This is a genomic window from Streptomyces laurentii (assembly GCF_040635425.1).
Taxonomy (GTDB): domain Bacteria; phylum Actinomycetota; class Actinomycetes; order Streptomycetales; family Streptomycetaceae; genus Streptomyces; species Streptomyces laurentii.
This window is the reverse complement of record NZ_JBEYHT010000037.1, coordinates 1-57,671: the sequence shown is the minus strand read 5'-3', so window position 1 is coordinate 57,671 and position 57,671 is coordinate 1. Positions and strand designations below refer to the sequence as shown.

The following is a 57,671-nucleotide window of genomic DNA, read 5'->3' as shown; positions in this document are numbered from 1 at the left end:
GGCGAGCTGCAGCGTCCACCACGCGTTGACGCCGGCCCAGCGCAGTACGGCGGGGTCGTCTCGGCCCTCCGCGTCCACGGCTCGCGCGACGACGGGCCGGTCCTGGGTGAGGGTGCCGGTCTTGTCCAGGCAGAGGACGTCGACGGCGCCGAGGTCGTGGAGCGCGGGCAGGCGTTTGACGATCACCTTGTGGGTGCGGGCGAGCCGGGCGGCGCCCCGGGCCAGTACGGTCGTCACGACCACGGGCAGCATCTCGGGGGTCAGCCCGACCGCGACCGCGACCGCGAAGGGAAGCGTCTCCAGCCCGCGCCCGTGCAACGTGGCGCCGGCCATGAGTACGAGCGGCGGGGTGATCAGCATGAACCGGATCAGAGTCCAGGAGATGCCGTGCACCGCCTGGTCGAAGGCGCTGTCGCGGCGCCGCCGGGTCGTCCGGTGGGCGGCGGCGAGGCGCGTACGGGCGCCGGTGGCGACGACCACGCCGGTCGCGCTGCCGTACGCGACGCTGCTGCCCATGAAGCACACGTGCGGCCGGGCGAAAGGCCCGATGTCCGTGCCGTCGGGGGCGTCGAGAGGGGACTTGGCCACCGGTGCCGACTCGCCGGTGAGCGCCGCCTCGTGGACGCGCAGACCGCTGGCGCGCAGCAGCCGTACGTCGGCGGGCACCAGGTCCCCGGGCCCCAGGCGGACGATGTCACCGGGTACCAGCTCCGCGGCCGGAATCTCGCGGGGCCCGGTCACCGGTCCGTCGTGATCGGGGCGACGCAGCACGGTCGCCGTGCTGACCACCGACTCGCGCAGCGCGGCCATGGCGCGATCGGCCCGGTGCTCGCCGGACGAGCGCAGGAGGCAGCTGACCGCGACCAGCGAGAGGATCACGCTCCCGGTGCCCCAAGCGGCGACGACCACCGACACCAGGCCGAGGCAGAGCAGAACGGCGGTGAAAGGGTCGCGCAGGCTGTGCAGAACCCGCCGGTACAAGGAAACCGGCCGCGCGGCGGGCAGTACGTTCTGTCCGTGTCGGGCCAGTCGCCGCTCGGCCTCCGTGTCCGTCAGACCGCGAGGCCCGCTGTCGAGGTGCCGCAGCAGCTGCAGCGCCGTCAGCGCGACCGGCTCCGCCGTGTCCGCCGGCGCCGGCTCTCCGCCGGAATTCCAGACCCGCGGGTCCGGGGCCGCCGCCTCAGACACCGAAGCCGCGGCGCCGGGTGAGCGCCGGGGTCTCGACGGCCCGGGCGGTGAGCTGCCCGACCATCATCCGGACCACCGCCACGACATCGGGATCGTCCACGTAATAGACCTGCCGCCGGCCCTCGCGCCGGGAGCGCACCAGGCCCGCCAGTTTCAGCTTGGTGAGGTGTTGGCTGACCGCGGGCAGCGCGCCGCCGACCCGCTTCGCGAGCCCGGTCACATCGCTCTCGCCCCGTGCCAGCGCCCACACGATGTGCAGCCGCGCGGGCGAGGAGAGAAGCCCGAAGGCGGCCGCGGCCTCCGCCAGAACCTCGACAGGAGGATCCGCGTAGCCGCCCACTTCTGCCGCCACCACTGCTCTCCCGTCCCGAGTACGCCAAAGGCTCCCCAGTCTAGAGCTGTCCCGGAGCGGTCCCCGCTCCTCGTGGCCGGCACCGCGGCCGGGCAGCCGTCGCCAGGCGGGCCACGTGGACGCGGCGCGGCGGCCTCCAGGCCGGCGGCCGTCCGCCCGGGCCCCGGACAGGGACCCTCTCCTGTGCGGCGCCGGACGGGTCAGTCCCCGTGGCCGTCATCCGCCGCTCGCCGCCGGTGACGATCAGGGTCGTAGATCGCGGCGAGCTCCGGCGTGATTCCGTTGGTTCCGCAGTTCCGAGTACGTGGCGACGGTCCGGGCGAAGGCCCTTGTGTCCTCGGCCAGTTGACGTGGGGTGTCGCAACTGTCGAGCAGGCCGCCCAGGGAGTGAAGCCTGTCCCGGATCCATGGCTTGAGGAAGCGGTCAAGGGCACCCAGCCGGTACGCGTCCTCGGCCGACTCGGCGACGAACAGCGCACCACGCGCCAGAGCCTCGTACCTGTCTGCGCGATCCATCGGCTCTCCTCCCGGAAGCGGCGATCGCCCCCACCGTATCGATCGACAAGCCGACAGCGCGGGCCGATTGGCCGAGCCGGCCTCGCCCGGACCGGCGACAGGACACCCGGATCCGCTGGAGCCGCGGATGCCGGGACGGCCTCGACCCCCGCGCGTCCGTGAAGGGACACGCGGGGGTCGTGGGGCCGTGCGTGGGGCCCGGACCGGAATTCCCGGACCTCAGGCCGGGGAGTACGTCACTTGGCGGCGATGAAGAGCCGGCCGCCGGGGAAGCGGTGCGGTACGCAGCGGGCCTGGTCGAAGCCGGCCTGGCGGAAGCGGTCCAGCCAGTCCTCCTCCGGAGGCAGCGCCACGTCCATGAACCCGGCGTGCAGGTAGCTGAACAGCGCGCTGAACCGGCGCTCGCGCTCCGCCGCCGCGAACGGCACCGCGTCGGTGATCGCCATGATGCCGCCCGGCCGCAGCGCCTCCCGGCACTGACGCAGCACCCGGTCGAAGACGTCGCCCTCCTTCACGATGTCGTGGAAGACGAACCCGGCGTGGATGACATCGGCCCCGGCCACCGGCGTGGGGTCGTCGGCGATGGACTGGATCGGCCGCTCCACCACGTCGAGCCGGTCGCCGACGCCCGCCGCCAGCGCCGCGCGGGCCGCCTCCTGGCAGGCGCCGGCGCTCATGTCGAGGGCGACGCCGGTGCATTCCGGCAGCCGGCCGAGCAGGTCGATCAGCAGACCGGCGGCGCCGGCGCCGAGGTCGGCGATCCGCTTCGGCCGCGCGTCCAGGATCGTCTCGGTGGCGGCCGGGTAGAAGCTCTGGCTGCCGATCCACCGCGAACTGACCGCCACCTCACGGCCGTTGCGCTGGAACTGCTCGGCGGCGCCGGCCGGGTCGCGCAGGAACGCGGCGGGGTTCTGGAGGTACGGCTGGTTGGCCCGGAGCGACCAGGTGAGGTAGCCCGACTCGTGGATCCGGTCGGCGAAGTCGTCCGCGATCCGGAAGTCCTTGACCCCGGCCGGCACCAGCAGCGCCGCGGCGACCAGGGCGGACACGAATCCGCTCATGCCCTCCTCCGGCACCTCGGCGGCCACGGCCAGCTCGGCCGCGGTGACCGGCTCGCCGCGCTCCAGGAGCGGCAGGATGTTCAGGCGGTCGGCCATTTCCAGCAGGGCGGCGACGGCGGCGAGATCGGCTGCGGTCTCAGGGGAACTGACGCGTGACATCGCGCTCTCCTCATCCATTTCGACGTTCGTCTCGGGTTCCCCGCCGCCCGGCACGAAAGGGACGGGCGGCGGGATGGTGGTCGTTTCCTCAGCGGGCGTCGCCGGCTTCGCCAGCGCCGGTGACACCGGTGGATCCGGTGGGTCCGGTACGCCGGCGGAGCTTCGGCCGGGCGCGCTGCGTGCCGTCGCCGAGGCGCGCGGCGAGCGCGGCGACCGTCGGGGACTCGAAGAGCGCGGCCACGTTGAGGTGCGTGCCGAACCGGGTGCGGACCCGGTTGAGCAGTCGGGTGGCGAGCAGTGAATGGCCGCCGAGGTCGAAGAAGTTGTCGTGCACGCCGACCCGCGGCGCCTTCAGGATCTCGGCGAACATCGCGCACAGTGCCGTCTCGCGCTCGTCCCGGGGCGCCACATAGGCGGCGTCGGAGGCGCCGGGTCCGGGCGCCGGCAGCGCCTTCCGGTCGACCTTGCCGTTGCCGGTCAGCGGCAGCCGGTCCAGGGTGACGAACAGGCTCGGCACCATGTAGTCCGGCAGGGTCCGGGCGACGTGCGCCCGTACGGCGGCCACGTCCACGTCCGCCGGTACGAGGTAGCCGACCAGCCGCTCCTCGTCCGCGGTGACCGTCGCGTGGGCCACGTCCGGGTGACCGGTCAGGGCCGCTTCGACCTCGGCCGGTTCGATCCGGAACCCGCGGACCTTCAGCTGCGCGTCGACGCGGCCCTCGAACTCCAGCACCCCGTCGGGCCGGTACCGGGCGAGGTCGCCCGTCCGGTACATGCGCCCGCCGGCCGGACCGTACGGATCGGCCACGAACCGTACGGCGGTGACGTCCGGCTGGTACGCGTAGCCCCGGGCGAGGCCGGTCCCGGTCACGTACACCTCGCCCGGCACCCCGGGCGGCACCGGCCGCAGCCGCTCGTCGAGCAGATAGAGGCCCGTGTGGTCCATCGCCCGGCCGATCGGCACCGTCCGGGCGGGGGCCGTGCCGATCGGGTACCAGGAGGAGATGATCGTGGTCTCCGTGGTGCCCCAGGCCGCGGCGACCGCGGTCCGTGGCGCGTGGGTCACCAGGTCGGCGACCGACGCGGGCGACACCACGTCACCGGCCATCCAGACGAGGTCCAGCGCGGCCAGCGCCGGCCGGGCCTCGGCCACCATCAGGTTGAACAGGGCGGAGGTGAAGACCGCGGTGGTCGCCTTCCCCTCCACGATGGTGCGGGCCAGCACCTCGGTGTCCAGGTCGCCCTCGGGCGCGATCACCACCCGGCCGCCGGTCAGCAGGGGCAGCCAGATCTCGAACGTGGACGGGTCGAACGACGTCGGCGAGTGCATCAGCGTGTCGGCCGGACGCAGCCGTCCCCAGGCGCGGTCGGCGACGAACTCGGCGACCGCGCGGTGCGGGACGCTGACCGCCTTGGGCGTACCGGTCGAGCCGCTGGTGAACATCGTGTACGCGGTGAGGTCCGGGTGGGTGGTGACCGCGGGGCCGTGCTCCGCGGCGCCCGGCGAGGGGGCGACGACCGTGACCCCGGTCAGTTCGGTGGCCGGTTCGGCCGTGACGAGCAGCTTGGCCCGCATGTGGTCGACCATCCGCTGCTGCCGGGCGAGCGGCGCGGACGCGGGCAGCGGAAGGGGGCCGCCGCCCGCCTTGATCACGGCGAGGACGGTCACCAGGTAGTCGATGCCGCGCGGCTGGCGGATCGCCACCGGATCGTCGGGCGCGCAGCCCGCCGCGGCCAGCGCGTGCGCCAGATGGTTGGCCCGCCGGTCGAGGTCCCGGTAGCTGATCGACCGGTCGCCCTCGACGGCGGCGATCACGTCCGGGGTGGCGGCGGCCTGCCGGGCGAACAGGACGGCGAGGTCCTCGTCGACGACCGGCCGCGCGGTGTCCTCGCTCCAGTCCGGCAGCGCGGCCCGCCGTTCGGCGGCGGAGAGCAGGTCGATGGCCCCGATCGGCGCGTCCGGATCGGCGACGGCCGCGTCCAGCACACGCAGCAGCCGGTCCATCAGCGCGGTCACGGTGTCCTGGCCGAACAGGTCGGTGCGGTACCGCACTTCACCAGTGATGCCCTCGGGCACCCGGCCGTCCCCATGGTGCTCGACGAAGCTCAGGTTGAGGTCGAAGTCGACCGGGCCGACCCGGATCGCCTCGACCGCGCCCTCCGCGGGTGCCGGCGACACGTCCACACCGGACAGCGTGAACGCGGACTCGGCGTTGTTCTGCATCACGAGCATGGTCTGGAAGAGGGGGTGCCGGCTGAGCGAGCGGGCCGGGTTGAGCGCGTCGACGATCCGGTCGAACGGCAGCTCCTGACGGGCGTACGCGGCCAGGTCCAGGTCCCGTACCCGGCCCAGGAGTTCGCGGAAGCTCGGATCCCCGGTGGTGTCGGTCCGCAGGACCAGGCTGTTGACGAAGCAGCCGACCAGGTGGTCGAGGCTGTCGTCGCTGCGCCCGGCCACCGCCGTGCCGAGCGGGATGTCGGTACCCGCGCCGAGCCGCGTGTAGAGCGTCGCGAGGGCGGCGTGCAGCACCATGAACAGCGTGGTGTGCGTGCCCCGGGCCAGGTCCAGCAGGCCGGCGTGCAGCGGAGCGGGCAGGGTGACGGGCAGCAGCGCGCCCGGCAGGTCGGAGGAGTCGGGCCGGGGGCGGTCGTAGGGGAGTGCCAACTCGGTCGGAAGGTCTGCGAGTTGCGTTGTCCAGTACGTCGAGAGGGCCTCCCCGGCCGGTCCCGCGAGCAGCTCGCGCTGCCACAGCGTGTAGTCGGCGTACTGCACCGGCAGCGGGCGCCGGACCGGCGCGTCCCCGCGCAGGCGGGCGGCATAAGCCTGGGTCAGGTCGTCGGTCAGCGGGGCCAGGGACCAGCCGTCGCCCGCGATGTGGTGCATCACCAGCAGCAGCGTGTGCCGGTCCGGGGCGGTGCGGAACAGGTGGAGCCGCAGCGGAAGTTCGGTGGTGAGATCGAACCGGTGACCGGCCGCGGCCGTCAACTCCCGGTCCAGGTCGGCAGGATCGACCTCCGCGACCCGCAATACCTCGCCCGGGTCGACGTCGTCGAGGATCTGCTGGCCGGGCACCCCGTCGTCCTCGGGGAAGCGGGTACGCAGCGTCTCGTGCCGCTCCAGGAGGTCGCCCACCGCGGCGCGCAGCGCCCCGGTGTCCAGCGGCCCGTCCAGGCGCAGCACCAGCGGCCAGCCCAGCCCGTTCCACCGGGACACGAACCACAGCCGCTCCTGGGCGTAGGACAGGGGCAGCGGCTCGGGCCGTACGGCCGGCAGCAGCGGGGGGCGTGGCTGGCCCGTCCCGGGAGCGAGGCCGGGACCGGAGCCGAGCCGGGCGCCGAGGGCCGCCGCCGTCGGGGCCTCGAAGAGGTCGGCGACGCTCAGGTCCGCCCCCAGATGGGTGCGGATCCGGTTGACCAGGCGGGTGGCGAGGAGCGAGTGACCGCCGAGGTCGAAGAAGTTGTCGTGGACGCCGACCCGGGATCTGCCGAGCAGCTCGCCCATGAGCGCGACGAGGTTCTCCTCGGCGGGGGTGCGCGGTGCCAGGTAGCCGGTGCCGGCCGCGAACTCGGGCTCCGGCAGGGCCCGTCGGTCGATCTTGCCGTTGCCGGTGAGCGGCAGCCGGTCGAGGACGACGCAGGTGCTGGGCACCATGTACTCGGGCAGTGTGGCGGCGAGTCGGCCGAGGACACCGGCGACGTCCAGAACGGGGACGTCCGGGCCGGTGGCCGCCGGCCCCGTGGCCTCCCGATCCGTCGTGCCCGGATCTGTGGTGTCCGGACCCGTCGTGCCCGGATCCGTCGTGTCCTGGCCGGGCGCGCCGTCCGGCACCAGATAGGCGACCAGTCTGCGGTCGCCGCCCCGGTCCACGTGGGCGGTGACGAACGCCTGCGCGATCTCCGGCAGGGCCGTGAGCGCGGACTCGACCTCGGCGGGCTCGACCCGGAAGCCGCGGATCTTCACCTGGCTGTCGGCCCGCCCGACGAAGTCCAGGGTGCCGTCCTTGCGCCACCGGGTGAGGTCGCCGGTGCGGTACATCCGGCCGCCGGCCGGCCCCCACGGATCGGCGAGGAACCGTTCGGCGGTCAGGTCCGGCTGTCCGGCGTACCCGCGTGACACCCCCGACCCGGCGATGTAGAGCTCGCCCGGGACCCCGGCCGGCACCGGCTGGAGCCGCTCGTCGAGCACGTACAGCCGGGTGTTGTCCATCGGGGAGCCGATCGGCACCCGGCCGGGGACGGCCCGCGCGTCGCCGGACATCGAGAACCGGCTGGAGCAGGTGGTGGTCTCGGTCGGACCGTACAGGGCCCGGACCGTGAGGCCGGGGTGACGGTCGAGCACCCGGGCGACCGCCGCGGGCGGGACGACGTCGCCGCCGGTGAGGATCTCCCGTATGCCCGTGAAGCAGTCCGGGTTCTCGGCGAGCGCCGCGAACAGGCCGGAGGTGAGCCAGACCCGGTCCACCCCGGACGCGGCCACCGCGCGGGCCAGCCCGGCGTCGTCGAGGTTCTCCTCCGGGGCCACCACGACCCGGCCGCCGGTCAGCAGCGGCGTCCAGATCTCGTGCACCGACGCGTCGAATCCGGTGGCGGAGTGCATGAGCACCGTGCCGTCGGCCCGCCAGAGCCGGTCGCGGACGAACCCGGCGGCGTTCCGGTGCGTCAGGACGACGGCCTTGGGTCTGCCGGTCGAGCCGCTGGTGAACATCACGTACGCGGCCTGGTCCGGATGCGGGTCCGCGCCGGGCGGCTCCGACGACGTGTCGTCCGTCGGCGCCAGCACGGTCAGCCCCGCCAGGTCGGGCGGTACGTCGGCGTCGTCCCGGTCGGTGACCAGCACGGTGGCGCCGACCTGTTCGGTCATCTGCCGCAGCCGGTCCGCGGGCGCGGTGGACGGCAGCGGCAGATACGAGCCCCCGGCCTTGAGCACCGCGAGCATGGACACCACCAGGTCGGCCGAGCGTCGCTGCAGCAGCGCCACCGGCCGGTCGGGGGCGGCGCCCGCCGCGACCAGACGGTGGGCCAAGTGGTTGGCGCGCCCGTCGAGTTCGGCGTACGTCAGGGTGACCGACCCGGTGACCGCGACCGCGTCGGGGTCCGCCGTGGCGCGCGCGGCGAACAGCCGCGGGAGCGACGCGTCCGGCAGCGGCCGCACGGTGTCGTTCCAGCCCCGCAGGAGGGTGTCGCGCTCGTCGCCGTCGAGGATGTCGAGCCGGCCGAGGCGCTGGTCGGGGTCGGCGACGACGGACCGCAGGACGCGGACGAACCGGTCGGCCAGCGACCGCACGGTGTCCGGGTCGAAGAGCCCGGTGCGGTACACGATCTCGCCGATCATGCCGTCGGCGGAGCCGTCGCGCCGATAGGAGTCGGTGAGGTTCAGGAAGAGGTCGAGCTGCGCGGCCGACGGCGTCGACCGGACCATCTCGACGTCCAGGCCCGCCAGTTCGAAGTCGGCGCCCGCGTTGTTCTGCAGGACCAGCATGGTCTGGAAGAGCGGATGGCGGCTGAGCGAGCGGGCCGGGTTGAGCGCCTCGACGAGCCGGTCGAAGGGCAGTTCCTGGTGGCTGAGGGCGGCCACGTCGTCGGTCCGGGTACGTTCCAGGAGCTCGCGGAACGTCGGGTCGCCCGCGGTGTCGGTGCGCAGCACCAGGTCGTTGACGAAGAAGCCGACGAGGTCGTCGAGGCTGTCGTCGCCGCGCCCGGCGACCACTGTGCCGAGGGGGATGTCGGTGCCCGCGCCGAGCCGGCTGAAGAGCGCGGCCAGAGCGGCGTGCAGCACCATGAAGAGCGTGGTCCGGCTCTGCTGGGCCAGCGCCAGCAGACCGGCGTGCAGCGACGCGGGGATCTCCATCGGGAGCAGCGCGCCGTCGTGGTCGGCGCCGCTGGGCCGGGGCCGGTCGTAGGGGAGGGCCAGCTCCTCCGGAAGGTCCGCCAGATAGTCACGCCAGAACGCGCTCTGCTGCTCCTGGTACGCCGGAGTGAGCAGCCCGCGCTGCCACAACGCGTAGTCGGCGTACTGCACCGGCAGCGGCTGCCAGGTGGGCGCGGCGCCCGCGGCCCGCGCCGCGTACGCGGTGGACAGGTCCCGCGCCAGCGGCCGCATCGACCAGCCGTCGCCCGCGATGTGGTGCAGGACGAGGACCAGCACGTGCCGGTCCGGCGCGGTGCGCAGCAGCCGGACCCGCACCGGTGCGTCGGTGGTGATGTCGAAGGGCTGCCGGCAGACGGTCCGCACGGCCTGGTCCAGGTCGGACGCGGGCACGTCGAGCACCTGGACCAGATCCCGCGCCGGTACGTGGCCGAGGATCCGCTGGTACGGCTGTCCGTCCTGCTCGTCGAAGACCGTACGCAGCGACTCGTGCCGCGCCAGCAGGTCCCCGACCGCCGCCGTCAGCGCGGCCGGGTCCAGCGGGCCGGTCAGCCGCAGGACGACGGGCAGGTTGTAGGTCCAGCCGAGCGGGTCCGTCCGCTGGACGAACCACAGGCGCTGCTGGGCCCAGGACAGCGGCACGCGGTCCGGCCGCGGCGCCGCGACGATCGCCGACGCCTCCTGCCCGGTGGTCTCGGCGATGGCGGCCGCGAGCCCCGCGACGGTGGGCGCGGCGAACAGCGTGTCCAGCCCGAGCCGGACGCCGAAGGCGCCCCGGATCCGGTTGAGCAGCCGGGTGGCGAGGAGCGAGTGGCCGCCGAGGTCGAAGAAGTTGTCGTCGATGCCGACCCAGGCCCGGTCGAGCAGTTCGGCGGCGAGCTCGCAGAGCAGCTTCTCGCGGGAGTCCCGGGGCGCACGGCCGGACGTGTCGGCGCGGAAGTCGGGGGCGGGCAGCGCCGGGCGGTCCAGTTTGCCGCTCGCCGTCAGCGGCAGCGCGTCGAGCACCATGAACGCGGAGGGCACCAGGGAGGACGGCAGCCGTTCCTTCGCCCAGTCGCGCAGGGCGGCGACGAGCAGCCCGCGCCGGCGGGTGGCGATCGGGTCGTTGGTGAACGGGGCCGCGGCGTCGGACCCGGGGCGCAGATAGACGCCGTCGAGCACCGGCGAGCCGCCGGCGGCCGGGAAGAGGACGTCGACCAGGTCCGGGCCGTCCGCCGACCAGGTGACCACGGCCGTACGGTCGTACGCCTCGGCCAGCGCGTGCCAGTCCTCCGGGTCGACCTGGTCGCCCGGCCCGTCGAGCGCGGCGCGCGTGACCTCCACCGGCGCGTCCGCCCGGACCGAGCGCGCGGCGGCGACCTCCCCGGCGACGCGGGCGTTGCGTACTCCGGTGAGCCGCAGCGCGGTGCCGTCGGCCAGCCGCGCGGCCAGGTCCTCGGGACTCCGGGCGTCGAGCCCCCAGCGCACGCGCGGGACCTCCGACAGGTCCTGCGCGGCGGCGCCGTCCTTGTGCAGCACCACGTCGTAGCGGTGCCCGGTCAGTTCGTTGTGGTCGGCGCCGCGCTTGAGCCGTACGTCGACCGCGCCCGCGCCGACGGTGCCGAAGAAGCCCGGGTCGATCAGGAGTTCCTTCTCCAGGGTGACAGCCTGCTCGATCGCGCGGCGCAGCACCGCGGGCTCCGGAGCGCGGTCGGCGCCGAGCTGCCCGAGCCGGACGCCGGTCCACATGCCGTCGACGAGCGGCAGACACCGGACGTCACCGACGAGCAGCCGGCCGCCCGGCGCGAGCAGAGCGAGGAGCTTCGTCAGCACGTCCCGCAGATATCCCTCGTGGGGGAAGTACTGCACGACCGAGTTGACGATGATCGTGTCGAAGTGGCCGCACGGCAGACCGGTGGTCACGTCGGCGGCCTGCGCCCGCAGGGTCACCTTCCCGGCGAGGTCCGCCTCGCCCGCGAGCCGGTCGCGCAGCCCCTCGATCGCGGGCGCCGAGTAGTCCGTGCCCCAGTACTCGTCGACCCGGCCGACCAGCGGCGTCAGGATCAGGCCGGACCCGACGCCGACCTCCAGGACGCGCCGGGGCGCGAAGCCGAGGACGCGGGCGACGAACGCCTCCCGCCAGCGGGCCATCTGCTCGACCGGGATGCCCTCACCGGTGTACGTGGAGTTCCAGCCGGAGAAGTCGGAGCCGAAGCCCGCGTGGTCGGAGGCGTCGTAGAACGTGTCGTAGATCTGCTGCCACTCGTCGACATGCCCGTCGGCGTTGCCGTCGTCGCCGTCCGTCGTGTCCCCGGCGACCAGATAGGCGGCGAGCCGCTTCTCGCCGGCCTGGTCCTCGTGCACCACGACCCGGGCCTGCTCCACCGCCGGATGCCCGGCGAGGACGGCCTCGATCTCGCCCGGTTCGATCCGCAGGCCGCGGATCTTGACCTGGTCGTCGGCCCGGCCGCAGTAGGCGAGCCGGCCGTCCGGCAGCTGCCGCACCAGGTCGCCGGTGCGGTACATCCGGGCGCCCGGCGCCCCGAACGGGTCGGCGACGTAGCGCTGCGCGGTGAGCCCGGCGCGGTCGACGTACCCGCGGCTCACCCCGCCGCCCCCGCTGTACAGCTCGCCGATCTCGCCGGGCGGGGTCGGGCGCAGCCGGTCGTCCAGCACGTACAGACGGGTGTCGCCGCACCGGGAGCCGATCGTCGGCGCGTCCGGCCCGGGCACGAGCGGAGCCGAGAGGGTGATCGCCATGGTGGTCTCGGTGGGCCCGTAGCCGTTGACCATCCGGCGGCCGGGGCTCCAGACGTCCACCAGTCGCGGGCCGCACGCCTCGCCGCCGACCATCAGCGCGCGCAGCGACGGCAGTTCGGTGGGCGGTACGGTCGCCAGCACCGACGGCGGGACGAACGCGTGGGTGATGCCGTGGTCCGCGAGGAACGCGGCCAGGTCCTCGCCGGCCAGCGTGTCGGGCGGCGAGACGACGAGGGTGCCGCCCGGGGCGAACGCGAGCAGGACCTCGATGAGCATGGCGTCGAAGCTGGGCGAGGCGAGCTGGGACACCACGCACCCGGGGCCCGCCGCCATCCGGTCCACGAGGTCGGCGGCGAACGGCAGCACCCCCTGGTGCGGGACCGCGACGCCCTTGGGGCGGCCCGTCGAACCCGACGTGTAGATGACGTACGCCAGGGACAGCGGATGGTCCACCGGGTCCAGCTCCTGGGCGGGGTCCGTATCCGTTTTCGGAGTGGCCTCGGGCAGCGCCGCCGCCTCGGCCAGCAGCTCCGACAGCGTCCACTGGGCGGTGCCCGGAGTGTCGGGCAGCCCCGGAAGCACGGCCTCGGTCGTCAGCAGCGCCCGGGGCGCGCTGTCGGCGCACAGGAAGGCGATCCGCTCGGCCGGGTGATGGACGTCGACCGGCAGGAACGCGCCGCCGGCCTTGCCGACCGCGAGCAGGGCGACGATCAGCTCGGCCGAGCGGGGCAGCGCCAGTGCCACCACGTCCTCGGCGCCGATGCCCCGACCGCGCAGCACCCGGGCCAACCGGCCGGCCCGCGCGTCCAGTTCGGCGTAACTCAGCTCGACCGGGCCGCAGCGCAGTGCCGGTGTGTCACCGTGCCGCGCCGCGTGCCAGGCCACCCGGCCGTGCAAGGACACGGACGGATCGGTGTCGGCTGACGGCAAGCGCTCCGGCGAATACGGCATCGCGGCCCTCCATGATCGATATGTGCCGGTGGTCCCCTGCGGGCCGGCTCATGATGGGCGGACGGCGTGTGGTGCGACAACCCCTAGGCAGGGGCCCCAAAACCCCTTGGGACATGGTCCTTTGGGCCTCCGGGACCTTGCGTTCCGGGGAACCGGCCTATCGTGTGCGGCCGATGACCGTCGATGTCTCCCCGGCGCAGGAGGATCCGTGTTCCCGTTGTCATTCGCGCAACAGCGGCTGTGGTTTCTCAACCGGCTCGACACCCGCGCCTGGACGTACAACCTGCCGCTCGCCCTCCGGCTGGACGGTCCGCTCGACACCGCGGCCCTGCGTCTGGCCCTGGGGGACCTGGTGGCCCGGCACGAGAGCCTGCGCACGGTCTTCCCCGAGATCGACGGCGAGCCGCGGCAGCAGGTGCGCGACACCGTCGACGTCACCGAGTTCGTCACCGAGGAGGACATCCCGGCAGGCGAACTCGATGCGACTCTGGACCAGTTGGCCCGGCATGCCTTCGACCTGACGGCGGACCTGCCGCTGCGCGTGTGGCTGCTACGCACCGGCGAGCACCGCCACACGCTGTACCTGGTCCTCCACCACATCGTCGGCGACGGCTGGTCGACGGCGCTGCTCGGCCGCGATCTGGGCGAGGCCTACGCGGCCCGCCGGGCCGGTGCCGCGCCCGGCTGGGAGCCGCTGCCCGTCCAGTACGCCGACTACGCGCTGTGGCAGCGGGAACTCCTCGACGGCCCGGACGGCGCGGAGCTCCTCGCCCACTGGACCAAGCGGCTCGCGGACCTGCCCGACGAGCTGCCGCTGCCGCTGGACCGGCCCCGCCCGGAGGTCCTCGGCGACGACGGCGGCGAGATCCGCCTCGACCTGCCCGCCGGACTGCACGCCCGCCTGCTGCGGCTCGCGCGCGAGTCCGACGCGTCGCTGTTCATGGTCGTGCACGCGGCCCTCGCGGCGCTGCTGACCCGGCTCGGCGCCGGCACCGACATCCCGCTGGGCACGATGGACGCGGGCCGCGCCGACGAGGACCTCGAAGACCTGATCGGCTTCTTCGTCAACACGCTGGTGCTGCGCCTGGACACCGCCGGAGATCCGACGTTCCGTGAGCTGCTCGCGCGCGCCCGGGAAGCCGACCTCGCCGCCCTCGCCCACCCCGAGCTGCCCTTCGACCGGCTCGTCGAGGCCCTCAACCCGAGCCGGGCGCTCAACCGGCACCCGCTCTTCCAGGTCGCCCTGGTCCTGCAGAACAACGCCGCCGCCGCGTACGCGCTCGACGGTCTGACCGTGACGGAGCTGCGGAACCGCGCCATCGCGGCCCACTTCGACCTGTCCGTCAGCTTCACCGACCGGTACGCCGACGACGGCACACCGCTCGACCTGTCCGCGCAGGTCGTCTACCGCACCGACCTCTTCGACCGGGACACGGTCACGGCCTTCACCCACCGTCTGGTGCGACTCCTCGAAGCGGTGGCGGACGACCCGGACCGGGCCCTCGGCGACCTCGACCTGCTGGACGCCCGCGAACGCGAGACCGTGCTGTACGGGTGGAACGGCACGACCCGGCCCGATCCGACGACCGGACTCGCGCAGGCATTCGCCCGGCAGGCCGCCCGGACACCCGACGCACCCGCCGTGTCCGACGCCGAAGGTGTGCTCGGTTACGCCGAACTGGACCGGCGCAGCGACCTGTTGGCCGGCCACCTGAGCCGACGGGGCGTGACGGCCGAGACGCGGGTCGCGATCCTGCAGCAGCGCTCCGCCGACCTGATCGTCTCGATGCTCGCGGTACTCAAGGCCGGCGGCTGCTTCGTACCGCTGCCGCTGACCGCGCCCACCGAGCGGCTGCGCGACATCGTGGCCGGCTCCGGCGCCGAACTCCTGCTCGTCGACGCCCCGTCGCGCGACCACGAACTGGCGACCGGGATCGCGATCGACACCCTGACGGTGACCGGATTCCAGGCGACCGAGGCCGACCGCGCCGCCGTACCCGCCGATGCCGCGCACCCCGAGCAGGCCGCGTACATCATGTACACCTCGGGCTCCACCGGCGCCCCCAAGGGAGTCGTCACCACCCAGCGCGGCGTCCTCGCCTTCGCCCGCGACGCGTGCTGGCAGGACGAACGCCCGCGCCGCGCGCTGCTGCACTCGCCGCACGCCTTCGACGCCTCGACCTGCGAGATCTGGGTGCCGCTGCTGTCCGGCGGCGAGGTCGTCGTGGCCCCGCCCGGCGAGGTCGACGGTGCCGTCGTCCGGGCCGCCGGCCTCACCGACGTCCTGCTGGTCTCCGGCCTCTTCCAGGTCGTCGCCGAGGAGGACCCGGACTGCTTCGCCGGCCTGCGCGAGGTCATGACCGGCGGCGACGTGATCAGCCCCGCCGCGGTCCGCGCGGTCCTGCGCCGCCACCCGGACCTGCGGATCCGCGCCACGTACGGACCCACCGAACTCACCATGTGCTCCGTGCAGATGCCCCTGTGCGACCCGGACACGGTGCCGGACAGCGTCCCGCTCGGCCGGCCGATGGACGACACCGCCGTCTACCTGCTCGACGACCGGCTGCGGCCGGTGCCCGTCGGGGTGATCGGCGAGCTGTACGCGTCCGGAGCCGGCCTGGCGCGCGGATACGCCGGCCGCGCCGGCCTGACCGCCGAACGCTTCACCGCCGACCCCTTCGGCGCGCCCGGCACCCGGATGTACCGCACCGGCGACCTCGCCCGGTGGCGCGCCGACGGAACCCTCGAATTCGCCGGCCGGGCCGACAGCCAGGTGAAGATCCGCGGCTTCCGGGTCGAACCCGGCGAGGTGGAGAGCGTGCTGGTCCGGCACCCGCACGTGGCCCAGGCCCATGTGCACGCCCGCGAGGACCGGCCCGGCGACAAGCGCCTCGTCGGCTATCTGGTGCCCGCCGTCCCGGCGCCCGACCTCGCCGGGATCCGTGCCGCGGCGGCGTCCGTGCTCCCGCCGTACATGGTGCCCGCCGCGCTCGTCCCGCTCGACCAGCTGCCGCTCACCCCGAACGGCAAGATCGACCGGCGGCTGCTGCCGGCCCCCGACGAGGCCGACGCCGGCACGGAGTACGTGGCACCGCGCGACGACCGGGAACGCGCCCTGTGCGCCCTGTTCGCCGAGGTGCTGCGCGTCCCGCGGGTCGGCGTGCACGACGGCTTCTTCGCGCTCGGCGGCCACTCGCTCCTCGCGATCCGGCTGATCAACCGGATCCGGAGCACCTTCGACGCGGACCTCGGCGTGGCGACCCTGTTCCAGGCGCCCACCGTCGCCGAACTCGCCGGCAGGCTCGGCGCGCCGGACGGCGGCGGCCGGATCCCGGCCGTCCCGCGGACCGCCCCGCTGCCGCTCTCGTACCAACAGGAAGGGCTGTGGTTCCTCCACCAGCTCGACCCCGAATCCCCGGTCTACAACGTGCCGTTGGCACTGCGCCTGCGCGGCCGGCTCGACACGGACCGCCTCGCCCGGGTCCTGGGCCGGCTCGTCGCCCGGCACGAGAGCCTGCGCACCCGGTTCGTCGCGGTCGACGGCGTCCCCGTCCAGGTGGCCGATCCCGCCGACGCCGTACCGGCCTCGTGGCCGCTCCCGGTGACCCCGACCCACCCCGACGACGTGCCGCAGGCGCTCGCCGAAGCCGCCACCCGGCCCTTCGACCTGGCCGCCGAATCGCTGCTGCGCACCGAACTGCTGCGGCTCGGCCCGACCGAACACGTGCTGGTGCTCTGCACCCACCACATCATCGCGGACGGCTGGTCGGCGGGCGTCCTGCTCGACGAACTGTCCACCCTGTACGGCGACATGGACGCCACGCTCCCGGCCCTGGACATCCAGCCCGCCGACCACGCGGTCTGGCAGCGCGCCCGACCTGCCGACGACATCCTGGACGAGCAGCTCGGATACTGGCGCGAACAACTCCACGCCCTGCCGGAGTTGGACTTCCCGACCGACCGCCCGCGCGGCACCGCGTCCGGACACCCCGGCGCCACGGTGGAACTCCTCCTCGACGCCGGCCTCGGCGCCTCGCTGCGCCGGCTCGCCGACACCGAACGCGGATCGCTGCTGTCCGTCCTGATGGCCGGATTCCTGGTCGTCCTGTCCCGGCACACCGGACAGGACGACATCGGGATCGGCTCGGTGTTCTACGGCCGCCACCGCCCCGAACTCGAACCGCTGGTCGGCTACTTCGCCAACACCGTCGTGCTGCGCGCCGACGTCGCCGGCAACCCGGACTTCCGCGAGCTGACCCGCCGCTGCGAGCAGGCCGTACGTGGCGCCACCGCACACCAGGACCTCCCCTTCAGCACCCTGGTCGAAGAGCTGCGCCCCGCCCGCGAACCGGGCCGCAACCCGCTCTTCCAGATCAGCCTCACCCTGCACGCCGACGAGGCCGCCGACGCCGCGCCCGCGCTCGGCCCGGTCACCGCCGAACCGCTGCCCGTGGCCGGCTCGGTCGCCCGCTTCGACCTGGCCGCGCACGCCACCGTCACCGCCGACGGCGGACTGCGGCTGCAGGCCGAGTACGCCACCGACCTGTTCGACACCGACCGGATCACCCGGCTCCTCGGACACCTGGGCCGCGTCCTGACCCGGGCGGCCGAGGCCCCCGACACGTCCGTCCACGACTTCGTCCTGACCGGCCCGGACGAGACGGCGCTGCTGCGGCAGTGGAGCGCCGCCCGGCGCGAGGTGCCGGTCGACGCCTCGCTGTGGGACCTGTTCGCCGAACAGGTCCGGCTGCGCCCCGACGCGGTGGCCGTGGTCGCGGGCGACGCACGCACCACGTACCGCGAACTGGCCCGGCGAGCCGAGCGGTTGGCCGCCCGGCTGGCCCATCGGGGCGTCACGCGGGGCAGCCTGGTCGGCCTGTGCGTCCGCCGCGACACCGACCTCGTCACCGGCATCCTCGGCATCCTGCGCGCCGGCGCCGCGTACGTCCCCCTGGACCCCGACTACCCGGCACAGCGGCTGGCGTACATGGCCGACGACGCGGGCCTCGCGGTGGTGGTCACCCAGAGCGGACTCGACGTGCCCGCGGCCGCGCTGACGCTGGACGACGACACCGACGGCGACCTTCCCGTACCGGCCCTGACCGTCACGGCCGCCGACCTGGCCTACCTGATCTACACCTCGGGCTCGACCGGCGCGCCCAAGGCGGTCACCGTCCCGCACGGGCAGGTCGTCCGGCTGCTGCGGGCCACCCGGGACTGGTTCGGGTTCGACGAGCGGGACGTGTGGACGCTGTTCCACTCGTACGCCTTCGACTTCTCCGTCTGGGAACTGTGGGGCGCGCTCGTCCACGGCGGCCGGCTGGTCGTGGTGCCGTTCTGGCAGACCCGCTCGCCCGAGGACTTCCAGCGGCTGCTGGCCCGCGAGAAGGTCACCGTGCTCAATCAGACCCCGGCCGCCTTCCGGCAGTTGGCTGCCGCGAACGAGGAGCGGCCGGAGCGACTTTCCCTGCGGTACGTGATCTTCGGAGGCGACGCGCTCGATGTCGACGCCGTACGCCGCTGGTTCGACCGGCACGGCGAGGACCGGCCGCGGCTGGTCAACATGTACGGCATCACCGAGACCACGGTCCACGTCACGTACTGCCCGCTGACCCGGGAGCTGCTGCGGGACAACACCAGCCCCATCGGCGAGCCGATCCCCGACCTGTCGCTGTGGGTCGTCGACCCGGCCGGACAGCCCGCCCCCCTCGGCGTACCGGGCGAACTCCTCGTCGGCGGCGCCGGGTTGTCCTGGGGCTATCTGCACCGGCCCGGCCTGAGCGCCGAACGCTTCGTCGCCGACCCGTTCGGCGCGCCCGGCGCCCGGCTCTACCGCTCCGGCGACCTCGCCCGGCGTCGCGCCGACGGCGGCCTCGAATACCTGGGCCGTATCGACCAGCAAGTCAAGATCCGCGGGTTCCGGATCGAACTCGGCGAGATCGAGACCGTACTCGCCGCACACCCGCACGTCGACCACGCGTGCGTGACCGTCCGCGACGACCGTCTCGTCGGCTACATGGTGGCCAAGCCGGGCGCCGACCTCGGCGACCTCACGGAACTCCGCGCGCACCTCGCGGCCCATCTGCCCGACTACATGGTGCCGTCCGCGCTCGTGCCGGTGGAACGCATCGGCATGACCGCCAACGGCAAGGTCGACCGGGCCGCGCTGCCCGCACCCGAGACGAGCCGCACCAGCGCGTTCGTCGCCCCGCGCGACGCCACCGAGCGGGCGGTCGCCCGCGTCTGGGCCGGTCTGCTCGGCACCGACCGGATCGGCGTCCACGACAGCTTCTTCGACCTGGGCGGCAGCTCGCTCGACCTGACCCGGCTGCGGGCCGAGATCCGCCGCGAGTTCGGCGTCGAACTGGACGTACGCGACCTGTACGCGACACCGACCGTGGAGAGGACCGCCATGCTGCTCGACCCGTCCCGCCGGAACCCGTCCGGGAAGCCGGACGCGCCGAACCAGCCGGGCCAGGCCGGCGTGTCCCGGACCTCACCCCTCGTACCGATCAAGCCCACCGGCAGCCGGCCGCCGCTCTTCCTCGTCCACGCCGTCGGCGGATCCGTGGTGCCGTACCTGCCGCTGGCCCGCCTGACCGACCCCGACCAGCCGCTGTACGGACTGGAGGACCCCGGCCTCGACGGCGGCCCGGTCACCACCTCGCTCACCGACCTGGCCGCGCACTACGTCGACGCGATCCGTGCCGTCCAGCCCCACGGCCCCTACCATCTCGGCGGCTGGTCCCTGGGCGGTCTGGTGGCCACGGAGATGGCCGGTCAGCTGACCGCCGCGGGCGAACCGGTCGCGCTGGTCGTCATGCTGGACACCGGAATGCCTCCGTACCTGGGCACGGACCTGCCGGACCGCGCGGCCCTCCTCGGCGGCTTCGTCCACGACCTGGCCGGCCAGGCGGGCGTCCCGGCACCCCCGTACGACGAGGCGGCGTTCCACGGCCTCGCGCCGGACCGCCAGGACGAGCTGCTGCTCGACCTCCTGGAGGGCGCCGGGCTCGTCCCGGCGGGCATCCGGGAGGACATGCGGGACCGGATCCGGGTCTTCGAGGCCAACACCCGCGCCCTGCTCCGCCACCGCCCGGGCCCGGTCGACGCCCGCCTCGTCCTGCTGTCCGCCCAGCAGCAGCCGCGCCGGCCGAAGACCCGCCCGTGGCGCGTCCTGGCCCGGCGCGGCTTCGAACTCCACACGGTCCCCGGCGACCACCACACCATGCTGCGACAGCCCCACCTGACGACCCTGGCGGAGAGCCTGCGGGGCATCCTGGAACGGCTGAGCCAGTCCTGAAGCGCGGCCCCGGCCGGGCGGGTTGCCGCCCGGTCCGCCGTCGTACGCTTGCGGCGAGGTGATGACATGTCGCTCCAAGAGAACGTCCGGAACCATCGGCGACGCCGGGGATGGACGCAAGAACGACTCGCCGAAGAGGCCGATCTCTCGGTGGGCACCGTCCGCAAGGTGGAGCAGGGCGGAACCGCCTCGGTCGAGACGATCCACACACTCGCCCGCGCCCTCGGCACCACGACATCCAGCCTCTTCGCGTCCGAGGCGCCCGCACCCGTCCGCGAAGCCGAGGGCGACGGACCGAAGCTGACCGGGCTGCGCAGGGCGCTCATGCCTCCCATCGGACTGACGCCGGTGGCGGCCGATCACGCCGACCGGCGAGATCTCCACTCGCTCCAATCGGACATCACCGACTCGCACCTCCTGTACCAGGCCGACCGCTACAACTCCGTGGCCAAGCGTCTGCCCGGCATCCTGCGCGCCGGTGAGGCGGCCGTAGCCCTGAGCGACGGAGACGAACGCCGGCAGGCGATCGCCACGCGCGCCTGCGCCTTCCTGCTGGCCGGGAAGTACCTCACCCAGGTCCGGCGCTACGACATGGCCTACCACGCCCTCTCGCGGGCCATCACGGACGCTCGCGGCATGGGCGGCACCCAATTGGCCGTCACGGGCGTCGTCGGGATGTGCTGGCTTCTCCTGCGTCAGGACCGTTTCGACGAGGCCGAACAACTGGCCACCGCCACGGCCGACCAGGTCGAGCCGCGTCTTTCGACCGCCACGCCGGCCCAGTGGGCCATCTGGGGCGAGCTCCTTCTGCGTGTGGCCTCCGCCGCGATGCGGAACAACCGACCGGATGTCGCCCAGCAGGCTCGGCGCATGGCGGCGACGGCTGCCAGCGCTCTGGATCGCGAGCACGTCGACTTCCAGGAGCACTGGGCCACGTTCGGGCCGGTGACGGCCGAGACGAAACGCATCGAGGACCTGTCCCTGATCGGAGACGCGCGCGGCGTGTTGAACCTGGCCGACACGGGGCTCGTCGGCGCCCAGGCGCTCGCGGCATACGGCCGGCCGGGCATGAACACCTGGGGACGCCATCGCCTGGACGTGGCGCGAGCGCACGTACAACTCGGTTCGCACCAGGACGCGATGAACGAGCTGACCGGCCTCAAGGCGACAGCCTCGGAGTGGCTGAAGCATCAGAACATCGCACGCCACGTCATGGGGGGCATCCTCGCGAAGCGCAAGCGCATCCTGACGGACGACATGCGTGACATGGCCTCTCACCTGGGCATCGTCGGCTGACTACCACGCTGCGTGGCACCTCACGACCGCCGGCCGGAGAAGTCCCACCCAGCGTGTCCGCAAGAGGCCTCCGCCTTGCGACGGAGGTCTTGCCATCTTTGCTGACGTTCGCTAGCAAGGGTCGTACTCTCAGAATATGAGCGCCGACATCGGGGAACGGCTCCGGGACGTCCGTAAGCGCCGGGGCATGAGCCAAAGGGAGCTGGCCGATCAGTCCGGCCTCTCCCTCTCCTCGATCCGCAAGTTGGAGCAGGGGGAGCGCAGCGATACGCGGCTGGAGACGGCCCGCCGGCTGGCATCCGCGCTTCGGCTGCCCACGACCTCCCTCATGGCGGAATCCAGGGAAGAGAGCGCAAAGCAGGCGGTCGTCGACCAGTGGGAGCCGGTGCGCCGAGCCCTGGTCAGCCCTCCGCCGAGCGGCGAACTCGAAGAGCCCACCCTTCAGGGTGTGACCAACGCCCTGCGGGACGCGATGCCCCTGTTCAGTGGCGACCGCTTCGCCGAGCTCGGGGCCATCCTTCCTCCGCTCCTCCGCGATGCCGAAGTGCTTGCCGGGCTTCATCCGGATGGCCGGGCGGTGCGGGTGAAGCTCATGCAGCTCACCGGATGGCTCCTGACGCAGACCAGGCAGTTCGACGCGGCGGAGATGGCGCTTGAACGAGCCCTCGACGAGTCGGCAGATCGCCTTCAGGGCGCCTCGACGGTCAATACCCAGTGCTGGCTCCTCCTGCGTCGCGGAAGGCTCGCGGAAGCACGGGAGCTGGCCGCCGAATGGGCAGACGAGACCGAGCCACGCATGTCGAAGGCCACCCCTGAAGAACTGAGCGCCTGGGGCGGGCTCCTGCTGCGTATCTCGGCCGCAGGCGTCAGGGACAACCGCCCTGGCGATGCTGAGGATGCCATGCGTCTCGCGAAGGCGGCCGCTGTGGCCATGGGGCGCGAGTACGCACCGCGCGAAGACTCTCTGCGTACCTTCGGACCCGTCACGGTGGCGCTGAAGCGTGCCGAGAACGCGATGATCACCGACCGGCCCGATAGGGTACTCCAGCTCGCCGCCGAAGTGCCGGCCGACAAGCTCAGGCCGACGTCGAACAACCGGAACCGGCACTTGCTCGATGTGTCCGATGCCTACGCTCGCACTCGTCGCTACGGGGAGTCGGTCGAGGTGCTTCAGCGCATCCGGAACTCGTCGCCGCGATGGCTGTCGAACCAGCGCTGCGCCCGGGACATCCTGGGGCGCGTGGTGAGCAAGCGGCGCACCCTCACGCCCGAGATGCGATCGCTCGCGGATGCGGTGAGCCTGCCGATATAGCGCGCCGTGGCACTTCCATACGACGCCCCGCACAGCTTGCCGCACCAGGCGCTCAGCTCGTCCGCGCCACAACGCGCCAGGGCGCCCAGCTTCTCTACCTCTTCGACCCCGAGCGCGAGTCGTTCGCCGAGTTCATGGCCGACGGGCAGGAGTGGCGGGTTCGCCAAGGCGGCCCGATCGCCCTGTGGGACCGTGTCGAGGGGGCGCTGATCGCCTGGGAGGCCGCGGGGAGCCCCGACATCACCGCCGTGCGGCTCCGGGTCACCCAGGCGACGCACCGCTACTGGATCGAGGGCGAGCCCAGGACGATCTGGGAACACCACCTCGACTGAGGGTGGTCGGGTGCTGTGCGGAGCGCCCCGGGCAGCGAAGAAGTCGCCGGCGCCGTTCCGTTACGCGTTCACCTCAGGTCCGGTCCGGGAGATGCGCCTCCGAGAGGGCCAACTGCGCGGCGAAGTCGGCCAGTACGGGGTGTTCCAGCAGGACCCGGACGCGGACGGTGACGCCGAGGCGCCGGCGCAGGGCGGCCACCACCTCCATGGCGGCGAGGGACTGGCCGCCCAGGGCGAAGAAGTCGTCGTCGTCCGCGACCGGAACGCCCAGGACCTCCTGCCAGATCTCGGCTACTGCGGTGGTTCCCACTGTTCATCAGCTCCTTGGCGGGCTTATGCCGGGCTCAGTCGTACCGGCAGGCGGGTCAGTCCGTGGATGAAGTTGCCGGTGCCCCACTCCGGCGGTCCGGCCGGGGTGATCGCGCGCACCCGGCGGGTCAGTGCGGTCAGCAGGGCGGTCAGTTCGAGCCGGGCGACCCGGGATCCGACGCAGACATGCGGGCCCCAGCCGAACGCGAGGTGCCGGTTGGGGGTGCGGTCCGGCCGGAAGGTGTCCGGGTCGGGGAAGACGGCCGGGTCGCGGTCGGCCGAGCAGAGCCAGGCGGTCACCCGGTCGCCGGGGCGCAGGCCGGTGCCCGCGACGGTCACCGGGCGGGTCACGGTGCGCAGCGCGTGCAGGCCGGGGGTGGTCCAGCGCAGGATCTCCTCGACGGTGGTGGGCAGCAGCTCCGGCGACGCGCGCAGCGCCGTCCACAGCTCGGGCCGGTCGCCGAAGACGAGGAGCGCGCCGGCCGCCGCGTACCGGACGGTCTCGCTCGCACCGGTCAGCACCCCGCCGCAGTTGACGATCAGTTCCTCGTCGGTGAGGCCGTCGCCGACCGCGAGCAGGGAGCTGATCAGGTCGTCGCCGGGGCGGGCCCGGCGCTCGTCGAGCAGGTCGGCGAAGTAGCCGAAGATCTCGGCGTTGGCGTCGAGCCGGTCGATCGGGTCGGGGGAGTCCAGGCCGTCGGTGGTGAGCCGGCCGATCAGCGGCCAGTCGGCTCGGGGGAGGTTCATCATGGCGCAGATGACCTGGTTGGGCAGCCGCCGGGCCAGGTCGCCGACGGCGTCGAGGACCAGCGCCCCGGCCGCGGCCGTCTCACCCGAAGCATCTGTACGGCTGTCGTCCCCGGCCCCTCCGGCGCGCGCCCCGATCACCTCGTCGACCAGGTCGGTGACCCCGTCGACGATCCGGTCCTGCCAGCGGCGCAGCGCCGCCGGGGTGAACGGCGCGCCCACCACTCGGCGGATCCGGCCGTGCCGCGGCGGGTCGCTGACCACCATCAGCCGGTCGGCGACCCGTCCCGCCGCCTCGTCCGACCCGCCGAGCCGGATGCCGGCGCGGGAACTGAACGAGGCCGGATCGCCCAGCACCGTCAGGACGTCGTCGTACCGGGCGGCGACCCAGAACCCGGGGCCGTCCGGCTCCGGGTGCCAGGTCAGCCCGGGACGGGCGCGCACGGCGGCGAGCTGGTCCAGGTACCGGTATCCGGCGAAGACGTCCGGCGTGAGCAGATCGAGACCCGTGACGGGATCGGGCCTGAGGTCGGTGTCGTTCATCGCCGGTCAGTGCGCCTCGATGACGGAGAACGGCGAGTCCGGGATCTCCAGGACCCGGCTCACCTGGTACCCGGCCGCGTGCAGGATCCGGGTGAACCCGGCCCGGTCGCGTTCCCGGCCGCCGGTGAGGACCATCATGCCGAGGTCGCTCCAGCGGCTGATGTGCGGGGAGCCGTCCTCCGGAACCAGCATCTCGATCACCAGCAGCCGGCCGCCGGGCGCCAGCGCGCGCCGGCTCGACCGCAGGATGTCCACCGACTGCTCGTCGGTCCAGTCGTGCAGGACGCTGCACAGCAGATGGGTGTCCGCGCCGGTGGGCACCGCGACGAAGAAGTCGCCGGGCACGGTGCGGCAACCGGGCACGCCGCCGCGGCGGTTGACCTCGTCGATCACCGTGGGGCGGTCGAACAGGATGCCGCTCGCGTGCGGGGCCGCCGACAGGATCCCGCCGAGGAGGAAGCCGTCCGCGCCGCCGATGTCCAGGATGACGGACGAGGGCGACCAGTCGACGGTCTCGGCCGCCTGCCGGTACAGCCGGCCGGTGCGTTCGCGCATCCGGCGCAGGAAGGCGAGGTTCTCGGCGCGCCGGTTGTCCTTGACGCCGAAGAAGCCGCCGGCCGCGGCCTCGCCGTCCTCGTCCCCGGTGCCGAAGGACGCGGCGCCGGTACGGAAGCTGTCGGCGGCGCGCAGCCAGGCCAGTTGGCTCTCGGCGTTGACGAGCGACGCGGAGAGGCTGTGCGGGTGGTCCCGGCGCAGCCGGGCGCCGCGCGCCGTCAGCCGGAAGCCGGTGGCCGGGTCGCCGGTGAAGAACCCGGCCGCGGCGAGGGCGGACAGGAGCCGGGACAGGGCGTCGGGGTCGGCGCCGACCAGGTCCGCCGTGGTGGCCACGGACTGCGGTGTCAGGGCGTTCATCATGTCGGCGATGCCGAGTTCGACGGCGATGCGCAGGGCGTGCGGCAGCACCGCGACCATGCTGTCGTCGACGAGCGTGAGGTAGTCCTCCACGATCCTGTCGGTGGTCTCGGCGCACGCGGTGTCGGCGTGTCCGGTGGCTCCGACGGTCCCGGTCATCCCGTTCGATCCGTTCATTCCCGTCATCCCGGCGGTCTCGGTGCTCTTGTGCAGGGTCATCGTCTGCCCCTTCCTGGGGTCGGAACGCGCAGCAGCTCCGCCGTGGCCCGGTGATCCACCTTGCCGTTGGCGTTGTGGGGGAGTTCGTCGAGTCGGCGCACCACATCGGGCACCAGGTGGCCGGGGAGCCGGCCGCTCAGTTCCGTACGTACCCGCTCCGGGTCCGCGTTCCCGGTGAAGGCCAGCGCCAGACGCTCGTACGCGCCGCTCCGGCCGGTCAGCGCCACCGCCACGCAGTCGCGTACCCCCGGATGGCCCGCGGCGTGGCTCTCCACCTCGGCCAGCTCCACCCGGTAGCCGCGGATCTTCACCTGCCGGTCGGCGCGGCCGAGGAAGTGCAGCACTCCCTCGGCGTCGCGTTCCGCGCGGTCGCCGGTGCGGTAGACCCGCGTCGGCACCCCCTGGACGTCGACGGTGACGAACCGTTCGGCGGTACGTTCCGGGTCGCGCAGGTAGCCCTCGGCCAGGCCCGTGCCCGCGACGCACAGCTCGCCGTCGATCAGATGGACCTCGGTGCCCGGTACCGGCCGCCCGATGGGGACGCCGTGGGGCCGGTCGCAGTCCTGGGGCCGGATGCGGTGCATGGTGGTGAAGGCGAAACTCTCCACCGGGCCGTAGCAGTTGTGGACGGTCGTGTCCGGGTGGCGCAGCAGCAGGGTGCGTACCGGCTCCGGCGACAGCCGCTCACCGCCGATGAACATGAGGTCGACCCCGTCGAAGCAGCCGGGGTCCAGCCGCACCAGCAGGTTCACCACGGACGCGACCAGGACGAGGGTGTTCACGCCGTGCCCGGCGATCAGGTCGCGCAGGGTGTCGGGGAGCAGGTGATCCTCGTCCGGCAGCACGACGGTGCCGCCCCGGCTGAGCATGCCCCACAGTTCCAGCCCGCAGGCGTCCCAGCCGACGGGGGCGAGCTGCGGCAGCACCCGCCCGGGGCCGAAGGCCGCCAGCGGGCCGCTGTCGAAGAGCCGCAGTACGGCCTGGTGGGGTGTCACCACGCCCTTGGGGGCCCCGGTGCTGCCCGAGGTGAAGAAGACACAGGCCGGGTCGGCCGGCCCGATGTCCGCCCGCACCGTCGGGGACCCGGGTAAGAGCGCGGACGCGGGCGGCGGGGTCCAGCACGGGGCGCCGTCGAGCGGGGTGTCCGTCACGAACAGCGGGGCCCGCAGCAGACGCAGCAGTTCCCGTACCCGCTCGTCCGGCCACCGTACGTCGATCGGGCAGTAGGCGGCGCCCGTCTTCAGGACGGCGAGCAGGAGGGTCGCCATCCGGGCCGAGCGGGTGACGCGGACCGGCACCAGGGAGCCCGGTCCGACCCCTGCCTCGACCAGTGCGGCGGCGTACGCGTCGGCCGCCGAAACGAGTTGTGAATAGGTGACCGGTCCCTTGTCGTCGATCAGCGCGATATGGTCGCCGAATTCCGCCGCGCGCTCGTCGAGTGCCTGATGAATCAGCACGTACCGCTCCTTGTCCGCACCTGCGATCGGACGCATATTCACCTGTCACGGTGGTGCGCGCAACCCCTACGAACCCCAACGGGGAGAGCCCGGCACCCGGGTGCGGGACGGGGCGTTCCGCAGTATCGGGCGGTGGGCATCGGGGCGCATTGACATTCTTCGGCACCCGTCCCTAGCGTCATTTTCGTCGCGGTTCCGGGATCCGACAATTCTTGCTCCCGCCGTTGAAACCGCTTATCCGAGCCTTGGGGGAATTGGTGTTGTCCGCACCCCAGACCAGAAATCAGCCTGCCGTCGACGCCGGTATCGACCACATCACGCTCTCCGTCGGAGACGCCCGTGCCCGCGCGGCCGAGTTCGTCGACCGCTACGGCTTCGAGGTCGTCGCCACCGGGGACACCCCGGAGTTCACGGCCGTCGCGGTACGGCAGCGGGACATCGTCCTCGTGCTGCTGCAGGGCCGCGCCGACGACCACCCGGCCACCCTCTACACCGCCCGGCACGGCGACGGCGTGAGCGACATCGCCCTGCGGGTGACGGAACCGAACCCCGCCGCGACGGAGCCGGCCCCCTCCGTACTCGAAGCCTTCGGCGACGTGACGCACACCTTCGTGACCCGGCCCGCCGGCGCGCCCTGGTCGCTGCCCGGCCTCTCCCCGGTGCCCGCCGAGCGACCGACCGGAACCGCCCGGACCACCCCTCCCGCGCGGCATCACCTGCTCTGCGTCGACCACATCGCGGTCTGCGTCGAGAACGGCGAACTGGACCGGGTCATCGCGTCCTACGAGCGGGCCCTGGGCTGGCAGGTGGTCTTCGGCGAGGACATCCACGTCGGCGCGCAGGCCATGCGCTCCAAGGTCGTGCAGAGCCCGAACGGTCAGGTCACGCTGACGCTGCTCGAGCCGATGAGCGGCGCCGCCCCGGGCCAGATCGACGACTTCCTGAAGAAGCACGGCGGCGCCGGCGTCCAGCACCTGGCGTTCGCGGTCCCGGACATCGTGGACGCGGTGGCCGATCTCGCCGCCGCCGGCGTGGGATTCCTGTCCACGCCCGACCCCTACTACGAGAACCTCGACCAGCGGCTCGGCCCGTCCGGCCACCCGGTGGCGGAGCTGCGCAAGTACAGCGTGCTCGCCGACCGCGACCACGACGGCGAGCTGTTCCAGATCTTCACCCGCTCCGAGCACCCGCGCCGCACCCTGTTCATGGAGATCATCGAACGCCGCGGCGCCACCACGTTCGGCAGCAACAACATCCGCAAGCTGTACGAGGCGGTCGAGCGGCAGGACCTGGCGTGACGGCCGGGACGGCCGTCCCGGCGACGGATCCGCTCACCCTCGACGACGTCGAGGACCGTGCCCGCGCCCTGCTGGCGCCCGAGGTGTACGACTTCGTGGCCGGCGGCAGCGGCGGCGAGGCGACCCTGCGCGCCAACCGGGCCGCGTTCGACCGGTGTCACCTCGTCCCGCGCGTCCTGTCCGGAGTGGACACCGCCGACACCACGACCACCCTGCTCGGGGTGCCCGCGTCGATGCCGGTCGCGGTCGCGCCGATGGCGTTCCACGCGGTGGTGCACCCGGACGGCGAACCGGCGGTGTCCCGCGCCGCGGCCGCGGCCGGTCTCCCCTTCACGGCGGCGACCCTGGCCGGCTGCCCGCTGGACGAGCTGTCCGTCCCCGGCGGCGCCCTGTTCTTCCAGCTGTACTGGCTGCGCGACCGGGACCGCACCGCGTGGCTGATCGACGAGGCCGAGCGGCTCGGCGCCCGCGCCCTGATGCTCACCGTCGACGTCCCGTTCATGGGCCGGCGGCTGCGCGACCTGCGCAACGGGTTCGCCGTGCCGGCGCACGCCGCGCCGGTCAACCTGTCCGACACCCAGCGCGGCGGCGGACAGAGCGTCGGCGCCCACGCGGCCTCGGTGATCGACCCCACCCTCTCCTGGTCCGACCTGGAGTGGGTACGGCGACGGACCCGGCTGCCCCTGGTGCTCAAGGGCGTGCTCGACCCGGCGGACGCGCGGCGTGCCGTGGACCTCGGCGCGGACGGCCTGGTCGTGTCCAACCACGGCGGCCGGCAACTCGACGGCGCCGTACCCAGCATCCTGGCCCTGCCGGCCATCCGGGACGCGATCGGCGACGCCTGCGAGATCCTCCTCGACAGCGGCGTACGAAGCGGCACCGATGTACTGCGCGCGCTGGCCCTCGGCGCCCACGGGGTACTGCTCGGCCGGCCGGTCCTGTGGGGCCTGGCGGTGGACGGCGAGACCGGCGTCACCGCGGTCCTCGACCTGCTGCGCGCCGAACTCGCGACGTCGATGGCCCTCGCCGGCGCGCCGCACGTCGCCGCCGCCCGGCGCCTTGGTGTGCGCGGGGCGTCCGCGACGCGCGTACGGGAGGAACGATGACCGAGTCGTCCCCGGCACGAGCAGCCCACGCCCCGGCGGTGCTGGACCTCGCCCACCTGCACGGCTCGCTGTCCGATCCGGCGCTGCTGTCCATGAACCTGCTGAACGAGGTGTCCGACCACTACCCGGACGCGGTCTCCTTCGCGCCCGGCCGGCCGGACCCCGGCGGGTTCGCGATCGAGGACGTCCACCGCTATCTGCGGATCTGGACCGAGCACGTCACCGAGGCCGAGCCCCGGGGCGCCGAAGCGGCCCGCAACCGGCTCTACCAGTACGGCAGAACCAAAGGCGTGATCCAGGACCTCGTCGCCCGGAACCTCGCGGTCGACGAGAACATCCACGCCGACCCGGAGTCGATCCTGGTGACCGTCGGCTGCCAGGAGGCCATGCTCCTCGTCCTCCGCGCGCTGCGCGCCGACGACCGCGACGTCCTGCTCGCCACCGACCCCGCCTACGTGGGCATCACCGGCGCGGCCCGCCTGGTCGACCTGCCGGTCGTGCCCGTCGACAGCGGCACGACCGGCATCGACCTGGACGACCTGGCCGCCAAGGTACGGGAGGCCCGCGCGGCCGGACTGCGGCCCCGGGCCTGCTACCTGGTGCCGGACTTCGCCAACCCGACCGGGCTCAGCCTCGACGTACCGACCCGGCACCGGCTCCTCGACCTGGCCGCCGAGCTCGACATCCTGCTCATCGAGGACAACCCGTACGGCTTCTTCGGCGACGGCGCGCCCCCGAGACCGACACTCAAGTCGCTGGACACCGGCCGGCGCGTCGTCTACCTCGGCTCGTACGCCAAGACCGCCCTGCCCGGCGCCCGGATCGGGTACGTGGTGGCGGACCAGCCCGTCGTCCGCGGCGGCGAGAGCGTCGGCACCCTCGCCGACGAGCTCTCGAAGATCAAGAGCATGATCACGGTCAACACCCCGCCGGTCGCGCAGGCGGTCATCGGCGGCAAGCTGCTGGACTGCGACTTCGCGCTGCGCGAGGCGAACCGGGACGCCACCGCCCGGTACGGGAAACGGCTGCGGCACCTGCTCGACGGGCTGGCCGCCCGCTTCCCGGCAACGTCCCCGGTCGCCTGGAACCGACCGGACGGCGGATTCTTCCTGGTCGTCACGGTGCCCTTCGTCGCCGACGACGACCTGCTCGCCTACTCGGCCAAGCGGCACAAGGTCATCTGGACGCCGATGCACCACTTCTACACGGCGGGAGGCGGACTGCGACAGCTGCGGCTGTCCTGCAGCTCGCTCACGCCGGAGGAGATCGACCTCGGACTGGACCGGTTCGCTTCGCTGGTGACCGATCTTCTGGAGAGGACCTGAGAACCATGAGAGCGCTGACGGTAAACGAGCGGACCATCTCGGACGACACCGACGCCTACGTGATCGCGGAGATCGGCCACAACCACGAGGGCGACCTGGACAAGGCGGAGGAACTGGTCCGCCAGGCGGCCGCGGCCGGCGCCAGTGCGGTCAAACTGCAGAAGCGGGACAACCGCTCGCTCTACACCAAGGAGATGTTCGACGCCCCGTACACCGGGCGCAACAGCTTCGGCCCGACGTACGGAGCGCACCGCGAGTTCCTTGAGTTCGGGACCCGCGAATACACCCATCTCCAGCAGCTGTCGGCCGAGTTGGGGGTCGACTTCTTCGCGACCGCCTTCGACTTCGCCAGCGTGGACTTCCTGGCGGAGCTCGGCGTTCCGGCGATCAAGATCGCGTCCGGGGACATCCGGAACACCCCGCTGCTCGCCTACGCGGCGAAGGCGGGCATCCCGCTGATCGTGAGCACCGGCGGCGCCGACATGGAGGCGGTGCGCCGGGCCTGCGGCACCGTCCTGCCGCTCAACCCCGATCTCGCGCTGCTGCAGTGCACGGCGATGTACCCGGCCGAGCCGGAGACGCTGAATCTGGCCGTCCTCGGCACCTACCGGGCCGAGTTCCCGGACACGGTGGTCGGCTTCTCCGGGCACGACCTCGGCCCGTGGGCCGCCTGGACGGCGTACGCGCTCGGCGCCCGGGTGGTGGAGAAGCACGTCACCCTCGACTGCGCCCGGCCCGGCAGCGACCACAAGTTCTCCCTGGAACAGGCCGGCATCGCCGAACTCGTCGACGGGCTGAGCCGTGTGCGGCGCTCGCTGGGCGGCCCGGACAAGCAGGTCCTGCCGGGCGAGCGGCCCGCCATGCACAAGATGGGCAAGAAGCTGGTCGCCCACCGGGACCTGCCGGCCGGGCACCGGCTCACCCTGGAGGACGTGGCGATCAAGTCGCCGGGCGACGGGCTGACCCCCGACCGGCTCGCCGACGTGGTCGGCCGCCACCTCGCCCGGCCGCTGACGGCCGACGCCGACATCACCCTCGACGCCCTGGCGGACCGCTATGCCGGCCGCGATTGACCTGACCGGATCGGTCGCCGTCGTGACCGGCGTGTGCGGACGGCTCGGTCCGGTGTGGACCGACGCCCTCCTGGGCGCCGGAGCCGACGTGGTCGGTCTGGACGTACGGGACACCGTCGGGCCGGAGCTGCGGGCGGTACTGGACGCGCACGACCCGAAGCGGTTCACCCACCTGATCGCGGACGTCACCGACACCGACAGCCTGCGCGGCGCCCTCGACGCCTGCCGGGAACGGGCCGGGACGCCGACCGTCCTCGTCAACAACGCGGGCGTCGACAGCCCGCCGTCGGCCCAGGGCGGCAGCTGGCGCTTCGAGGACATCCCGGACGAGGTGTCCGCCGGCGTCCTCGCGGTCAACGCCCAGGGGACGCTGCGGATGTGCCAGGTGTTCGGCACCGAGATGGTCCGGGCGGGCGGCGGATCCATCGTCAACATCGGCTCGATGTACGGCGGCCTCGCCCCCGACCCGCGGATGTACGCCCACCTGCCGGTGGATCCGCCGTTCCTGAAGCCGCCCGCGTACGGCATGTCCAAGGCCGGCGTCGCCTCGCTCACCCGGTACCTCGCGGCGCTGTGGGGTCCGTCCGGGGTACGGGTGAACACCCTGTCGCCGGGCGGCGTGCTCGGCGCGCAGGACCCCGTGTTCCGGGGGAAGTTCGACGCCCGGGTGCCGCTGCGGCGGATGGCCGTCGCCGACGACCTGACCGGGCCGCTGCTGTTCCTCGCGTCCGACCTGAGCCGCTACGTCACCGGGACCGAACTCGCCGTCGACGGCGGATTCGGCTGCTGGTGACCCCGACCCCTCCCCGAGGAGAAGCCATGGACAGGTCCCTGGCCTGGATCCCACGCACCGAGTTCGACCGCGTCCTGGGCGGCGTCGGCGATCCGTACGACAGAGCCCTCGCCTTCGCCGCCCTGTCCCGGATCAACACCCTCTACATGATCAGCCGCGCAGGTTCGGGACACATCGGCTCCAGCTTCAGCGCGGCCGACGTGGTCGGCTGGCTGCTGTTGGAGGAGCTGGACCGGCCGTTCGAGGCCGACGGCGACGTGTACTTCTCGTCGAAGGGGCACGACGCGCCCGGACTGTACGCCGCGCTCATCGCGCTCGGCCGGCTCGACGAGGACCTCCTGCACCGGCTGCGGCGGATCGACGGACTGCCCGGGCACCCCGACGTCGGCACCCCCGGCATGCCCTTCAACACCGGCTCCCTGGGCATGGGCATCTCCAAGGCGAAGGGCCTGATCCTCGCCCACCGGCTGGCCGGCCGGACCTCCCGGGTGGTCGTGATGACCGGGGACGGCGAACTGCAGGAGGGCCAGAACTGGGAGGCGCTGCCCAGCGCCGCCCGGTACGGGATGGGCGAGCTGACCGTGGTCGTCGACCACAACCGCCTGCAGTCCGACACCTTCGTCACGGACGTCAGCGACCTCGGCGACCTGGCGGGGAAGTTCACCGCGGCGGGCTGGGGCGTCCTGCGCTGCGACGGCCACGACCCCCGGCGACTGGCGGAGGCGTTCGCCCGCCGCGCCGCGGACCACCCGGAACAGCCCGTGGTGATCATCGCGGACACGGTGAAGGGGGGCGGCTGCCCCACCTTCGCCGCCACCTCCATGGCGCCCGGCGAGTGGCGCTACCGCCACCACAGCGGCGCGCCGAGCCCCGAGGACCACGACTCCGCGTACCGGGAACTGACCGGCACCGCCGACGAGATCCTCCGCCGGCACGGCCTGCCGCCGCTGCGGCCGGTGGTCCGGGAGCTCGACCTGCCGGCTAAACCGGCCGGGGTACGGCTGCCCGAGCTGTACGGGCGGCTGCTCACCGACGCGGCGCGCGAGGATCCGCGGATCGTCGCGCTCGACGGCGACCTGGTGCTCGACACCGGCCTCATCCCGTTCCGCGACGCCCACCCGGACCGGTTCGTGGAATGCGGCATCGCCGAGCAGGACATGGTCTCGATGGCGGGCGGACTGGCGGCCGGCGGACTGCGGCCGTTCGTGCACTCGTTCTCCTGCTTCCTGCACGCCCGCCCCAACGAGCACATCTACACCAACGCCACCGAACGGCGGCCGGTGGTCTACGTCGGCTCGCTCGCCGGGCTGCTGCCCGCCGGGCCCGGACACTCCCACCAGGCCGTCCGCGACGTGTCGGCGCTGTGCGCCGTGCCCGGACTGACCATCCTGGAACCGTCCCACCCGGCCCAGCTGGACGCCGCCGTGCGCTACTGCCGCTCCACCCCGGACAGCGTCTACCTGCGCCTGTCCAGCCAGGTGGTGCCCGCCGAACTGGCCGACCTGCCGCCCGCGCCGCTGGTGGCCGGCCAGGGACGGGTGCTGCGCACCGGCGGCGACGCGGTCGCGTTCGGCGCCGGACCGGTGGTCCTCGGCCAGCTCCTCGGCGCCGCCGGCCTGCTCGCCGCCCGGGGCGTCGCGCTGACCGTGGTGGACCTGCCCTGGCACAACCGGATCGACCCGGCGTGGCTGGGCGAGCTGCTGGCCGATGTCCGGCACGTGTTCGTCGTCGAGCACCAGTACGAGCGCGGCGGCCAGGCCGACCTGATCGCCCGACAGCTGCTGGAGACGGGCGCCGGGGACGGGATCGCCTTCCGCGGCGTCGGCCTCACCGACGTCCCGCGCTGCGGCACGGACGCGGAAGTGCTGGCCGCGCACGGCCTGGACGCGGCGCACCTCGCGGACCTGATCGGCACGGACGTCCTCAAGGGCGCCCGGAACGAGGAGCCGGCCGCCCGGTAGGCCGCACCCGGTGCCCGCACCCGGTCCCGGCGTACCCCCCGTACCACCACCCCCGAACCCATGGGAGACCCATCGTGGAAACCGTCCGCAACGAGCTGCACCGCCCGCCCGAGGAGATCGTCGAGGGCTTCCGCGCGGTGCTCGCCGAGTACAGCCCGAGCTGCCTGGTCACCGACGCCCGGCGGCGGGTCGGCGCGATCGGCGGGCTGCTGCCGGTGAAGCACCACCACAAGATCGCCGGGCCGGCGCTCACCGTGAACCTCTCGATCGACGACCTGGTCGACTGCATGCCGGTGCTGGCCCGGGCCCAGGCGGGCGACGTGGTCGTGGTGGCCTGCCACGGCACCACCCGTACCGCCATGTGGGGCGGCCTCATGTCCACCCTGTCGCGGCAGATCGGGCTGGCCGCCGGCATCGTCGACGGCGCCATCCGCGACGTCGACGAGATCCGTGACCTGGACTTCCCGGTCTGGTACCGCAGCACCGTCCCGCGCCCCTCGCCGACCGCCGTGCACGACCGCACCGAGCCGGTGCAGGTGAACGTCCCAGTGGTGATCGACGGACAGGTCGTCCACCCGGGTGACATCGTGGTCGCCGACGAGAACGGCATCGCCGTCGTCCCGCGCGACGAGGGCGAGGCCGTGCTGGAGCGGACCCGGATGAACATCAGCCGGGAACGGGTGATCCGCGACAAGATCGCCTCCGGCCTGTCGGTCCCCGAGCTGATCGCCGAGTTCGGGCACCTGTGATGCGGGTCTACCTCACCGGCGCGGACGGGATGCTGGGCACCGCGCTGCGCCGCGAGCTCGCCATCCGGCCGGAGACCGCCGACTGGCCCCTCCTCGGGGTCTCCCTCGCCGACTTCGACATCGGCGACGAGGCCGCCGTCCGGGACTCGATCGCCGACTTCAAGCCCGACGTGGTGGTGCACACCGCCGCCAACGCGGTGGTCGACTCCTGCGAACGGGACCCGGAGTCGGCCCTGCGCGTCAACGTGGGCGGCACCCACCACGTCGCGGAGGCCTGCCGCCGGCACGGCAGCCGGCTGGTCTACATCTCCAGCGACTACGTGTTCGACGGCCGGGCGCCCGGGCCGGCCGGCTACAACGAGGACGACATCCCCGCCCCCGTCAGCGTCTACGGACTGACCAAACTGGCCGGCGAGCGGATCGTCGAGGCCGTGCCCGACCACCTCGTGGTCCGCACGTCCTGGCTGTACGGCGGGACCGACCCCAACCTCGACCAAGTCGTGGCCGCCGCCCGGGAGTTCCTCGACGGCGGCCGGCCGCGGCTGATCGACGACCAGTTCAGCAGCCCGACGTACATCCCCGACCTGGCCTCCGCGCTGGTACGGCTGCTGCCCGGCGCCCTCGCCGTGCGCGGCCTGCTGCACATCGCCAACCGGGGCCGGGCGAGCTGGTACCAGGTGGGTCTCGCGCTCGCCGAACGGCTCGGCACCGCCCTTCCGGTGCCGATGTCCATGGACGACGCGGGATTCGTCGGCGGCCGGCCGCGGGACTCACGCCTGGACAGCACCCGCGCCGCCGCCTTCGTGCACGCGATGCCCCACTGGACCGACGCCCTCGGCCGATACTGCGCCCGGCTCGGCACCTTCGACCGAGGACCGGTGGCCCCCTGATGTCCCCGCCGTTCCTGCTGCTGGACTTCGACGGCGTGGTCTGCGACACCGAACGGGCCGCGCTGCTTGCCTGGCAGGACCTCTACGACCGGCTCGGGGTGCCCCTGAGTCCGGACGTACGGGCCCGGATGCTCGGCAACTCGGCCGGAGCGCGCGTCGCGCTGGCCGATCTCGCCGACCGGCTCGGCCGGCCGGTCGGCGACGACGAGTGGCTCTGGCAGCGGCAGCGGCGGACCGTCCGGTGCGGTGTGGCACCGGTCCGGCCGGGCGTGGAACGGCTGCTGCGTACGGCCGAGGGCGCCGCGATCGTGTCCAGCGGCGCGGCCGGCTGGGTCGAGGAGCACCTGCGGCGGCTCGGGCTGCGCCGGTACTTCGACTTCCTGGTGACCGGCGACGACACCGAACGGCACAAACCGGCCCCGGACTTGTACCTGCTCGCCCTGGAACGCGCCGGGGTCGGCGCCGGCGACGCGCTGGCCGTCGAGGACTCGCCGCGCGGGGTCGAGGCGGCGCGGGCCGCCGGTCTACGCTGCGTGGCGGTGCCCTGGGAGCCGGCCCTGGCCCCCGGCCTGGCCGGCGCCGACGCGGTGCTGCCCAGCCTGGACGGGCTGGACCTGCGGCGCTATCAGCGGAACGAGGTGTGACGTGGAGATCACGGCGGACAACGCCCTGGAGGAACTGTCCCGGCACGTCCTGATGGACGGCCTGGACCTCGTACTGGACCTGGAACGCAGCCGCGGCAGCACCCTGGTCGACGCGCGCGGCGGCGAGACGTACCTGGACCTGATCACGTTCTACGGTTCGCTGCCCCTGGGCATGAACCACCCCGACATGGCCGGCGACCGGACGTTCCTCGCCGAACTCGCCCAGGCCGCGCTGCACAAGGTGACCAACTCCGACATCTACACCGCGCAGTACGCGCGGTTCGCGGCGGCGTTCCGCCGGGTGCTCGGCGACCCGGGGCTGCCGCACCTCTTCTTCATCGACGGCGGCGCCCTGGCGGTGGAGAACGCGCTGAAGGTGGCCTTCGACTGGCGGGCGCAGCGCCTGGGACTCGACCCGGCCGAGCCCCTCGAAGTCCTGCACATGGAACGGGCCTTCCACGGGCGCAGCGGCTACACCCTGAGCCTGACGAACACCGCGCCGGCGGTGACCGCGCGCTACCCCCGGTGGGCGTGGCCGCGCGTCCCGGCGCCCGGCCCTGGCGGCGTACAGGAGGCGGTCGAGGTCGCGCGCCGGCACCTGGCCGAGCGCGGCGACCGGATCGCCTGCTTCGTCGCCGAACCGGTGCAGGGCGCCGGCGGCGACCGGCACCTCGGGCGGGAGTTCCTGCTGCGCATGCAGGAGCTGTGCCACGCGTACGACGTGCTGTTCGTGCTCGACGAGGTGCAGACCGGGTGCGGCATGTCCGGCGCGCCGTGGACCTACCAGCGGCTCGGGCTCGAACCCGACGTGGTGGCCTTCGGCAAGAAGACCCAGGTGTGCGGCCTGATGGCGGGCGGCCGGGTGGACCAGGTGCCCGAGGGCGCGCTGGCCGTGCCGGACAGGCTCGGCTCCACCTGGGGCGGCAACACGGCCGACATGGTGCGGGCCACCCGGATCCTGGAGATCATCGAACGGGACGGCCTGGTGGCCGCGGCCGAGATCAAGGGCCGGCACCTGGGCCGGCTGCTCGCCGACCTGGCCGCCGCCCACCCGGCGCTGGTCCGCGACGTACGGGGCCTGGGTCTGATGTGGGCGTTCGACCTGCCGGATCCGGCCCGGCGTGACGAGGTCCTGGACCGCCTGCGCCGTTCCCACCGGGTGCTGCTGCTGCCCGGCGGAGGGAACGCCGTACGGTTCCGCCCGGCGCTGACCATCGGGCTCGACGAGCTGGACAAGGGGGTGGCCGCCCTGGACGCGGTGCTCACCTCGATGGGCGTACGGGAAACACCGTGAGCGCGTTCGAGCGCATCGCGACGGCCCATGACGCACCGATAGGGCACGGCCGGTATCGCCTACGGGTTCATAGGGGTTGTCCGGAGAAAGCGGCCCGGCCAGAATTCGGGCAGCTCTGTATAACGGCGGCAATCAAGGGGTGCGAGGGGTCATGAGCAATCCATTCGAGGACGACAATGCCTCCTACCGTGTTCTCGTCAACGCGGAGGAGCAGTATTCGCTGTGGCCGGATTTCGCGGAGGTCCCGGCCGGCTGGACCGTCGCCCTGCCGAGCACGACCCGGCAGGAGTGCCTGGACTACGTGAACGAACACTGGGTCGACATGCGCCCCAAGAGCCTGGTCGACGCGATGCGTCAGGACGGCTGAGCCGCCCGCTCCGACGACACCAGGGATCACCCGGCCGGGCCGGGTGATCCCTGACGCACGGCGGAACGCCCTCCCGTGCCTACGGGCCGGTGACCGGGCACGGCCTGGTCAGGCCCCCCGCTCCGTGGCTCCGCACGCGCGAGGAACGCACCCGACACCGTGGACACCCCCGGGCCGCCGGCCCCGGTTCCTTATCGGGACTCTTCCGTTTCCGCATCATTGCGGACACCCGCGCCCATGACGGCCGATAGCGCGCCGATAGCCGGTCGATGAGCCAGGCGGAAAACATGAGCTGCCGCATGCACGGATGACACAGCACCCGCCCGTATGCGACCTACTGCCTGGCCGAGAAATGACCATCCCTCTTTCTCACCGACCTATGGGAGGAGTTCGCGGTGGAACTGGTGGAGCGCGAAGCACCGTTGGCGCGATTGACCACGCTGGCCGAACAGGCGCGGGACGGACACGGACGTGCCGTCCTCGTCTCCGGGCCGGTGGCGGCGGGCAAGAGTGTGCTGGTGCACCACTTCGCCGATCGCGCCCCGGGCCTGGGGCTGCTTCCCCTGTCGGCGCTGGGATCCCGGGACGAACGGCACCTGACGCTCGGAGTGATGCGGCAGCTCGTGGACGACGCGCCGCTGGACCCCGAGAACCGGGCGCGGGCAGTCGCGCTGATCGAGGAAGGCGTCCACGGCGCCCGGCGCCCCGGCGGCGAGGAGCGGGTGGACGACACGGTCGTCCACGGCCTCAGCACCGTGCTGCTGGATCTGGCCGAAAGGCATCCGCTGTACCTCGCCGTCGACGACGTGGAGCAGGCCGACCAGGCCTCGCTGACCTGCCTGGCGTACCTGGCACGGCGGCTGAACAGCGCTCGGGTGCTCGCCGTGTTCACCCACAACGGGCACGGCTGCGACACCGCGTTCCGCTTCGGCGCCGACCTGCTGCGACAGCCCACCTGCCACCGCGTCGAGGTGACACCGCTCTCCCCGGCGGGCGTACGGAAGCTGACCGCCCTGCACCTGGGCGGATCGGTCGCCGACGCCCGGTACGCCGACTGGCACGCCCACAGCGGAGGCAACCCGCTCCTCGTCGAGGCACTGGTCCGCGACTACCTGGGCGGCGGCGAGGCGGGCCCGCGCTACCGCGAAGCCGTCCTGTCCAGCCTGCGCCGCGGCTGCCCGGACATGGTTCACGTGCTGGCCGGCTACGTGGTCCTCGGCGAACTCGACCACCTGGACGGCCTGGTGGACCTGAGCCCGGCCCGTACCACCGAGGCGGTGCACGCGCTGATCGCCGGCGGACTGCTCACGATGGACGGCTTCCGGCACCCGGCGGCCCGCGACGCGGTGGTCGGCGCGATCGAGGCCGGCGAACTCGCCCGGCTGCACGCCCGCGCGGCCGTCCTCGCCCACGAGCGCGGCGCCGGCACCACGGTGATCGCCGACCACCTGCTGCGCGCGGGCGCTCCCGCCGACGGCAGCGTGCTCCAGGAGCCGTGGGCGCTGCCGACCCTGGAGGACGCCGCGGCGCACGCCGTCCGCGACGGTGCCGCCGGCCGGGCCGTGGACTGCCTCCGGCTGGCCCGGCTGGTCTGCGCGGAACCGCGCCGCCGGGCCCGGATCACCGCCTCCCTCGTCCGGGCCGAGTGGTGCATCAACCCCGGCGTGTCCAGCGGCCGGCTCGGCGAACTCGTCGAGGCGATGCGCGAGGGCGGCCTGCGCGGCGCCGACGCGCTGACGCTGGCCCGGGCGCTGCTCTGGCACGGCCGCTTCGACCAGGCCCAGGAAGTCCTCGGCCATCTCGCCGTCGCCGGACAGGCGACCGACCCGGAGACGGCCACCGAGCTGCAGATCACCCGGCGCCGGCTGCGGCACAGCTACCCGTCCTTCCTGGCCGCCCTCGGCCCGCGGAGCGGCACGGGACGGCCGCCCACCCACTCGGTGAGCGCCGACCGCCGACTGCGGGCCGTGTCCGCGCTGGCCGCCGTCCTCGGCGAAGGCCCCCATCCGGAGGCCGTCAGCATGGCGCAGCGGGTGCTCCACGGCACCCGGCCCGACGAGTTGTCCACCGAGACCGTCGAAAGCGCCCTGCTCGCCCTGGCGTTCAGCGGACGGGCCGAGCGCGCGACGGCCTGGTGCGACCTGTTCCTCGATCAGGTGCGGGCCCGGCACACCCCGAGCCGGCAGGCGAGGCTCAGCGCCGTACGCGCCGAAATCTCCCTGCGCAGAGGCGATTTGAGCGACGCGCGGCGGTACGCGGGGGAGGCGCTCGCCGTCCTTCCGGCGATCAGCTGGGGCGTGACCGTCGGCGCGCCGCTGAGCACCCTGATCCTCGCCACCACCGCTATGGGTCGCTACGACGAGGCCCAGACCTATCTCGACCACCGGGTCCCGGAGGCGATGTTCGACACCCGCTACGGCATGCACTACCACTACGCGCGGGCTCGATTCGGGCTCGCCACCGGGCACTTGGAGATGGCGCTTGAGGATTTGCGCCGCTGCGGGGCCAAGTTGTGCCAGTGGGGGATCGACACCCCCGGCCTGATCCCGTGGCGCACCGACGTCGCCGAGGTGTACCTGGGACTGGGCCGGCCGGACGAAGCGAAGCGGATGCTCGAGGAACAGTCGGCCAAGTTCACCGTGATGCCGAACCGGGTCCGGGGCACCGCGATCCGCGTCCTGGCCGGCGCGGGCGCCCCGGCGCGCCGGCCGGCGCTGCTGCGGCAGGCGGCCGAACTGCTGCAGTCCGACGACGGCGACCGGTACGAACTCGCCCTGGCCTTCGCCGATCTGGCCCGGGCGTACCGGACCCTGGGCGAGTTCCGGCGGGCCGCGGCGGCCGAGCGGCGCGCGGTCAGCGTGGCCGCCGACTGCCAGGCCGAGGCACTGGTCCGGGGCCTGGCGGTGGAGAGCGCCACCGCGGCGCCGACCCCGGCCGACGGCGGCGACGGACTCACCGAGGCGGAGCGCCGGGTCGCCGCGATGGCCGCGGTCGGCTGCTCGAACCGGGAGATCGCCGAGGACCTGCACGTCACGGTCAGCACGGTCGAGCAGCACCTGACCCGCACGTACCGCAAGCTGCGGATCAGCCGCCGCGCCGAACTGCCGTCCCTGCTCGGCGGATCGGCGACGGTGGACCTCACCGACGCACGGCGGCGCTGAGCGCGCCGCCCGGACCGCGCGCGAGGCCCCGGCTGCCGTCCTTCATGTGAACCGCACCGTTTTCCGCCGTCGCATACCCGACTACCGTGCACACATGCTCACTGGACAGACCCGAACGGGTTGGGTAGATATGATGCTGGTGCGTAGCTGACCGGCGGAAACTATGTCGTGGATGTGAAGGACGGTCATGCGCTTTCGTTTACTCGGGCCGTTGGAAGTGGCCGGTCCTGGTGGCCCAGCGCTGATCACCGCGGAGCGTCAGCGCGTCGTGTTGGCGGTTCTGCTGCTCGAACCCAACCGGATCGTCCCGATGGGCCGGCTCATCGACGCCGTCTGGGGCGAGTCCCCGCCCCCCACCGCCCGCGCCCAGATCCAGATCTGCGTCTCCATGGTCCGCGCGAGCATGGCGAAGGTCGGCCTGCCCGACGTCATACAGACCAGGTCGCCGGGGTACCTCGCCGAGGTCGGGGACGACGAGCTGGACCTGCATGTCTTCGAGCGGGCCGCGGCGGCCGGACGTACCGCCGCGGAGGCCGGCCGCTTCGAGGAGGCGGCCTCCGCCTTCGAGACCGCGCTCGGACTCTGGCGCGGGTCCTCGTGCTTCGGCGGCGGCATCAGCAGTACGGCCCTCGAAGCCCCGGCCGCGCGCCTGGACGAACAGCGGCTCGCCGTCGTGGAGCAGTGGGTGGACGCGCGGCTGGCCCTCGGCCTGCACCAGCAGTTGGTGGCGCGGCTGATCGATCTCGTCATGCAGAACCCGCTGCGCGAACGGCTGCGCGCCCAGCTCATGATGGCGCTGTCCCGGTCGGGCCGGCAGGCCGAGGCGCTGGAGGTGTACCGGCGCGGCCGGCGCGAGCTGGTCGACGAACTCGGGATCGAGCCGGGGGAGGAGCTGCGCCGGCTGCAGGAGTCGATCCTCTCCGGCCGGCTGGACGGCGGACCGGCGGCACCGGTTCCGCCCGAGGCGCCCGTCCTGCCCGCCGCCGTAGCGGCCACACTCGCGGTGCCCGCCGTGCCCGCGGCATCGGCCGTCTTCGCGGCCCCGGCCGCGACGGCCGTCGAACCCCCGGCGGTGCCCCGCCTGTTGCCGGGCGCGATCGCCGACTTCACCGGCCGCGACGGCCTGCTCGCCCAGCTGGAGGACGCGCTCGAAGAGGCCACGGAGACCTCGTACGCGATGCGCATCGTCTCGATCACCGGCCGGGGCGGCGTCGGCAAGACGACTCTCGCGATACACCTCGGACACTCTCTGGCGAATCGTTTCCCCGACGGCCAGATGTTCGCCAAACTACGCGGCCCCTCGGCGCAGCCGATCCCGCCGACCCGGATTCTCGAACGCTTTCTGCGCAGCCTGGGCATACCGGGCTCGGCGGTGCCGTCGAGTCTTGAGGAACGGGCGGAACTGTTCCGGAACTTGGTCGCCGACAAGCGCGTCCTGATCGTCCTGGACGACGCGATCGACGAGGAACAGGTCCGCTGGCTGCTGCCCGGATCGTCCACCTGCCCGGTCCTCATCACGAGCCGGTCCCGGCTGGCCGGCCTGGAGGGCACACGGTCCGTCCGGATCGACGTGTTCTCCACCGAGCAGGCGCTGCAACTCCTCAGCCGGATCCTCGGGGCCGACCGGATCCACAGCGAACTGACCAGCGCCCTGCAGCTGATCAAGCTGTGCGGCAATCTCGCGCTGGCCCTGCGGATCGTGGCGGCGCGGCTGGCCGCCCGGCCGCACTGGCCGCTGAGCAAGATGGTGGCGCGACTCCACGACGAGAGCCAGCGCCTCGACGAGCTGACCCACGGCGGGGTCGGCGTCCGGGCCGGCCTGGCCATGGCCTACCAGGGCCTGCCGGCCGACGCCCAACGCCTGTTCCGGCGGCTCTCGATGCTGGAGGCGGCGGAGTTCTCCAGCTGGGTCGCGGCGCCCCTGCTCGACCTCGCCGTGACGGAGGCCGAGGACACCCTGGAATTCCTCGTCGACGCCCAGCTCGTCGACGTCGAGGTGGTGGAGGGCCGCCGCACCCGCTACCGGCTGCACGACCTGGTCCGCGTCTACTCCCAGGAGTGCCTGGCCGCGTACGAGAGCACCGCCGAGCGGTCGCTCGTCCTCGGCCGCGTCCTGAGCACCTGGCTGCTCCTGGTCGAGGAGGCGCACCGGCGGGCGTACGGCGGGGACCACACGCTGATCCACGGACAGGCGCCGCGCCTGCCCCTCGACCCGTCGGTCACCGACCGCGAACTGGCCGACCCGCTCCGGTGGTTCGAGGACGAACGGGTCAGTCTGATCACCGCGGTCCGGCAGGCCGCGGGCGCGGGCCTCGACGAACTCTGCTGGGATCTGGCGCTGACCCTGGTCACGCTGTTCGAGATGTACGGCTACTTCGACGACTGGCGTACGACGCACGAGATCGCGCTGGAGATCACCCGGCGGCACGACAACCGGCGCGGCCAGGCGGCGATGCTGTACTCCCTCGGCTCGCTGCACATGTTCGAGTACAAGCTGGACGAGGCGCGCGGCCGGCTGGGGCTCGCCCGCGAGCTGTTCCGCCAGGTCGGCGACGTACACGGCGAGGCGCTGGCACTGCGCAATCTCGCGTTCGCCGACCGGATCCAGGGCCGGCTCGACGAGGCGATGGAGGGCTACGAGAAGGCGCTGGTCATGCTCTCCGGCGTGAACGACTCGACCGCCGAGGCGCACGTGCTGAGCAACATGGCCCAGATCCACCTGGACCGCGGTCTGATCGCGGAGGGGAAACAGACCATGGTGGCCGGGCTGGCCGCGGTGGAACGGTCCGGAAACCAGCGGGTGCGCGCGCAGATCCTGTGCCGCCTCGGCGAGGCGCATCTGCAGATCGACGAGGTGACCGAGGCCGAGTACGTGTTCAGCCAGGCGCTGGAGACCGTCCGCTCGGTCGGCGACCCGGTGGGCGAGTGCTACGCGCTGCGCGGTCTGGCCGTCGTCCGGTCGCGCCAGGGCAGCCACGGCGCGGCGTACGAGATGCTGGAACAGGCGATGGTGATCGCGTCGCAGGCCCACGAGTATCTCGCCATCGGCCGCATCCAGCTCTCGCTCGGCGAGGTCGCCGCGGACAAGGACGACCACGACCAGGCCAAGGAGCACATCGGCGTGGCCCTGGACATCTTCGGGCGGATCAAGGCCACCCGGTGGCAGAAGGAGTCGGCGCGCCTCATGAGCGAGGTCTGCGCGGCCTCCGACGACGCGGCCGGGGCCGCCGCCTACGCCCGGGCCGGCTCGGGATGACGGCGTCCCGTCCGGGCGGCCGGGGCCGGGGCCGGGGCCGGACGGTGGGGCGGGAAGGATCCGCCGTGGCAGCGGCGGGGTGTTGTTCGCTGACGGGGCATATCCGGTGTCCCGTCCTACAGAGGATGCAAACGATGAGGCCGGTGTTACGTGAAGCTGGGAGTGTGTGTCTCTGATGGAACCAACGGGCAGCCCGTCGACGGGCTGATGATCCGCATCGAACGGCCGCGCCTGGACGAGTGGGAGACCGTGTGGCGCGGGCTGACCGGTACGGACGGGCGGCTGGACCGTCCGTCCCTCCCGGAGGACACCCCGGGGCCGTTCCGGCTGGTCCTGGAGACGGCGCGGTATTTCACGACACTCGGGATGCGGCCGTTCTACAGCCACATCGCGGTCGCGTTCAGCGAGTGGGAGACGGACCGGGAGATCCCGATCATGATCGCCCCGCACGGTTACGCGGTGTGTGCCGTCGGCCCGTAGCCGCGGCGGCACGTGACCGACGCCCGACGACGGGCGAATCCACCTCGGTGAATTTCCTGGGGTGCCGGGCCCGGTGCGGTCCGGCGATGTCGTCACCGGTACGGACGGATCCCGTGCCGGCGTCGAAGAGGCGCGGGCGGGCGAAGGCGATCCCTTCCCCTCGCATCTCGCCGGGTAGGGCGGCGGCCGTCGCGCTGTCCACGCCGACCGGCTGCGACCGGCTGCGACCGGCTGCGACCGGCGCCGAGGGGCGCCGAGGGGCCGGGCGCGCGCGAGCCGCGGCGTTCCGGAACCGGACGCTTAGCGAGCACTTAGCGTTCTGGTAGGACGACGAAAAGGGAACTCGCTAAAACTGGAGGAGTCCACCCCCCCGACCTCCGGGTCATGAATTTCCTCATGGGAGATCGATATGTCGGCTCTGCTGTCCTTCCTCGCCGGTTTCGCGGGCTTCTACACGCCGAACGACACCATCTGGGGCTGACGTTCCCCGACGCAGGGCACGCGCATCCCGATGACGCGATGACGCGCGATGGCACGTGATGGCGTGACGACACGCGATGGCGGGCGTGACGACGGGATGGCGAGACGACGAGGCGGTCCGTCCGTACGGAGCACGGCCCGGACGGACGGATCGCACGCGGCCGGTGCGCGCGAGTGCCCCCACGTACCGGCCCGACGACGCGGGATGGGATGCGGGAGCGATGGCAAGACGGAGGCGGACGCGGCCGGGAAACGGCCCGGGACGACAGGGCGGTGACGTCCGATGAGCATCTCGGTCCGGGTCGTCGACTCCACCAGTGGCTGCTCGGTCGCCGAGCTGGCCGTCACCCTGCACGCCCGGGAGAACGGCGCGTGGCCCGTCGTGGCCCGGGCGCGGACCGACAGCGCGGGAAGGATCGCCTCACTGTCCGGCCGGGCCCTGCCGCGCGGGTCCTACCGCCTGGTCTTCGACACCGGCGCGTACTTCGCCGAGCGGGCGGTCGACAGCCTGTACGCCGAGGTCATCGTCTCGGTCCACTACCAGGGCGATCCGAGCCACCTGCATGTTCCGCTGCTGCTCAGCCCGTTCGCGTACACCACCTACCGCGGGCCCGCCCCGAAGGCGGTGGCGGCCGAGCAGGCGTGAGACCGCGAGGATCCGCCCGCGCGCCGCGCGCCGCGCGGGTACGGGACGACCAGCCGGCCTTCCGCACGCGGCGTGCGCCTGCCGATCCGGCGCAGGGCGTACCGCTAGCAGAAGGGAGGGAAGAGTTGTCCGACGAATCGCGGTCGACGATCATCACCATGCCGGTGGAATCCCTGCTGCCGGCGGACTCGCCGCGCCTGGCGGGTCTGAACGCGGACCATGTACGGGCGCTGGCGGAGTGCGGGGCCGAGTTCGAACCGATCCTCGTGCACCGCGGCACGGGCCGCGTGATCGACGGCATGCACCGGCTGCGGGCCGCGATCCTGCGCGGGGAACCCCGTATCGCGGTCCGCCAGGTCGACGGCACGGCGGCTGATCTGTTCATCCGCGCGGTGCAGGCCAATACCGGCCATGGTCTTCCGCTGACCCTCGGCGACCGCAAGGCGGCCGCCCGGCGCATTCTCGCCACCCACCCCCACTGGTCCGACCGGGCCATCGCCGCCGTCACAGGGGTCTCGCCGAAGACCGTAGGGGCTGTGCGGGGGAGATGTTCGAGTGAGGAATCTCCTCAGTCGAATCCTCCGGCCCCACCGGTCCCGCGCGTCGGACGGGACGGCCGGGTGCGCCCGGCGGACATGCCGGAACGGCGTGAGAAGGCCCGGTCCCTGCTGGTCGAGCGGCCCCGCGCCACCTTGCGCGAAGTGGCCCAGGAGGCCGGTGTCTCGGTCAGCACCGCGCACCGGCTGCGGCAGGAACTGCGGTCCGGCGCGGCGGCCTCGGAAGCCGGCCCCCGGAGACCGGGTGCCGCGGCCGGTCTCGCCCCCGAGGACGCCGCGTGTCCGGCCCCGCTCGTGGTCGCGGCGTCCCCACGCCCCTCCGGCCGGGGCTCCTTGGTTCCTCTGACCTCCCTCCCGGCCCCCGCGGACGCCACCTCGCGGGGGCCCGCGCGTATCCGGGTGAGGGCCCTGGACGTCCTCGCCAACGATCCCTCGATCCGCTTCACGGACAGCGGCCGCGCCCTGCTGCGGTGGCTCAACGGCCAGGCCCAGGGACTCGCGGCGGGCGAGGAGTTGCTGGCCGCCGTCCCGCCGCACTGCGCCCGGGCCCTCACCGAGGTGGTGAGCCACTACGCGAGAGAGTGGGAGCGGCTGGCCGCCGGACTGCAGCGGACCGACCCGTTGAACGGCTCCTGGCGAACGGCCCGTTGAGCCCCCGTCGCTGAGGCCACGCCCGGTCGGCCTCGTCGCCCCGGTCTGTCGGCCCACCCCGAGCGCCGCCGCGCCGCGCCCTGCTGCGCCGTGCCGCGTCCCGCCGGCCGTGCCGCGGGCGCCCACCGCCGAACGAATCCTTGAGCGGCCCCCGCGTGAGGCCGCGCTGTCGGCGTGCCCGGGGCCTTTCCAGGGGCATGTGCCGAGCGTGAGAAATCGCCCGTGACGTAGTTCACGTTTGCGGCGAGAATCGCGCCCCTTTCCTTCCCTTTGTTCGGTGCCACTGTGGCGTAAACACCCCTTTAACGGACTCCCGTGTACGAGGGAAACCTTCTGTGGAGCCCGCTTCGTGGCTACGGTGAGACGCGAAACGAGGGGGCAGGCGACGCGCCCCGGGACCCACGGCCGCGCCCCTCCCCTCGCCCGGATCCGTTCCGCTGATCCGAGTGACGCGGTCCGCGCGTCTTCGACCTCGGGTTCCCCGGCTGCCGGTGGCAGCCCGTCAGCGGCGGGCCGACGCCCCGCACGACGTCGCCGCGCCGGAACCCGAGACGGACCGCGGACAGGTGACTGGCAGGCCCATGCGGCAGATGCGATGTGTGCTGACAGGAGCAGAGTGAACATCTCGGTGGACGACGCCAGAGTCAAGGCCAAGGCGCTGTACGAGGCCCGCGCGACGGGCTGCCCCATCCCTCCCTTCACCGACGAGCAGCCGGCGCTGGACATGCGCGACGGATACGCCATCCAGCGCGAGCTGGTCGGGATGCTCACCGCCGCCGGCGACCGCGTCGTCGGCTACAAGGCGGGCCTCACCTCCGTCCCGATGCAGCAGATGCTCGGGGTCGACACCCCGGACTACGGACCGGTGCTCGGCTCGACGGTGTACGAGAGCGGGGCCACCGTGCCGGGCGGGGCGTTCATCGCGCCCAAGGTCGAGGCGGAGATCGTGTTCAGGCTCGGCACGCCGCTCCAGGGCCCCGGGGTCACCGTCGCCGCCGCGCGGGAGGCGATCTCCGAGGTCATGGCCGGGCTCGAGATCGTCGACTCCCGGATCGAGGGCTGGCGGATCCGGCTCGCGGACACGATCGCCGACCTCGCGTCGAACGGCGCGGTGGTGCTCGGCCCCCCGGTCGCGCTGCCCGGCGACTGCGACGTACGCCTCATCGGCATGGCGTTCTCCCGTGACGGCGAGCTCGTGGCGACCGGCGCCGGCGCCGCCGCCCTGGGGGATCCGGCCGCGGTGGTCGCCTGGCTGGCGAACGTCCTCGGCGAGCACGGGGTGACGCTCGAAGCGGGCCAGCTGATCATGACGGGCGCGCTCCACGCGGCGGTGCCGATGTCTCCCGGCGACAGCTTCGTGGCCGAATTCGATCGCTTGGGCACCGTCACGCTGCACGTGGGCGACGCACCGACGCCGCAGGCCTAGGGCCGAACCCGCCGCGACGAATCTCCAGACAGGGAAGGGCGATGCAGCCATGAAGCGAAACGGGCGCCTGCCCGTGGCCGTCCTCGGCGCCGGCCTCATCGGAGTCGATCTGGCCGAGAAGATCATGCGTTCGGAGTTACTCGACTGCGGTCTGGTCGTGGGACGCGACGCGAACACGCCGGGCCTGCGGCAGGCGGCCGAACTCGGTCTTCCCATCGGCACGCGCGGCATCGAGTCCCTGCTGGAGGCCCCGCGCCCGTTCCGCATCGTCTTCGACGCGACCAACGCCCTGGCCCACGCCGAGCACGCGGAACGCCTGGGCCTGGCGGGCGTCAAACTCGTGGACCTGACGCCGAGCAAGGTGGGGCGGATGGTCGTCCCGAGCGTCAACGGCGCGGACGTCCTGGACTGCGACGACGTCAACATGATCAGCTGCGGCGGCCAGGCGTCGATCCCGGTCCTGCACGCGATCACCCGGAACCACCGGGTCGAGTACGTCGAAGTCGTCACGACGGCCGCCAGCCCGAGCGTCGGCCGCTCCACCCGGCTCAACCTGGACGAGTACGTCGAGACCACCCAGGACGCGGTCCGCGACTTCACCGGTGTCAAGGACGTCAAGGCGATCCTCAACATCAGCCCCGCCCGACCGCCGGCGACCTTCCGGGTCGCCATGTCGCTGCTGGGTGAAGGCTTCGGTACGGCGTCGGTGGACGCCGCCGTGACGGCCGCGGCCGAGCAGGTCCGCGCCTTCGCCCCGGGCTACCGGATCACCGCGTGCGTCGTGGAGGAGACCAAGGTGTTCGTCGCCGCGGAGGTCACGTCCTCCGGCGGCCGCATCCCGAAGTACGCGGGCAACCTCGACATCATCAACTCCGCCGCGGTCCATGTCGCCGAGCAGTGCGCGGCGGTCGGCCTGGCGGGCATCGGTACGGAGACGTCATGAGCGCGAGCGCACCGTCCGGCGGCACCGGAAAGCCGGTCCTCATCTACGACGCGTCCCTGCGCGACGGCCACCACGCCGTCCGGCACCAGCTGGGCCGTGACCAACTGCGCGCCTACGCGGAGGCCGCGGACGCCGCCGGCATCCCGATGGTCGAGGTGGGCCACGGCAACGGGCTCGGAGCCTCCTCGCTCCAGGTCGGACAGGCCCGGCTCAGCGACGACGAGATGCTGTCGATCGTCCGCGAGTCCCTCCGCGACAGCGCGATGGCCGTCTTCATGCTGCCGGGCTGGGGCACGACCGCGGACCTCAGGCGGGCCATCGCCCACGAGGCGGACGTCGTCCGGATCGGCACCCACTGCACCGAAGGAGACCTCGCCGAACGGCACTTGGGCTTCCTTCGCGAGCAGGGCGTCCAGGCCCAGGCCGTCCTCCTGATGAGCCACATGACGAGCGCCGAGCGGCTGGCGCACGAATGCGCCCGCCTCGTGGAGTTCGGCGCGAACGCGGTGGGCATCATGGACTCCTCCGGCCACTACCTTCCGGCCGACGTCACCGAGCGGATCGGCGCCATGCGGGCCGCCGTCGAGGTGCCCGTGATGTTCCACGCCCACAACAACCTCGGCATGGCGGTCGCGAACTCGATCGCCGCCGTCGAGGCGGGCGCGGACATCCTGGACGCCTGCGCCCGCGGCTTCGGGGCGGGCGCCGGGAACACCCAGCTCGAAGTCCTCGTACCCGTCCTCGAACGGATGGGCTTCTCGACGGGCATCGACCTGTACGGACTGCTGGACGCGGCCGACCTCGCCGAGCGCACGCTCATGCCGGCCCCGCCCACCATCGACTCGGTGAGCGTCGTCAGCGGACTGGCCGGGGTGTTCTCCGGATTCAAGACCCGGGTCCTGGACATCGCGCGGCGCGAGGACGTCGACCCGCGTGACGTCTTCTTCGAACTGGGCAAGCGGCAGGCCGTGGCGGGCCAGGAGGACCTCATCGTCGAGGTGGCCCTCGCGCTGAAAGCGGCGCGCAGCGCGTGAACCGCCGCGGACCCGCGGCGTGTCGGTCGGGTGAGGACAACGAGGGAAGAGCCAGCCGTGGACGACGTACTCAAGGACATCCTGGTCAACGAACTGCACGTACGCGAGGAGGACATCGTCCCCACGGCCACCCGTGAGGAGGTCGGCCTCGACTCCCTGGCGGTGCTGGAACTCGCCACCGCCCTGCACGAACGGCTCGGCATCGAGGTGTACGACTACGAGCTGCTGGACGCCGGCACCGTCGCCGACGTGGCCCGACTGGTGGCCGAACGGCGGCCGGGAGCCTGAGCCCCACTGTCGATCCGGGCGCCGCGCGCACGACCGGGCGCGGCGGTGTCCCCTCCACCGGGAGTCCCATGTCTTCTCCACCCCTGCGCGCCGCCCCACCCCTGCGCGCGGTCCTCGGAACCCTCGCCTCCTACCAGCCGGCCGACGGCCTCTACGATTCGGCCGCGCGGCCGAGCCCGCTGTCGGCGAACGAGTCACCGCACGACCCGCTCCCCGGCATCGTCGAGGCCATCGCGGAGGCCGGCGCCACCGTGAACCGCTATCCGGACCCCGGCTGCGGACCGCTGATCCGCGCCCTCGGCCGGGCCCACGGGATCACGGAGGACCGGATCGCGGTCGGCGCCGGCTCCCTGGCCCTCCTGCAGACCCTGTTCCAGTCGGTCGCCGATCCCGGCGCCGGCGTCGACGCCGTGTACGCCTGGCCGTCGTTCGAGGTCTACCCGACACTCGCCGCGCTGGCCGGCGTGGCATCCGTACACGTGCCGCTGACCGACGACACGCACGACCTGCGGGCCATGGCCGCCCGGATCACCCCGCGGACCCGGCTCGTCATCGTCTGCAACCCCAACAACCCGACGGGCACGGTCGTCGGCTTCGAGGAACTCCGGGCATTCGTCGCCTCCGTGCCGCCGACCTGCCTGGTGGCCGTGGACGAGGCGTACCACGAGTACGTCCGGGACCCGGCCGCGTCCAGTGCCCTGCCGTTGTGCGCCACGTATCCGAACCTGGTCGTCCTGCGCACCTTCTCGAAGGCCTACGGACTGGCCGGCCTGCGGACCGGCTATCTGGTCGGGGACGCCCGCGTCGTCGAGCGACTGCGCCGGGCCTGCCTGCCGTACGCGGTGACCTCCGTCGCGCAGCGGGCGGCCGTCGCGGCCCTCGGACTCGAGGACCGGCTGCTGCGGCGCGTCGACGACACGGTCGCGGAACGCACCCGCGTACGGGACGCCCTGACGCGCGGCGGCTGGGACGTCCCGGACAGCCAGGCCAACTTCCTCTGGCTGCGCCTGGGCCCGTACGCCGCCGAGTTCGGCGCGTGGTGCGCGGAACAGGGCATCGCGGTCCGGGCGTTCCCGGACGTGGGCGTACGGGTGTCGCTCGGTTCCACCGAGGACGACGACCGGTTCCTCGCGGCGGCGGACGCGTGGCGCTCCGTGCCGCGGCCGGCCGAGGCGGCCGGTCCAGGGCAGACGCATCAGGTCCGAGAGGCGGCACAGACATGACCACTCTTCCCACCCCGCGCGAGGCCCTGGCCCCGGAGACGGCCTCCCGGCACGTGGTGGTCGCGCCGGGCATGTGCAGCGGCGGCTCGCTGGTCTTCGGCCGGATCGGCGACTGGACCTGGGAGGTGGTGAGCGCGTCGTGCCGGACCAATGTGCACGCCGCCCGCACCGCCGAGGGAGACCCCGCCTACCTGTCCTTCTACTACTTCCATGTGCGCGGCGGAGACGTCGTACACCCGCATGGGCTCACCTTCGGCGACGAACTCCGGGTCGACTCCCGGGCCTTCCAGTTCGGCAGCCAGTCGGTCATCACCCTGCACCGGCTGGCCCCCGCCGGCCTGGAGCTGCCCGAGGGGCCGCTGGACCCGGCGGAGGTGTACGAACACCCGCACCCGCACTGCCTCTACGCCGAGAACTTCAACCGCTGGATCGCCCGCACCACCGCGGGCAGCAACCGGGGTCTCGCCCAGGTGGCGCCCGCGGACTTCACCTACCAGGACCTGGCACCGCTGCCGAACGCCTACTCGCCCCGCTCCCTCGTGGGCCGGGCCCGCGCCACGGGAAGCTTCCTGCCCGCGGATCCGCCCGGTTTCTACGAGGCCGGACTGCCCCAGACCTTCGCGTACACCCTGGACGTCGTACGCGATCTCAACGGCGCCGGACTGATGTACTTCGCCTCGTACTTCGCCGTCTTCGACACGATGCTGCTGCGGCTGTGGCGCGCGCTGGGACGCACCGACGAACAGTTCCTGCGGCGCAAGGTGACCGACCAGAAGATCGGCTACTTCGGCAACGCCGACCCCGGCACCGTCTTCTCCGTCACCGTCCGCAGATGGCGGAGCATCCACTCCCAGAACGTCGAGGTGGCCGACATGGCCCTGCGCGACGCGGCGACCGGGCAGCTGATAGCCGTCACCTCGATCGAGATCGACACCGCTTCCTCGGGGTGTGCGTGATGCCCCGGCCGCCCGCCTCGCCGGGGACCCCGCCCCGGACGGAGCAGACGAACGGTGATGTCCCCGGGGCCGATGCTCCTGGCGCGACGGTGTGGCTGACCGGACTGCCCAGCGCGGGCAAGACCACGATCGCGCGGACGGCGGCCGCGGAACTGCGGTCCGCCGGACGCCGGGTGCACATCCTGGACGGTGACGAACTGCGCGCCCACCTGACGGCCGATCTCGGGTTCTCCCGCGCGGACCGGAACACCAACGTCCAGCGCGTCGGGTTCGTGGCGGAGTTGCTCGCCTCGCACGGGGTGACGGTGCTGGTGCCCGTCATCGCCCCGTACGCGGACGCCCGCGCGGCGGTGCGCGCACGGCACGAGGCCGCGGGCACGCCGTACGTCGAGGTGCATGTGGCCACGCCGGTCGAAGTGTGCGCCGTACGTGACGTGAAGGGTCTGTACGCGCGGCAGGCGGCGGGCGAGATCAGCGGGCTGACCGGGGTCGACGACCCGTACGAACCGCCGGCCGCACCCGATCTGCGGATCCCGGCACACGAGCAGAGCAAGGCGGAGTCGGCGCGGGCGCTGGTCGCGCTGCTGCGGGAGAAAGGGCTGGCATGACGACGGCGACGACACGGTCCGGGACCACCGACCACCCGTGCACGCTGACCCACGCGGACGTACTGGAGTCGGAGGCGGTGCACATCTTCCGTGAGGTGGCGGGGGAGTTCGAGCGGCCGGTGATCCTGTTCTCCGGCGGCAAGGACTCCATCGTCATGCTGCATCTGGCACTGAAGGCGTTCGCGCCCGCTCCGGTGCCGTTCGCGCTGCTGCACGTGGACACCGGACACAACTTCCCGGAAGTCCTGGAGTACCGGGACCGTGTGGTGGCGGCACACGGGCTGCGCCTCCATGTGGCCTCCGTACAGGACTACATCGACCGCGGTGTGCTCAAGGAACGCCCCGACGGAACGCGCAATCCACTCCAGACGCTGCCGCTGACGGAGAAGATCCGCACGGAACGCTTCGACGCGGTCTTCGGCGGCGGGCGGCGCGACGAGGAGAAGGCCCGCGCCAAGGAACGGGTGTTCAGCCTCCGGGACCAGTTCTCGCAGTGGGACCCGCGCCGCCAGCGGCCCGAGCTGTGGCAGCTCTACAACGGGCGCCACGCGCCCGGCGAGCACGTGCGTGTCTTCCCGCTGTCCGACTGGACCGAACTGGACGTCTGGCAGTACATCGCCCGCGAGGGCATCGAACTGCCCGAGATCTACTTCGCCCACGAGCGTGAGGTCTTCCCGCGCTCCGGGATGTGGCTGCCCGTGGGGGAGTGGGGCGGCCCCCAGGACGGCGAGACCGTGGAGAAGCGGCGCGTCCGCTACCGCACCGTCGGCGACATGTCCTGCACCGGCGCCGTCGACTCCGACGCGATGACCCTGGACCAGGTGATCGCGGAGATCGCCGCGTCCCGGCTGACCGAACGGGGCGCGACCCGCGCCGACGACAAGCTGTCCGAGGCCTCCATGGAGGACCGCAAGCGCGAGGGGTACTTCTGATCATGACGACGATCGCGAGCACGGAACCCTCGACCACCGCCCTCCTGCGGTTCGCCACCGCCGGTTCCGTCGACGACGGCAAGTCCACGCTGGTGGGCCGGCTCCTTCACGACTCCAAGTCGGTGCTCGCCGACCAGATGGAGGCCGTGGAACGCGCGTCCGCCGGCCGCGGCCAGGACACCCCCGACCTCGCGCTGCTCACCGACGGCCTGCGCGCCGAACGCGAACAGGGCATCACCATCGACGTCGCCTACCGCTACTTCGCCACCCCGACGCGGCGGTTCATCCTGGCCGACACCCCCGGGCACGTGCAGTACACCCGGAACATGGTCACCGGCGCCTCCACCGCCGACCTGACCGTGATCCTCGTCGACGCCCGCAACGGCGTCGTCGAACAGACCCGCCGCCACGCGGCGATCGCCGCACTGCTCCGCGTCCCGCACGTCGCCCTGGCGGTCAACAAGATGGACCTGGTCGGCCACCGGGAGTCCGTCTTCGCCGCGATCGCCGAGGAGTTCACGGCGTACGCGACCGACCTCGGCATCCCCGAGATCACCGCGATCCCGATCTCGGCCCTGGCCGGCGACAACGTCGTCGAGCCCTCGGCGCACATGGACTGGTACAGCGGTCCGACGGTCCTCGAACACCTGGAGACGGTCCCCGTCGCCCACGACGCGTCGCCCCGCCACGCCCGGCTGCCCGTGCAGTACGTCATCCGCCCGCAGACCGCCGAACACCCCGACTACCGCGGCTACGCCGGCCAGATCGCCGCCGGTTCCTTCCGCGTCGGCGAACCGGTCACGATCCTGCCGTCCGGCCGTACGACCCGAATCTCCGGCATCGACCTGCTCGGCCGGCCGGTCGACACCGCCTGGAGCCGCCAGTCGGTGACCGTCCTGCTGGAGGACGACCTCGACGTCGCGCGCGGCGACCTGATCGTGCCGACCGGCGACGCCCCGGCGACCACCCAGGACATCGAGGCGACCGTCTGCCACGTGGCCGACCAGCCCCTGACCGTCGGCCACCGGGTGTTGCTCAAACACGGCACGCGCACGGTCAAGGCCATCGTGGAGGACATCCCCTCCCGCCTCAGCCTCGACGACCTCTCCCAGCGTCCCCACCCGGCCCGGCTCGACGCCAACGACATCGCCCGCGTCCGCATCCGCACCGCGGCCCCCCTCCCCGTCGACCCCTACGCCACCTCCCGCCGCACCGGTTCCTTCATCCTCATCGACCCCAGCGACGGCACCACCTTGACGGCCGGCATGATCGGCGACTCCTTCACCACCCCGGCCCCACCCCAGGACGAGACGCCCGACGACGGCTGGGACTTCTGAAGCGAGCGGAGACCGGAACACCGACGGGACCACACGCGGCACCCCACATCGGTGGTGAGCCCCCTCCCGCGCTACGGGGCGGGAGGGGACAGCTAGGTCATGTGCTGGATCAGAAGCACAGGACGCTGACGGCAGCTTTCCAAGGGTAGGCATCGAGGTCGCCTTGGTGAGGCTTGTGCGTGGTGGGGGATCTGTCCGGAGGTGTGTATACGTAGGGGGGCGGAGCTACCCCCGCGGGTGCGGGGACGACGCGCCGGGCGCCGGGCGGCCGGAGCAGTCGCTGGAACTACCCCGCGGGTGCGGGGACGACGAGGCCCGGTACTGGACCATGACCGAGATGGTCGAACCACCCCCGCGGGTACGGGGACGACGCCAGTACGCCCGCGCGGGCACGACTGCGGCGGGAACTACCCCCGCGGGTGCGGGGACGACGCTAGTGACCTGAGTCGGAGATTCGTCGGCAGTAGGTGGCGAGTTTGTCGAGGATCTCGTCGGCTGTCTTTGTCCATACGAAGGGTCTGGGGTGCTCGTTCCAGTCGGTGAGCCAGGCTCGGATGTCGCGTTCGAGGGCTTGGACGGAGCGGTGGACGCCGCGCTTGAGCTTCTTCTGTGTGAGCTCGGCGAACCATCGCTCGACCAGGTTCAGCCAGGACGCGCTGGTGGGAGTGAAGTGCAGATGGAACCGCGGGTGGGCCAGCAGCCACTTCTTGATGTCGAGTGTCTTGTGAGTCGCGTAGTTGTCGAGGATCAGGTGGACCTGAAGGCCGGCGGGGACTTCCTTGTCGAGCTTGACCAGGAACTTCCTGAACTCCGCTGCCCGGTGGCGGCGGTGGAGCGAGCCGATGACCTTGCCGGTCGCCACTTCCAGGGCGGCGAACAAGGTGGTGGTGCCGGCCCGGATGTAATCGTGGCTGCGGCGTTCGGGGACACC

The 57,671-nt window shown here is 72.8% G+C and carries 39 protein-coding genes (1 of these 39 running past the window's edge); 29 read left to right on the top strand and 10 right to left on the bottom strand.

Features of this window, described 5'->3' with window-relative positions; genetic code table 11:
• The 5 genes from mgtA to ABZ693_RS22355 form a co-directional block, all read right to left on the bottom strand.
• Nucleotides 1-1,188, bottom strand: the beginning of a protein-coding gene (mgtA, locus tag ABZ693_RS22375; protein WP_359879987.1) for a magnesium-translocating P-type ATPase. 1,422 nt of this gene lie to the left of the window's left edge; the window shows 1,188 of its 2,610 coding nt (coding positions 1-1,188); its start codon is at nt 1,186-1,188; its stop codon lies beyond the left edge, outside the window.
• Nucleotides 1,181-1,540, bottom strand: coding sequence for an ArsR/SmtB family transcription factor (locus ABZ693_RS22370; protein WP_359879985.1), 360 nt, complete (start codon nt 1,538-1,540; stop codon nt 1,181-1,183). The genes mgtA and ABZ693_RS22370 overlap by 8 nt, the downstream gene beginning before the upstream one ends.
• 243 nt (nt 1,541-1,783) lie before the next feature.
• Complete coding sequence (locus ABZ693_RS22365) at nt 1,784-2,056, bottom strand: hypothetical protein (protein WP_359879982.1); 273 nt, start codon at nt 2,054-2,056, stop codon at nt 1,784-1,786.
• A gap of 236 nt (nt 2,057-2,292) precedes the next feature.
• On the bottom strand, nt 2,293-3,276 hold the full coding sequence (locus tag ABZ693_RS22360; protein ID WP_359879981.1) for a class I SAM-dependent methyltransferase: 984 nt from the start codon (nt 3,274-3,276) through the stop codon (nt 2,293-2,295).
• Nucleotides 3,277-3,364: 88 nt separating this feature from the next.
• Entirely contained in the window at nt 3,365-12,832 is a 9,468-nt protein-coding gene (locus ABZ693_RS22355) for a non-ribosomal peptide synthetase (RefSeq protein WP_359879978.1), read from the bottom strand.
• A 208-nt stretch (nt 12,833-13,040) separates the two neighbouring features.
• Here ABZ693_RS22355 and ABZ693_RS22350 point away from each other — a divergent pair, with 208 nt between their 5' ends.
• The 4 genes from ABZ693_RS22350 to ABZ693_RS22335 all read left to right on the top strand — a co-directional run bounded on the left by ABZ693_RS22350 (nt 13,041) and on the right by ABZ693_RS22335 (nt 23,075).
• Complete coding sequence (locus ABZ693_RS22350; protein ID WP_359879975.1) at nt 13,041-20,135, top strand: non-ribosomal peptide synthetase; 7,095 nt, start codon at nt 13,041-13,043, stop codon at nt 20,133-20,135.
• Between the two features lie 66 nt (nt 20,136-20,201).
• Nucleotides 20,202-21,431 carry a helix-turn-helix domain-containing protein gene (locus tag ABZ693_RS22345; RefSeq protein WP_359879973.1) on the top strand — a complete coding sequence of 410 codons (1,230 nt, stop codon included), beginning with the start codon at nt 20,202-20,204 and terminating at the stop codon, nt 21,429-21,431.
• A 136-nt stretch (nt 21,432-21,567) separates the two neighbouring features.
• On the top strand, nt 21,568-22,743 hold the full coding sequence (locus tag ABZ693_RS22340) for a helix-turn-helix domain-containing protein (RefSeq protein WP_359879971.1): 1,176 nt from the start codon (nt 21,568-21,570) through the stop codon (nt 22,741-22,743).
• A gap of 134 nt (nt 22,744-22,877) precedes the next feature.
• Nucleotides 22,878-23,075: a hypothetical protein gene (locus ABZ693_RS22335; RefSeq protein WP_359879968.1), complete on the top strand. Its 198-nt coding sequence runs from the start codon at nt 22,878-22,880 to the stop codon at nt 23,073-23,075.
• Between the two features lie 73 nt (nt 23,076-23,148).
• Here ABZ693_RS22335 and ABZ693_RS22330 read toward each other — a convergent pair whose 3' ends face one another.
• Genes ABZ693_RS22330 through ABZ693_RS22315 form a run of 4 tightly spaced genes read right to left on the bottom strand, consistent with a single transcriptional unit; the run spans nt 23,149 to nt 27,262 of the window.
• The gene (locus ABZ693_RS22330) at nt 23,149-23,385 is read right to left on the bottom strand and encodes a phosphopantetheine-binding protein (protein WP_359879966.1); all 237 of its coding nucleotides are present in this window, start codon (nt 23,383-23,385) and stop codon (nt 23,149-23,151) included.
• A 23-nt stretch (nt 23,386-23,408) separates the two neighbouring features.
• The gene (locus tag ABZ693_RS22325; RefSeq protein ID WP_359879963.1) at nt 23,409-24,674 is read right to left on the bottom strand and encodes a cytochrome P450; all 1,266 of its coding nucleotides are present in this window, start codon (nt 24,672-24,674) and stop codon (nt 23,409-23,411) included.
• 6 nt (nt 24,675-24,680) lie between these two features.
• Nucleotides 24,681-25,805, bottom strand: a complete 1,125-nt coding sequence (locus tag ABZ693_RS22320; RefSeq protein WP_359879960.1) for a methyltransferase — start codon at nt 25,803-25,805, stop codon at nt 24,681-24,683.
• Nucleotides 25,802-27,262: an amino acid adenylation domain-containing protein gene (locus ABZ693_RS22315; protein ID WP_359879958.1), complete on the bottom strand. Its 1,461-nt coding sequence runs from the start codon at nt 27,260-27,262 to the stop codon at nt 25,802-25,804. Before ABZ693_RS22315 ends, ABZ693_RS22320 begins: the two co-directional genes overlap by 4 nt.
• 260 nt (nt 27,263-27,522) lie before the next feature.
• On the opposite strand from ABZ693_RS22315, the gene ABZ693_RS22310 reads away from it, so the two are divergent.
• The 25 genes from ABZ693_RS22310 (at nt 27,523) to ABZ693_RS22190 (ending at nt 56,740) form a co-directional block, all read left to right on the top strand.
• The gene (locus ABZ693_RS22310) at nt 27,523-28,560 is read left to right on the top strand and encodes a VOC family protein (protein WP_359879955.1); all 1,038 of its coding nucleotides are present in this window, start codon (nt 27,523-27,525) and stop codon (nt 28,558-28,560) included.
• On the top strand, nt 28,557-29,666 hold the full coding sequence (locus tag ABZ693_RS22305; protein ID WP_359879953.1) for an alpha-hydroxy acid oxidase: 1,110 nt from the start codon (nt 28,557-28,559) through the stop codon (nt 29,664-29,666). Before ABZ693_RS22310 ends, ABZ693_RS22305 begins: the two co-directional genes overlap by 4 nt.
• Nucleotides 29,663-30,991, top strand: coding sequence for an aminotransferase-like domain-containing protein (locus ABZ693_RS22300; protein WP_359879950.1), 1,329 nt, complete (start codon nt 29,663-29,665; stop codon nt 30,989-30,991). Before ABZ693_RS22305 ends, ABZ693_RS22300 begins: the two co-directional genes overlap by 4 nt.
• Nucleotides 30,992-30,996: 5 nt before the next feature.
• Complete coding sequence (locus ABZ693_RS22295) at nt 30,997-32,064, top strand: N-acetylneuraminate synthase family protein (protein ID WP_359879948.1); 1,068 nt, start codon at nt 30,997-30,999, stop codon at nt 32,062-32,064.
• The gene (locus ABZ693_RS22290) at nt 32,048-32,857 is read left to right on the top strand and encodes an SDR family oxidoreductase (protein ID WP_359879944.1); all 810 of its coding nucleotides are present in this window, start codon (nt 32,048-32,050) and stop codon (nt 32,855-32,857) included. The genes ABZ693_RS22295 and ABZ693_RS22290 overlap by 17 nt, the downstream gene beginning before the upstream one ends.
• A 26-nt stretch (nt 32,858-32,883) precedes the next feature.
• Nucleotides 32,884-34,818 carry a thiamine pyrophosphate-binding protein gene (locus ABZ693_RS22285; protein ID WP_359879942.1) on the top strand — a complete coding sequence of 645 codons (1,935 nt, stop codon included), beginning with the start codon at nt 32,884-32,886 and terminating at the stop codon, nt 34,816-34,818.
• A gap of 74 nt (nt 34,819-34,892) precedes the next feature.
• A complete protein-coding gene (locus tag ABZ693_RS22280; RefSeq protein WP_359879939.1) occupies nt 34,893-35,567 on the top strand; it encodes an RraA family protein in 675 nt (224 codons plus the stop codon).
• Nucleotides 35,567-36,457 carry a dTDP-4-dehydrorhamnose reductase gene (gene rfbD / locus ABZ693_RS22275; protein ID WP_359879936.1) on the top strand — a complete coding sequence of 297 codons (891 nt, stop codon included), beginning with the start codon at nt 35,567-35,569 and terminating at the stop codon, nt 36,455-36,457. The genes ABZ693_RS22280 and rfbD overlap by 1 nt, the downstream gene beginning before the upstream one ends.
• Nucleotides 36,457-37,101 (top strand): HAD family hydrolase, encoded by a 645-nt coding sequence (locus tag ABZ693_RS22270; protein ID WP_359879933.1) that lies wholly within the window; start codon nt 36,457-36,459, stop codon nt 37,099-37,101. Before rfbD ends, ABZ693_RS22270 begins: the two co-directional genes overlap by 1 nt.
• Nucleotide 37,102: 1 nt before the next feature.
• Nucleotides 37,103-38,395 carry an L-lysine 6-transaminase gene (gene lat / locus ABZ693_RS22265; RefSeq protein WP_359879931.1) on the top strand — a complete coding sequence of 431 codons (1,293 nt, stop codon included), beginning with the start codon at nt 37,103-37,105 and terminating at the stop codon, nt 38,393-38,395.
• Nucleotides 38,396-38,546: 151 nt separating this feature from the next.
• Entirely contained in the window at nt 38,547-38,762 is a 216-nt protein-coding gene (locus tag ABZ693_RS22260; RefSeq protein WP_359879928.1) for an MbtH family protein, read from the top strand.
• 395 nt (nt 38,763-39,157) lie between these two features.
• Nucleotides 39,158-41,923, top strand: a complete 2,766-nt coding sequence (locus ABZ693_RS22255; RefSeq protein ID WP_359879926.1) for an AAA family ATPase — start codon at nt 39,158-39,160, stop codon at nt 41,921-41,923.
• A 187-nt stretch (nt 41,924-42,110) separates the two neighbouring features.
• Nucleotides 42,111-45,179, top strand: coding sequence for an AfsR/SARP family transcriptional regulator (locus ABZ693_RS22250; protein WP_359879924.1), 3,069 nt, complete (start codon nt 42,111-42,113; stop codon nt 45,177-45,179).
• A gap of 150 nt (nt 45,180-45,329) precedes the next feature.
• A complete protein-coding gene (locus ABZ693_RS22245) occupies nt 45,330-45,659 on the top strand; it encodes a hydroxyisourate hydrolase (RefSeq protein ID WP_359879921.1) in 330 nt (109 codons plus the stop codon).
• A 763-nt stretch (nt 45,660-46,422) separates the two neighbouring features.
• Entirely contained in the window at nt 46,423-46,785 is a 363-nt protein-coding gene (uraH, locus tag ABZ693_RS22240; RefSeq protein ID WP_359879918.1) for a hydroxyisourate hydrolase, read from the top strand.
• Between the two features lie 125 nt (nt 46,786-46,910).
• Complete coding sequence (locus ABZ693_RS22235; RefSeq protein ID WP_359879915.1) at nt 46,911-47,993, top strand: ParB/RepB/Spo0J family partition protein; 1,083 nt, start codon at nt 46,911-46,913, stop codon at nt 47,991-47,993.
• Nucleotides 47,994-48,609: 616 nt separating this feature from the next.
• Entirely contained in the window at nt 48,610-49,419 is an 810-nt protein-coding gene (locus ABZ693_RS22230) for a 2-keto-4-pentenoate hydratase (RefSeq protein WP_359879912.1), read from the top strand.
• A 49-nt stretch (nt 49,420-49,468) separates the two neighbouring features.
• Nucleotides 49,469-50,362, top strand: coding sequence for an acetaldehyde dehydrogenase (acetylating) (locus tag ABZ693_RS22225; protein ID WP_359879909.1), 894 nt, complete (start codon nt 49,469-49,471; stop codon nt 50,360-50,362).
• Nucleotides 50,359-51,396 carry a 4-hydroxy-2-oxovalerate aldolase gene (gene dmpG / locus ABZ693_RS22220; RefSeq protein WP_359879906.1) on the top strand — a complete coding sequence of 346 codons (1,038 nt, stop codon included), beginning with the start codon at nt 50,359-50,361 and terminating at the stop codon, nt 51,394-51,396. Before ABZ693_RS22225 ends, dmpG begins: the two co-directional genes overlap by 4 nt.
• A 57-nt stretch (nt 51,397-51,453) precedes the next feature.
• On the top strand, nt 51,454-51,684 hold the full coding sequence (locus ABZ693_RS22215; RefSeq protein ID WP_359879904.1) for an acyl carrier protein: 231 nt from the start codon (nt 51,454-51,456) through the stop codon (nt 51,682-51,684).
• Nucleotides 51,685-51,752: 68 nt separating this feature from the next.
• On the top strand, nt 51,753-52,907 hold the full coding sequence (locus ABZ693_RS22210) for a histidinol-phosphate transaminase (RefSeq protein ID WP_359879901.1): 1,155 nt from the start codon (nt 51,753-51,755) through the stop codon (nt 52,905-52,907).
• Nucleotides 52,904-53,863: an LnmK family bifunctional acyltransferase/decarboxylase gene (locus ABZ693_RS22205; protein WP_359879899.1), complete on the top strand. Its 960-nt coding sequence runs from the start codon at nt 52,904-52,906 to the stop codon at nt 53,861-53,863. Before ABZ693_RS22210 ends, ABZ693_RS22205 begins: the two co-directional genes overlap by 4 nt.
• Entirely contained in the window at nt 53,863-54,471 is a 609-nt protein-coding gene (cysC, locus tag ABZ693_RS22200) for an adenylyl-sulfate kinase (protein ID WP_359879896.1), read from the top strand. The genes ABZ693_RS22205 and cysC overlap by 1 nt, the downstream gene beginning before the upstream one ends.
• Complete coding sequence (cysD, locus tag ABZ693_RS22195; protein WP_359879894.1) at nt 54,468-55,403, top strand: sulfate adenylyltransferase subunit CysD; 936 nt, start codon at nt 54,468-54,470, stop codon at nt 55,401-55,403. The genes cysC and cysD overlap by 4 nt, the downstream gene beginning before the upstream one ends.
• Nucleotides 55,404-55,405: 2 nt before the next feature.
• Complete coding sequence (locus tag ABZ693_RS22190) at nt 55,406-56,740, top strand: sulfate adenylyltransferase subunit 1 (protein WP_359879892.1); 1,335 nt, start codon at nt 55,406-55,408, stop codon at nt 56,738-56,740.
• A 433-nt stretch (nt 56,741-57,173) separates the two neighbouring features.
• On the opposite strand, the gene ABZ693_RS22185 is transcribed toward ABZ693_RS22190, so the two are convergent.
• A partial coding sequence (locus tag ABZ693_RS22185) for an IS630 family transposase (protein ID WP_359879889.1) occupies nt 57,174-57,671 on the bottom strand: 498 nt, incomplete at its 5' end.

Bases quoted from the DNA above. Each gene is read 5' to 3' on its own strand.
- ABZ693_RS22365 (WP_359879982.1), bottom strand. From the start codon at position 2,056: ATGGATCGCGCAGACAGGTACGAGGCTCTGGCGCGTGGTGCGCTGTTC.
- ABZ693_RS22360 (WP_359879981.1), bottom strand. From the start codon at position 3,276: ATGTCACGCGTCAGTTCCCCTGAGACCGCAGCCGATCTCGCCGCCGTC.
- ABZ693_RS22355 (WP_359879978.1), bottom strand. From the start codon at position 12,832: ATGCCGTATTCGCCGGAGCGCTTGCCGTCAGCCGACACCGATCCGTCC.
- ABZ693_RS22345 (WP_359879973.1), top strand. From the start codon at position 20,202: ATGTCGCTCCAAGAGAACGTCCGGAACCATCGGCGACGCCGGGGATGG.
- ABZ693_RS22340 (WP_359879971.1), top strand. From the start codon at position 21,568: ATGAGCGCCGACATCGGGGAACGGCTCCGGGACGTCCGTAAGCGCCGG.
- ABZ693_RS22335 (WP_359879968.1), top strand. From the start codon at position 22,878: ATGGCCGACGGGCAGGAGTGGCGGGTTCGCCAAGGCGGCCCGATCGCC.
- ABZ693_RS22325 (WP_359879963.1), bottom strand. From the start codon at position 24,674: ATGAACGACACCGACCTCAGGCCCGATCCCGTCACGGGTCTCGATCTG.
- ABZ693_RS22320 (WP_359879960.1), bottom strand. From the start codon at position 25,805: ATGACCCTGCACAAGAGCACCGAGACCGCCGGGATGACGGGAATGAAC.
- ABZ693_RS22300 (WP_359879950.1), top strand. From the start codon at position 29,663: ATGACCGAGTCGTCCCCGGCACGAGCAGCCCACGCCCCGGCGGTGCTG.
- ABZ693_RS22295 (WP_359879948.1), top strand. From the start codon at position 30,997: ATGAGAGCGCTGACGGTAAACGAGCGGACCATCTCGGACGACACCGAC.
- ABZ693_RS22290 (WP_359879944.1), top strand. From the start codon at position 32,048: ATGCCGGCCGCGATTGACCTGACCGGATCGGTCGCCGTCGTGACCGGC.
- ABZ693_RS22285 (WP_359879942.1), top strand. From the start codon at position 32,884: ATGGACAGGTCCCTGGCCTGGATCCCACGCACCGAGTTCGACCGCGTC.
- rfbD (WP_359879936.1), top strand. From the start codon at position 35,567: ATGCGGGTCTACCTCACCGGCGCGGACGGGATGCTGGGCACCGCGCTG.
- ABZ693_RS22270 (WP_359879933.1), top strand. From the start codon at position 36,457: ATGTCCCCGCCGTTCCTGCTGCTGGACTTCGACGGCGTGGTCTGCGAC.
- ABZ693_RS22260 (WP_359879928.1), top strand. From the start codon at position 38,547: ATGAGCAATCCATTCGAGGACGACAATGCCTCCTACCGTGTTCTCGTC.
- ABZ693_RS22250 (WP_359879924.1), top strand. From the start codon at position 42,111: ATGCGCTTTCGTTTACTCGGGCCGTTGGAAGTGGCCGGTCCTGGTGGC.
- uraH (WP_359879918.1), top strand. From the start codon at position 46,423: ATGAGCATCTCGGTCCGGGTCGTCGACTCCACCAGTGGCTGCTCGGTC.
- ABZ693_RS22225 (WP_359879909.1), top strand. From the start codon at position 49,469: ATGAAGCGAAACGGGCGCCTGCCCGTGGCCGTCCTCGGCGCCGGCCTC.
- dmpG (WP_359879906.1), top strand. From the start codon at position 50,359: ATGAGCGCGAGCGCACCGTCCGGCGGCACCGGAAAGCCGGTCCTCATC.
- ABZ693_RS22210 (WP_359879901.1), top strand. From the start codon at position 51,753: ATGTCTTCTCCACCCCTGCGCGCCGCCCCACCCCTGCGCGCGGTCCTC.
- ABZ693_RS22205 (WP_359879899.1), top strand. From the start codon at position 52,904: ATGACCACTCTTCCCACCCCGCGCGAGGCCCTGGCCCCGGAGACGGCC.
- cysC (WP_359879896.1), top strand. From the start codon at position 53,863: ATGCCCCGGCCGCCCGCCTCGCCGGGGACCCCGCCCCGGACGGAGCAG.
- cysD (WP_359879894.1), top strand. From the start codon at position 54,468: ATGACGACGGCGACGACACGGTCCGGGACCACCGACCACCCGTGCACG.
- ABZ693_RS22190 (WP_359879892.1), top strand. From the start codon at position 55,406: ATGACGACGATCGCGAGCACGGAACCCTCGACCACCGCCCTCCTGCGG.